56 protein-coding genes, 3 tRNA genes and 1 pseudogene (2 of these 60 only partly in view) are annotated in these 55,882 nt (G+C 71.6%); 35 read left to right on the top strand and 25 right to left on the bottom strand.

What is annotated here, in order from left to right:
* From VIG76_RS02205 to VIG76_RS02180, 6 genes are all read left to right on the top strand, one after another.
* On the top strand, positions 1–119 hold the final stretch of the coding sequence (locus VIG76_RS02205; RefSeq protein WP_331950569.1) for an HAD hydrolase-like protein. 553 nt of this gene lie to the left of the window's left edge; 119 of the gene's 672 nt are visible here — the last part of the coding sequence; its start codon lies beyond the left edge, outside the window; it ends in the stop codon at positions 117–119.
* Positions 120–188: 69 nt separating this feature from the next.
* On the top strand, positions 189–1,655 hold the full coding sequence (gene zwf / locus VIG76_RS02200; RefSeq protein ID WP_331950637.1) for a glucose-6-phosphate dehydrogenase: 1,467 nt from the start codon (positions 189–191) through the stop codon (positions 1,653–1,655).
* A gap of 216 nt (positions 1,656–1,871) precedes the next feature.
* Positions 1,872–3,194, top strand: coding sequence for a serine/threonine-protein kinase (locus VIG76_RS02195; protein WP_331950567.1), 1,323 nt, complete (start codon positions 1,872–1,874; stop codon positions 3,192–3,194).
* 39 nt (positions 3,195–3,233) lie between these two features.
* Entirely contained in the window at positions 3,234–3,494 is a 261-nt protein-coding gene (locus VIG76_RS02190) for a hypervirulence associated TUDOR domain-containing protein (protein WP_331950565.1), read from the top strand.
* A gap of 4 nt (positions 3,495–3,498) precedes the next feature.
* Positions 3,499–3,771 (top strand): hypothetical protein, encoded by a 273-nt coding sequence (locus tag VIG76_RS02185; RefSeq protein WP_331950563.1) that lies wholly within the window; start codon positions 3,499–3,501, stop codon positions 3,769–3,771.
* 4 nt (positions 3,772–3,775) lie between these two features.
* Positions 3,776–3,994 carry a hypothetical protein gene (locus tag VIG76_RS02180; protein WP_331950561.1) on the top strand — a complete coding sequence of 73 codons (219 nt, stop codon included), beginning with the start codon at positions 3,776–3,778 and terminating at the stop codon, positions 3,992–3,994.
* Between the two features lie 6 nt (positions 3,995–4,000).
* Here the strand turns inward: VIG76_RS02180 and VIG76_RS02175 are convergent, their stop codons facing one another.
* From VIG76_RS02175 to VIG76_RS02165, 3 genes are all read right to left on the bottom strand, one after another.
* Positions 4,001–4,306: a Dabb family protein gene (locus tag VIG76_RS02175; RefSeq protein ID WP_331950559.1), complete on the bottom strand. Its 306-nt coding sequence runs from the start codon at positions 4,304–4,306 to the stop codon at positions 4,001–4,003.
* On the bottom strand, positions 4,306–4,506 hold the full coding sequence (locus VIG76_RS02170) for a DUF6458 family protein (protein ID WP_331950557.1): 201 nt from the start codon (positions 4,504–4,506) through the stop codon (positions 4,306–4,308). The genes VIG76_RS02175 and VIG76_RS02170 overlap by 1 nt, the downstream gene beginning before the upstream one ends.
* 70 nt (positions 4,507–4,576) lie before the next feature.
* Positions 4,577–4,660, bottom strand: a tRNA-Leu gene (locus VIG76_RS02165).
* Between the two features lie 168 nt (positions 4,661–4,828).
* Between VIG76_RS02165 and VIG76_RS02160 the strand changes: the two genes are divergently transcribed.
* Genes VIG76_RS02160 through pknB form a run of 7 tightly spaced genes read left to right on the top strand, consistent with a single transcriptional unit; the run spans position 4,829 to position 13,685 of the window.
* Positions 4,829–5,503 carry a DUF3662 and FHA domain-containing protein gene (locus tag VIG76_RS02160; RefSeq protein ID WP_331950555.1) on the top strand — a complete coding sequence of 225 codons (675 nt, stop codon included), beginning with the start codon at positions 4,829–4,831 and terminating at the stop codon, positions 5,501–5,503.
* On the top strand, positions 5,500–6,030 hold the full coding sequence (locus VIG76_RS02155; RefSeq protein ID WP_331950553.1) for an FHA domain-containing protein FhaB/FipA: 531 nt from the start codon (positions 5,500–5,502) through the stop codon (positions 6,028–6,030). The genes VIG76_RS02160 and VIG76_RS02155 overlap by 4 nt, the downstream gene beginning before the upstream one ends.
* Positions 6,031–6,034: 4 nt before the next feature.
* Entirely contained in the window at positions 6,035–7,279 is a 1,245-nt protein-coding gene (locus tag VIG76_RS02150) for a Stp1/IreP family PP2C-type Ser/Thr phosphatase (RefSeq protein WP_331950551.1), read from the top strand.
* The gene (locus tag VIG76_RS02145) at positions 7,272–8,660 is read left to right on the top strand and encodes an FtsW/RodA/SpoVE family cell cycle protein (RefSeq protein WP_331950549.1); all 1,389 of its coding nucleotides are present in this window, start codon (positions 7,272–7,274) and stop codon (positions 8,658–8,660) included. The genes VIG76_RS02150 and VIG76_RS02145 overlap by 8 nt, the downstream gene beginning before the upstream one ends.
* Positions 8,660–10,120 (top strand): peptidoglycan D,D-transpeptidase FtsI family protein, encoded by a 1,461-nt coding sequence (locus VIG76_RS02140; RefSeq protein WP_331950547.1) that lies wholly within the window; start codon positions 8,660–8,662, stop codon positions 10,118–10,120. Before VIG76_RS02145 ends, VIG76_RS02140 begins: the two co-directional genes overlap by 1 nt.
* Entirely contained in the window at positions 10,117–11,952 is a 1,836-nt protein-coding gene (locus VIG76_RS02135; RefSeq protein ID WP_331950545.1) for a serine/threonine-protein kinase, read from the top strand. Before VIG76_RS02140 ends, VIG76_RS02135 begins: the two co-directional genes overlap by 4 nt.
* A 2-nt stretch (positions 11,953–11,954) precedes the next feature.
* Positions 11,955–13,685, top strand: coding sequence for a Stk1 family PASTA domain-containing Ser/Thr kinase (pknB, locus tag VIG76_RS02130; protein ID WP_331950543.1), 1,731 nt, complete (start codon positions 11,955–11,957; stop codon positions 13,683–13,685).
* Here pknB and VIG76_RS02125 read toward each other — a convergent pair.
* Positions 13,663–14,310: an aminodeoxychorismate/anthranilate synthase component II gene (locus VIG76_RS02125; protein WP_331950541.1), complete on the bottom strand. Its 648-nt coding sequence runs from the start codon at positions 14,308–14,310 to the stop codon at positions 13,663–13,665. The two genes, pknB and VIG76_RS02125, sit on opposite strands and share 23 nt — an antisense overlap.
* 59 nt (positions 14,311–14,369) lie before the next feature.
* Between VIG76_RS02125 and VIG76_RS02120 the strand changes: the two genes are divergently transcribed.
* Positions 14,370–14,618 (top strand): cell division protein CrgA, encoded by a 249-nt coding sequence (locus VIG76_RS02120; RefSeq protein ID WP_331950539.1) that lies wholly within the window; start codon positions 14,370–14,372, stop codon positions 14,616–14,618.
* Complete coding sequence (locus tag VIG76_RS02115) at positions 14,609–15,319, top strand: class I SAM-dependent DNA methyltransferase (protein WP_331950537.1); 711 nt, start codon at positions 14,609–14,611, stop codon at positions 15,317–15,319. Before VIG76_RS02120 ends, VIG76_RS02115 begins: the two co-directional genes overlap by 10 nt.
* Positions 15,320–15,381: 62 nt before the next feature.
* Here VIG76_RS02115 and VIG76_RS02110 read toward each other — a convergent pair whose 3' ends face one another.
* Complete coding sequence (locus VIG76_RS02110) at positions 15,382–16,122, bottom strand: rhomboid family intramembrane serine protease (RefSeq protein ID WP_331950535.1); 741 nt, start codon at positions 16,120–16,122, stop codon at positions 15,382–15,384.
* Positions 16,119–16,658: a peptidylprolyl isomerase gene (locus VIG76_RS02105; protein WP_331950533.1), complete on the bottom strand. Its 540-nt coding sequence runs from the start codon at positions 16,656–16,658 to the stop codon at positions 16,119–16,121. Before VIG76_RS02105 ends, VIG76_RS02110 begins: the two co-directional genes overlap by 4 nt.
* Positions 16,659–16,772: 114 nt before the next feature.
* Between VIG76_RS02105 and VIG76_RS02100 the strand changes: the two genes are divergently transcribed.
* On the top strand, positions 16,773–17,411 hold the full coding sequence (locus VIG76_RS02100; protein ID WP_331950531.1) for a hypothetical protein: 639 nt from the start codon (positions 16,773–16,775) through the stop codon (positions 17,409–17,411).
* Between the two features lie 129 nt (positions 17,412–17,540).
* Positions 17,541–20,939, top strand: a complete 3,399-nt coding sequence (locus VIG76_RS02095) for a bifunctional proline dehydrogenase/L-glutamate gamma-semialdehyde dehydrogenase (RefSeq protein WP_331950529.1) — start codon at positions 17,541–17,543, stop codon at positions 20,937–20,939.
* A gap of 46 nt (positions 20,940–20,985) precedes the next feature.
* On the opposite strand, the gene VIG76_RS02090 is transcribed toward VIG76_RS02095, so the two are convergent.
* The 11 genes and pseudogenes from VIG76_RS02090 to dnaA form a co-directional block, all read right to left on the bottom strand.
* The gene (locus VIG76_RS02090) at positions 20,986–21,903 is read right to left on the bottom strand and encodes a fibronectin type III domain-containing protein (RefSeq protein ID WP_331950527.1); all 918 of its coding nucleotides are present in this window, start codon (positions 21,901–21,903) and stop codon (positions 20,986–20,988) included.
* Positions 21,904–22,187: 284 nt separating this feature from the next.
* Positions 22,188–22,260, bottom strand: a tRNA-Ala gene (locus tag VIG76_RS02085).
* Between the two features lie 121 nt (positions 22,261–22,381).
* Positions 22,382–22,455, bottom strand: a tRNA-Ile gene (locus VIG76_RS02080).
* A gap of 56 nt (positions 22,456–22,511) precedes the next feature.
* Positions 22,512–22,967 carry a DUF3566 domain-containing protein gene (locus VIG76_RS02075; RefSeq protein ID WP_331950525.1) on the bottom strand — a complete coding sequence of 152 codons (456 nt, stop codon included), beginning with the start codon at positions 22,965–22,967 and terminating at the stop codon, positions 22,512–22,514.
* Positions 22,912–25,422, bottom strand: a complete 2,511-nt coding sequence (gene gyrA, locus VIG76_RS02070) for a DNA gyrase subunit A (protein WP_331950523.1) — start codon at positions 25,420–25,422, stop codon at positions 22,912–22,914. Before gyrA ends, VIG76_RS02075 begins: the two co-directional genes overlap by 56 nt.
* 95 nt (positions 25,423–25,517) lie before the next feature.
* The gene (gene gyrB, locus VIG76_RS02065; RefSeq protein ID WP_331950521.1) at positions 25,518–27,635 is read right to left on the bottom strand and encodes a DNA topoisomerase (ATP-hydrolyzing) subunit B; all 2,118 of its coding nucleotides are present in this window, start codon (positions 27,633–27,635) and stop codon (positions 25,518–25,520) included.
* Between the two features lie 111 nt (positions 27,636–27,746).
* On the bottom strand, positions 27,747–28,244 hold the full coding sequence (locus tag VIG76_RS02060; protein ID WP_331950519.1) for a DciA family protein: 498 nt from the start codon (positions 28,242–28,244) through the stop codon (positions 27,747–27,749).
* Positions 28,241–29,350, bottom strand: coding sequence for a DNA replication/repair protein RecF (recF, locus tag VIG76_RS02055; RefSeq protein WP_331950517.1), 1,110 nt, complete (start codon positions 29,348–29,350; stop codon positions 28,241–28,243). Before recF ends, VIG76_RS02060 begins: the two co-directional genes overlap by 4 nt.
* A 45-nt stretch (positions 29,351–29,395) precedes the next feature.
* A pseudogene (gnd, locus tag VIG76_RS02050) lies at positions 29,396–30,337 on the bottom strand (phosphogluconate dehydrogenase (NAD(+)-dependent, decarboxylating)); the annotation flags it as partial.
* Between the two features lies 1 nt (position 30,338).
* Positions 30,339–31,478 (bottom strand): DNA polymerase III subunit beta, encoded by a 1,140-nt coding sequence (dnaN, locus tag VIG76_RS02045; RefSeq protein WP_331950515.1) that lies wholly within the window; start codon positions 31,476–31,478, stop codon positions 30,339–30,341.
* Between the two features lie 509 nt (positions 31,479–31,987).
* A complete protein-coding gene (dnaA, locus tag VIG76_RS02040; RefSeq protein ID WP_331950513.1) occupies positions 31,988–33,436 on the bottom strand; it encodes a chromosomal replication initiator protein DnaA in 1,449 nt (482 codons plus the stop codon).
* A 363-nt stretch (positions 33,437–33,799) separates the two neighbouring features.
* Here dnaA and rpmH point away from each other — a divergent pair, with 363 nt between their 5' ends.
* From rpmH to VIG76_RS02000, 8 genes are read left to right on the top strand one after another with little or no spacing between them, the layout of a single operon-like run.
* Positions 33,800–33,937, top strand: coding sequence for a 50S ribosomal protein L34 (rpmH, locus tag VIG76_RS02035; RefSeq protein WP_120789077.1), 138 nt, complete (start codon positions 33,800–33,802; stop codon positions 33,935–33,937).
* Positions 33,885–34,289 (top strand): ribonuclease P protein component, encoded by a 405-nt coding sequence (gene rnpA, locus VIG76_RS02030; protein ID WP_331950509.1) that lies wholly within the window; start codon positions 33,885–33,887, stop codon positions 34,287–34,289. The genes rpmH and rnpA overlap by 53 nt, the downstream gene beginning before the upstream one ends.
* Positions 34,289–34,603, top strand: coding sequence for a membrane protein insertion efficiency factor YidD (yidD, locus tag VIG76_RS02025; protein ID WP_331950507.1), 315 nt, complete (start codon positions 34,289–34,291; stop codon positions 34,601–34,603). The genes rnpA and yidD overlap by 1 nt, the downstream gene beginning before the upstream one ends.
* 4 nt (positions 34,604–34,607) lie before the next feature.
* Positions 34,608–35,588, top strand: a complete 981-nt coding sequence (yidC, locus tag VIG76_RS02020) for a membrane protein insertase YidC (protein ID WP_331950505.1) — start codon at positions 34,608–34,610, stop codon at positions 35,586–35,588.
* Positions 35,585–36,175, top strand: a complete 591-nt coding sequence (locus tag VIG76_RS02015; protein WP_331950503.1) for a Jag family protein — start codon at positions 35,585–35,587, stop codon at positions 36,173–36,175. Before yidC ends, VIG76_RS02015 begins: the two co-directional genes overlap by 4 nt.
* Positions 36,172–36,807 carry a 16S rRNA (guanine(527)-N(7))-methyltransferase RsmG gene (gene rsmG / locus VIG76_RS02010; protein ID WP_331950501.1) on the top strand — a complete coding sequence of 212 codons (636 nt, stop codon included), beginning with the start codon at positions 36,172–36,174 and terminating at the stop codon, positions 36,805–36,807. Before VIG76_RS02015 ends, rsmG begins: the two co-directional genes overlap by 4 nt.
* Before the next feature lie 44 nt (positions 36,808–36,851).
* Positions 36,852–37,769: a ParA family protein gene (locus VIG76_RS02005; protein WP_331950499.1), complete on the top strand. Its 918-nt coding sequence runs from the start codon at positions 36,852–36,854 to the stop codon at positions 37,767–37,769.
* Positions 37,766–38,746 (top strand): ParB/RepB/Spo0J family partition protein, encoded by a 981-nt coding sequence (locus VIG76_RS02000; RefSeq protein WP_331950497.1) that lies wholly within the window; start codon positions 37,766–37,768, stop codon positions 38,744–38,746. The genes VIG76_RS02005 and VIG76_RS02000 overlap by 4 nt, the downstream gene beginning before the upstream one ends.
* 93 nt (positions 38,747–38,839) lie before the next feature.
* Here the strand turns inward: VIG76_RS02000 and VIG76_RS01995 are convergent, their stop codons facing one another.
* The 6 genes from VIG76_RS01995 to VIG76_RS01970 all read right to left on the bottom strand — a co-directional run bounded on the left by VIG76_RS01995 (position 38,840) and on the right by VIG76_RS01970 (position 46,306).
* On the bottom strand, positions 38,840–39,790 hold the full coding sequence (locus VIG76_RS01995; RefSeq protein WP_331950495.1) for a D-alanine--D-alanine ligase family protein: 951 nt from the start codon (positions 39,788–39,790) through the stop codon (positions 38,840–38,842).
* A 19-nt stretch (positions 39,791–39,809) separates the two neighbouring features.
* Positions 39,810–41,123 (bottom strand): aminotransferase-like domain-containing protein, encoded by a 1,314-nt coding sequence (locus tag VIG76_RS01990; RefSeq protein WP_331950493.1) that lies wholly within the window; start codon positions 41,121–41,123, stop codon positions 39,810–39,812.
* 85 nt (positions 41,124–41,208) lie between these two features.
* Positions 41,209–41,526: a thioredoxin gene (gene trxA, locus VIG76_RS01985; protein ID WP_331950491.1), complete on the bottom strand. Its 318-nt coding sequence runs from the start codon at positions 41,524–41,526 to the stop codon at positions 41,209–41,211.
* A 54-nt stretch (positions 41,527–41,580) separates the two neighbouring features.
* On the bottom strand, positions 41,581–42,594 hold the full coding sequence (trxB, locus tag VIG76_RS01980) for a thioredoxin-disulfide reductase (RefSeq protein ID WP_331950489.1): 1,014 nt from the start codon (positions 42,592–42,594) through the stop codon (positions 41,581–41,583).
* Between the two features lie 62 nt (positions 42,595–42,656).
* Positions 42,657–44,264 (bottom strand): murein biosynthesis integral membrane protein MurJ, encoded by a 1,608-nt coding sequence (murJ, locus tag VIG76_RS01975; protein WP_331950487.1) that lies wholly within the window; start codon positions 44,262–44,264, stop codon positions 42,657–42,659.
* Complete coding sequence (locus VIG76_RS01970) at positions 44,261–46,306, bottom strand: DUF6049 family protein (RefSeq protein ID WP_331950485.1); 2,046 nt, start codon at positions 46,304–46,306, stop codon at positions 44,261–44,263. The genes murJ and VIG76_RS01970 overlap by 4 nt, the downstream gene beginning before the upstream one ends.
* 137 nt (positions 46,307–46,443) lie before the next feature.
* Between VIG76_RS01970 and VIG76_RS01965 the strand changes: the two genes are divergently transcribed.
* The 8 genes from VIG76_RS01965 (at position 46,444) to VIG76_RS01930 (ending at position 52,523) form a co-directional block, all read left to right on the top strand.
* Positions 46,444–47,868 (top strand): CCA tRNA nucleotidyltransferase, encoded by a 1,425-nt coding sequence (locus tag VIG76_RS01965; protein WP_331950483.1) that lies wholly within the window; start codon positions 46,444–46,446, stop codon positions 47,866–47,868.
* Between the two features lie 225 nt (positions 47,869–48,093).
* Positions 48,094–48,462: a 30S ribosomal protein S6 gene (gene rpsF, locus VIG76_RS01960; RefSeq protein ID WP_331950481.1), complete on the top strand. Its 369-nt coding sequence runs from the start codon at positions 48,094–48,096 to the stop codon at positions 48,460–48,462.
* 2 nt (positions 48,463–48,464) lie between these two features.
* On the top strand, positions 48,465–49,007 hold the full coding sequence (locus VIG76_RS01955; protein ID WP_331950479.1) for a single-stranded DNA-binding protein: 543 nt from the start codon (positions 48,465–48,467) through the stop codon (positions 49,005–49,007).
* Positions 49,008–49,127: 120 nt separating this feature from the next.
* On the top strand, positions 49,128–49,388 hold the full coding sequence (gene rpsR / locus VIG76_RS01950; protein WP_331950477.1) for a 30S ribosomal protein S18: 261 nt from the start codon (positions 49,128–49,130) through the stop codon (positions 49,386–49,388).
* A 14-nt stretch (positions 49,389–49,402) separates the two neighbouring features.
* Positions 49,403–49,855 (top strand): 50S ribosomal protein L9, encoded by a 453-nt coding sequence (rplI, locus tag VIG76_RS01945; RefSeq protein WP_331950475.1) that lies wholly within the window; start codon positions 49,403–49,405, stop codon positions 49,853–49,855.
* 427 nt (positions 49,856–50,282) lie between these two features.
* On the top strand, positions 50,283–51,650 hold the full coding sequence (gene dnaB, locus VIG76_RS01940) for a replicative DNA helicase (protein WP_331950635.1): 1,368 nt from the start codon (positions 50,283–50,285) through the stop codon (positions 51,648–51,650).
* A gap of 49 nt (positions 51,651–51,699) precedes the next feature.
* The gene (locus tag VIG76_RS01935) at positions 51,700–52,260 is read left to right on the top strand and encodes a hypothetical protein (RefSeq protein WP_331950473.1); all 561 of its coding nucleotides are present in this window, start codon (positions 51,700–51,702) and stop codon (positions 52,258–52,260) included.
* Positions 52,257–52,523 carry a hypothetical protein gene (locus VIG76_RS01930; RefSeq protein WP_331950471.1) on the top strand — a complete coding sequence of 89 codons (267 nt, stop codon included), beginning with the start codon at positions 52,257–52,259 and terminating at the stop codon, positions 52,521–52,523. The genes VIG76_RS01935 and VIG76_RS01930 overlap by 4 nt, the downstream gene beginning before the upstream one ends.
* Positions 52,524–52,530: 7 nt before the next feature.
* Here the strand turns inward: VIG76_RS01930 and purB are convergent, their stop codons facing one another.
* On the bottom strand, positions 52,531–53,922 hold the full coding sequence (purB, locus tag VIG76_RS01925) for an adenylosuccinate lyase (RefSeq protein WP_331950469.1): 1,392 nt from the start codon (positions 53,920–53,922) through the stop codon (positions 52,531–52,533).
* A gap of 150 nt (positions 53,923–54,072) precedes the next feature.
* Here purB and VIG76_RS01920 point away from each other — a divergent pair, with 150 nt between their 5' ends.
* Both VIG76_RS01920 and VIG76_RS01915 read left to right on the top strand, forming a co-directional pair.
* The gene (locus tag VIG76_RS01920) at positions 54,073–54,291 is read left to right on the top strand and encodes a hypothetical protein (protein WP_331950467.1); all 219 of its coding nucleotides are present in this window, start codon (positions 54,073–54,075) and stop codon (positions 54,289–54,291) included.
* Complete coding sequence (locus VIG76_RS01915; protein WP_331950465.1) at positions 54,288–55,715, top strand: hypothetical protein; 1,428 nt, start codon at positions 54,288–54,290, stop codon at positions 55,713–55,715. The genes VIG76_RS01920 and VIG76_RS01915 overlap by 4 nt, the downstream gene beginning before the upstream one ends.
* On the opposite strand, the gene VIG76_RS01910 is transcribed toward VIG76_RS01915, so the two are convergent.
* Positions 55,693–55,882 carry the 3' end of a phage holin family protein gene (locus VIG76_RS01910; RefSeq protein WP_331950463.1) on the bottom strand. 227 nt of this gene lie beyond the right edge of the window, so 190 of the gene's 417 nt are visible here — the last part of the coding sequence; its start codon lies off the right edge, out of view — the gene reads right to left on this strand; it ends in the stop codon at positions 55,693–55,695. The genes VIG76_RS01915 and VIG76_RS01910 overlap by 23 nt on opposite strands.

Here is a 55,882-nt window from a genome sequence, read left to right as displayed (position 1 = left end):
TGCACGGCATGCCGTCGGTCTTCGTCAGGTGGGGCTACGGGGACCCCGCCGAGGCCGCGGGCGCCTTCGCGATCGCGGAGGCGCCCGCCGACCTCCCCCGGATCGTCACAACCCGCTGAGCGTTCCCCGCTCGCCGCCCGGACCCTGCTGTTCGCAGGCTGGGCGTGGGCCAGACTGGAGCCATGACCATGACGCAGGTGGAGCGGCAGTACGTCAAGGCCGCTCAGGCGACCGCACCGCACGTCGTCGTCCTGTTCGGAGCGGCGGGCGATCTCGCGAAGCGCAAGCTGCTGCCGGGGATGGCGAACCTCGTGCTCTCCTCGCTCGCGCCGGACATCGAGATCGTCGGCACCTCCCTCGAGGAGCTCGACGACGAGTCGTACCGGGCCCAGGCCAAGGCCGCGCTCGACGAGTTCGACCGCCGCACGCTCAACGACAAGGAGTGGGAGGACTTCTCCTCCAAGCTCCACTACGTGCCGAGCTCGGCGGGCCCGCAGGCTCTCGCCCGCGCCGTCCACGAGGCCGAGAAGCGCCTCGGACCGGAGGCGCGCCGCATCCACTACCTGAGCGTGCCGCCGAAGGCCGCGCTCGCCGCCGTCGACACCATCGCGGCCGCGAAGCTCGTCGACGGCTCCCGGATCATCATGGAGAAGCCGTTCGGCACCGACCTCGCCTCGGCGGTCGAGCTGAACCGGCGCCTGCACAACACCTTCTCCGAGCAGCAGATCTTCCGGATCGACCACTTCCTCGGCAAGGAGCCGGCGCAGAACATCCTCGCCATCCGATTCGGCAACGGCCTGTTCGAGCCGATCTGGAACCGCAACTTCATCCAGCAGATCCAGATCGACGTCCCGGAGACGCTCGGGATCGAGCAGCGGGCGGCGTTCTACGAGTCGACCGGCGCCTACCGCGACATGGTCGTCACGCACCTGTTCCAGATCCTCGCCTTCGTCGCGATGGAGGCGCCCACGGCGTTGGAGCCCCAGGCCATCAGCGAGGAGAAGAACAAGGTCTTCCGCTCGATGACGCCCATCGACCCCGACAACGTCGTGCGCGGCCAGTACGTCGGCTACAAGGACATCCCCGGCGTCTCGCCCGAGAGCGAGACCGAGACGTTCGTGGCCCTGAAGTGCTTCATCGACAACTGGCGCTGGGCGGGCGTCCCGTTCTACCTGCGCACCGGCAAGAAGCTCGCCGAGGGCCAGCGGATCATCTCCATCGCCTTCAAGGAGCCGCCGCGGAGCATGTTCCCCGCCGGCAGCGGCGTGGGCGCGAAGGGGCCGGACCACCTCACCTTCGACCTCGCGGACGCGTCGAAGATGTCGCTGTCGTTCTACGGCAAGCGCCCGGGGCCCGGCATGCGGCTCGACAAGATCAGCATGCAGTTCTCGATGCAGGAGCAGGCGAACGCGGCGGACGTGCTCGAGGCGTACGAGCGGCTCATCCTCGACGCGATGCGCGGCGACCACACGCTGTTCACCACCGCCGAGGGCATCGAGCGCCTGTGGGAGGTCTCGCAGCCGCTGCTCGACGACCCGCCCCCCGTGCGGCCGTACGCGGTCGGCAGCTGGGGTCCGAACGCGATCCACCAGCTCATCGCGCCGTACGCGTGGCGGCTGCCGTTCGAGCGGGTCTGGCGCGAGTCGCACCACTGACGGGCCCGTCCGTCCGGCCGGGGCGCCTCCGCGCGCGTTCATCGCGCGGATCCGGAGTTCCTGCGCGACACGCCGGTGGAAGGTTCATCCGCCCGGCGTGTCGGCCGAGATCTCCGGAACGGCGCGATCCGTCCAGGGCAGCGCTCCGCATGCGGGACGGCTGGGCGTCGCGCGTCGTGCCCCCGGTCCCCGGGCGGCGCTGTCTAGTCTGCGCGGATGCCTGAACGCGACGAGCTGATCGGCGGCCGGTACCGGCTCGGCCCCGCCATCGGCCACGGCGGGATGGGCACCGTGCGGCGTGCCCGCGACCTCCGCTTCGACCGGGACGTCGCCGTGAAGCTGCTGCGCACGACCGACGACCCCCGGCAGCGCGAGCGGATGCGGCGGGAGGCCCGGCTGCTCGGCGCGGTGCAGCATCCGAACCTCGTCGCGGCCTACGACACCGGGATCGAGCTCGCCGACTCCGGGCCGATGCACTGGCTCGCCATGGAGCTCGTCCGCGGGCCCGACCTCGGCGTGCTGCTGCGCCAGCGGGGACGGCTCGACTCCGAGGACGTCCGCCGGATCGTGCACGACCTCGCTGCCGCCCTCGTCGCGCTGCATGCGGCCCGCGTCTGGCACCGCGACGTGAAGTCGGCGAACGTGCTGCTCACCCGCACGCCGGGCACCGGCCCCTGGCACGCGAAGCTCGCGGACCTCGGCATCGCGGTCAGCGAGGACACCGCCGCCCTCACCACCACCGGGCAGGTGATGGGCACGGCGGCGTATCTCAGCCCCGAGCAGGTCTCGGGCGAGGAGATCGACGGCGCCTCCGACGTGTACAGCCTCGGCCTCATCGCGCTCGAGGCGCTCACCGGCGAGCACGCGTTCCCGGGCAGCGCGATCGAGTCCGCGACGGCCCGGCTCGTGCGACCGCCCGCGGTCCCGGAGTGGATCACCGGCGGATGGCGGATGCTGCTGACCGCGATGACCGCGGTCGACCCCGCCGACCGGCCGACCGCTGAGCAGGTGCAGGTCGCGACCGAGTGGCCGCTGCCCGACGTCGCCCCCGATCCTGCCCCGGCGCCCCTCCCGTTCGACGACGAGGGCGCCCCCACGGTCGCGGCCGAGGTCGTCGCACCCACCGCCGTGCTCCCCGCCGCAGCGGAGGCCGCGCCGCTCGTGCGCGCACCGCGCCGCCTGCCGATCGTCCCCATCGCCGCAGCCGCGCTCGTGCTGGGCGTCCTCGGCGGTGGGATGGCCCTGGTCGCGACGACCGGTGCTCCTGCCCCGGCTGCGACCACGCCCGCCGCACACGCCACGCAGGCCGCCCGGCCGACCGCATCCGCCCCCGCGACGGTGACCGCCGTGCAGCACACCGCCACGCCGAGGGTCACCCCGACGGCCGTCCCGAAGCCGGTCGTCCACGCGCCGGCCGCGCCCCACGCGAAGTGGAACGGCTTCGAACCGGGACACGGCAAGGGCGGAGGCCACGGCGAGGGCGGAGGCCACGGCGAGGGCGGCGGTCACGGCGAGGGCGGCGGTCACGGCGGGGATTGACCCGGGTCGCTCCCAGGGGCCGCGGATCAGCGTCGCCGGATGGCTGATGAGCCGAAGAAGGGCGATCACGTCACCTGGAAGTCCCACGGGGGTGAGGCGGAGGGTGTCCTCGAGCGGAGGATCACGAGCGACACCGTGGCCGGCGGCCGCACGGTGCGCGCCTCGAAGGACGACCCGCAGTACCTGGTGAGGAGCGAGAAGAGCGGCGGCGAGGCGGTCCACAAGCCGTCGGCGCTGCACCAGCAGGAGCGGGACGGACATCCGCTCGCGGGACACGGCAGGCGGGACACGGCAGACTGACTGCGTGTCCTTCAACGCCCGCCTGCGCCGACTCGTCGGCATCGGCGGCGGGCGCGGCTCGGTGACGTCGAGCAGCCTGCGGAACGCGGCGCAGATCGACGTCTACGGCACGGTGCGCCGGCCGGGACCGTTCGACGCGCCCCCGCCGGAGCCAGTGCAGCTCGTGTCGCCGCTGCCGTGGGAGCTGGAGGACGGCCAGGACGGCCGCATCGCCGACTGGGTGAACCGCTTCGAGCAACGGGGGTCAGAGTCGCCCCGGCCCGAACCTCTAGCGTGAGGGCATGAGCGTTCAGACCGATCTCGTCGCCGCCCTCAGCACCTTCACCGCGCGCCTCGACGAGGTGAACGCCGGCTTCGCGGCCGCCGCCTCCGACGATGTGCAGGCCGTGACGGATCACCTGCAGCAGCAGGTGGCGCTGCTGATCGACTTCAGCGCGGCGCTCTGCAACGCCGTCGGCGATCTCGCCGGCGAGGTCGATGAGCTGGAACCGACCGACTGAGGGCGCTCAGCGGGCCGCGACGTCGAAGACCGTGACCTGGGCCGCCGCCGCGCCGATGCGGTCCGCCGCGGCGAGGTGCTCGGGATGCGGCAGGTACGAGTCGCGCGCCGCCGCGTCGTCGAAGGTCACCACGAAGCCGTAGTCGTGACCCCGCTCGAGGCCCTCCGGGCTGACGCTCGGGCCCTCCTCGAGCGCGATGATGCCCGGGATGCGGCTCGCCATGCCGCGCACCGCGACACGGACCGCCTCGCGGTCCCAGTCCGCGGCGTCGGGACGCCACTGGACGAGCACGACGTGCAGCACGGCGGGCATCAGACGTCGTCCCTGCGGGTGACGGTGACGCTGCGGCGACCGCGGAAGGCGAGGATCAGCCCGACGACGAAGACGACCACGCCGACCCCCATCAGGATCAGCCCCACGGTGGGGACGTCGATCCCCGAGACGGTGACGTGGACGGCGAAGTACAGGATGGCGCCGATCACCACGAGCGCCACGCCCGTTCCGATGCTCATGGAGCGAACCGTAGCGGCCGGGAATGAGCGATCCCCGTGGACCTCGATGGCCCACGGGGATCGTCTCTCGTGCGCGAGGGGGGAGTTGAACCCCCACGCCCTTTCGGGCACACGGACCTGAACCGTGCGCGTCTGCCTATTCCGCCACTCGCGCGTGACCGGCCCCGCAAGACGCCGGGGCCGGTCGACGAGAGTAGCACGACGCGGCATTCCTCCTCCGGCGCGCGGGGGCTCCGCGGCGGTCCGTCGAAGGTGCTCGCGGTACCCTGGCCCGATCGAAATCGCGGGAGCGGCCGCGCGACAGGACAGGGAATCGACGACGGTGGGCATCCTCGACAGCTTCGAGCGTGGGCTCGAGCGCGCCGTCAACGGCGCCTTCGCCCGTACGTTCCGGTCGGGACTGCAGCCCGTCGAGATCACCGCGGCGCTGCGCCGCGAGGTCGACACGCACGCCTCCCCGGTCGCCCGCGACCGCATCCTGGTCCCCAACCGGTTCGTCGTGCGGATGAGCGAGGGCGACCACATCGCGATGACCGCGTTGGGGCAGCCGCTGATCGACGAGCTGACCGGCCTGCTGACGCAGTACGTGACGGAGCAGCGCTACCAGATGGCGTCGCCGCCGGTCATCACCCTGGAGCCCGACGACGGCCTCGCCATCGGGATGCTCGAGGTCGAGTCCGCGACGGAGCGGGTGGAGGTCGACTGGGCGCCGGTGCTCGAGATCGACGGCCGCCGCTACCCGATCGGGCCGAGGACCGTGATCGGACGCGGCACCGAGGCCGACATCACCGTGGAGGACACCGGCATCAGCCGCAAGCACCTCGAGATCCTCTGGAACGGCCGCCAGGCGGAGGCCAGGGACCTCGGCTCGACGAACGGCTCCACCCTGAACGGCGCGCGGCTCACCCGCGCGGCCGTCCCGAACGACTCGGTCCTGCAGATCGGCCGCACCCGCATCCTCTTCCGGCTCGTCGCGCAGCCCCGGAGCGGCCGGTGAGCGAGCTCACGCTGCTCGTGCTCAGGGTGGCGTTCCTCGCGCTGCTCTGGGTGTTCGTGTTCGCGGTCGTCTACGCGCTGCGCAGCGACCTCTTCGGCGGCCGCGTGCGCAAGCTGCCGGAGGAGGCCCGCTTCGCCCCGGCCCCCATGGCCGCCGCCGGGCCGCCGGCCGTCCAGTCCCTGCCCACCTCCCCGGTCACCCCCGGCGCCGGCATCCCGGTGGTGCAGCCGAGCGGCCCGGCCTCCCACCTCGTCATCACCTCCGGCGGCAAGGCCGGCCTCGAGATCCCGCTCGGCAGCGAGCCGCTGACGATCGGCCGCGCGAGCGACTCCGGCCTGCAGATCCGCGACGACTACACCTCCACCCACCACGCCCGCCTGCTGCTCTGGGGCTCCGACTGGGTGGTGCAGGACCTCGACTCGACGAACGGCACGTTCGTCGACGGCCAGCGCATCGACTCCCCGACGCAGGTGCCGCTCGGCGTGCCGGTGAAGGTGGGCGCGACCACGTTCGAGCTCCGTGCGTGAGGGCATGACCATCGTCACCGCAGGCGCAGCGGTCTCGCACGTAGGTCGCGTGCGGACGAACAACCAGGACTCCGGCTACGCGGGGGCCCAGCTGTTCGTCGTCGCCGACGGCATGGGCGGCCACGCGGGCGGCGACGTCGCCTCCGCGATCGCCGTGAACCGGATCGCGCAGACCGACCGCCTCGACTTCGCGAACCCGCAGGAGGCGGAGTTCGCTCTGCAGGCCTCGCTCGTCGCCGCCAACCAGCTGATCAGCGAGGCCGTCTACGAGCACCCGGAGCTCACCGGCATGGGCACGACGGTCAGCGCCCTCGTGCGGGTCGGCGACGCGGTCGCGACGGCGCACATCGGCGACTCGCGCATCTACCTGCTCCGCGACGGCGAGCTCAGCCAGATCACGAACGACCACACCTTCGTGCAGCGGCTCGTCGAGACCGGCCGCATCAGCGTCGAGGAGGCGGCCGTGCATCCGCGGCGCAGCGTCCTGATGCGGGTGCTCGGCGACATCGACCAGGCGCCCGAGATCGACACCGGGATCCTCGGCACGGTCCCCGGCGACCGATGGATGCTGTGCTCCGACGGGCTCTCCAGCTACGTGTCGGAGGAGCGGATCCGGACGGTCCTCGCCGACGCGGAGACGTCCCGCGAGGCCTGCGAGGCGTTGATCGAGGAAGCGCTCGACCGCGGCGCTCCCGACAACGTCACGGCGATCGTGGTCGACATCGACCACAGCGGCGAGGGTTCGGGCGGGTCCGCCATCGTCGGCGCCGCCGCCGAGCCGCTCGAGTTCGACACCGGGGGCGAGTCGCGGCCGCACACCCGGCTGCCGTCGCTGCTGCTGCACCCGCTGCGCACCCCGCCGCCCGAGGCGAGCTTCGTGCCCGACTCCGAGGACTACATCGACGCGCTCATCCGGGAGGACCGCCGCCGCATCTGGCGACGGCGCCTGATCTGGCTGGCCGCGATCGCGCTGCTGCTCGCCGCCGTCGCCATCGGCGTGATCGCCGGGTACCGGTACACGCAGACGCGCTACTACGTCGGCTTCGACGGCGACCACGTCGCCGTCTACCAGGGCGTCCAAGGCTCGGTCGGACCGGTCCAGCTCAGCCACGTGGTCGAGGAGACGGGCATCAGCCGGGCGCAGCTCTCCGGCTACGCGCTCGAGCAGCTCGACGGCACGATCAGCGCGAACAGCCTCGCGGATGCGCGGCGGATCGTCCAGAACGCGAGGGAGGGGTCCAATGGTTGACGCCGGAGCGACCACGACGCTGACGCGGCCGGATGAGCGGATCCCGATCACGAAGCCGTCCACCCGTCTCAGGAACATCGAGCTCGGCCTGCTCGTGGTCGCCCTCGCAGTGGCCGCGTCCTCGATCCTGCTCGTGCAGCTCGGCGCCCGCGGCCGCATCGACCCGCACCTGCTCACCCTCGCGGCCGGCCTCGCCGTCCTGGTCCTCGCCATGCACGTGGTGCTGCGCTTCTCGGCGCGGGATGCGGATCCGTTCATCCTGCCGATCGCGACCGCGCTGAACGGCCTCGGCATCGCCGAGATCTACCGGATCGACCTCACGCCGACCGGGGTGCAGAACCACTTCGACGACGGCACCCGGCAGATCCTCTGGACCGCCCTCGGCGTCGGGGCCGCGATCGCGACGATCCTGCTCGTGCGCAACCACCGGGCGCTGCAGCGGTACACGTACATCGCGATGCTCATCGCGATCGTGCTCCTGCTGCTGCCGCTGGTCCCCGGCCTGCGCCTGTCCAACGTGACGGCGAACGTGTGGATCCACGTCGGCCCTCTGAACTTCCAGCCCGGCGAGATCGCGAAGATCGCCCTCGCGGTGTTCTTCGCCGGCTTCCTCGTCGCGCGGCGGGACTCGCTCGCGATGGTCGGCCGGAAGGTCCTCGGCGTGCGCCTGCCGCGCGGCCGCGACCTCGGCCCCATCGTCGTCGTCTGGGTGCTCGCCCTCGCGGTGATCGTGTTCGAGCACGACCTCGGCACCGGCCTGCTGCTGTTCGGGATGTTCGTCGCGATGCTCTACGTCGCGACCGGGCGCACGAGCTGGATCGTGCTCGGCCTGGTGATGGCGGTCATCGGCGGATGGGGCGCCGCGCAGGTGCTGACCTACGTGCAGGGGCGCTTCACGAACTGGCTGGAAGCGTTCTCCGGGAACCTCTACAACGAGGCCGGCGGCAGCTACCAGGTCGTCAACGGCATCTTCGGGCTCGCTCACGGCGGCCTCTTCGGCACCGGCCTCGGCCAGGGACGCCCCGACCTCACCCCCGCGGCCAGCAGCGACTTCATCATCGCCTCGCTCGGCGAGGAGATCGGGCTCGTCGGGCTGTTCGCCGTCCTCTGCCTCTACCTGCTGTTCGTCTCGCGCGGCCTCCGCATCGGCTTCTCCGGTCCCGACGACTTCGGCAAGCTCCTCGCCGTCGGCCTCTCCTTCGTCTTCGCGGAGCAGTGCTTCATCGTCATCGGCGGCGTGATGCGGGTGATCCCGGAGACGGGGCTCACCACACCCTTCCTCGCCGCGGGCGGCTCCTCGCTCGTCGCGAACTGGATGATCGCGGCCCTGCTGCTGCGCATCTCGGACACCATCCGCAGCTCCCCGAGGACGGTGATCTGATGAATCGCGAGCTGAAACGGATCAGCGCGCTCGTCGTGGTGATGTTCATGGCCCTCTTCGTGGCCTCGTCGATCATCCAGGTCTTCCAGGCGGACGCCCTCGGGGCGGACGCCCGCAACGCCCGGGCCCGCGCGGACGCGTACAAGATCCAGCGCGGCCAGATCCTCACGTCCGACGGCAAGGCGATCGTGGTGTCGAAGAAGGAGTCGGCCGACGAGTACCAGTTCCAGCGCCAGTACCTGGACGGGAAGCTCTACTCGGCGGTGACCGGCTACTACCCGATCAACGGCGCACCCACCGGGATCGAGGGCGCGCTCGACGCGAAGCTCGCCGGCACCGGCAGCAACCAGGTCTTCGACCGCATCCAGAACATCGTGACCGGGCAGGACCCGAAGGGCGACTCGGTGGAGCTCACCATCGACCCGAAGGTGCAGAAGGCGGCCTACGACGCGCTCGGGAACAAACGCGGGGCCGTCGTCGCGATCGATCCCTCGACCGGTGCCGTGCTCGCGATGGTCTCGAAGCCATCGTTCGACCCGAACGCGATCGCCGCGCACGACTCGAGCGCGCTCAGGGCGTACAGCAGCCTGTTGAACCAGAGCCCGAGCCCGCTCACCAACCGGGCGATCGCCGGGAACCTCAACCCGCCCGGATCGACGTTCAAGCTCATCGTCGCCTCCGCCGCCCTCGAGAGCGGCAAGTACACCGAGTCGAGCCAGTTCGCCAGCCCCAACTCGCTGACGCTGCCCGGGACGTCGCTCGTCATCCAGAACTCGCAGGGCGAGGTCTGCGGTACCGGCCCGAAGGCCACGCTGAAGCTCGCGCTCAGCCTCTCCTGCAACATCCCCTTCGCCGAGCTCGGCGACCAGCTGGGTCAGAAGCCCATCGCCGACCAGGCCGCGAAGTTCGGGTTCGGCAAGCCGCTGTCCATCCCGCTCGCCGTCACGCCCTCGGTGTATCCGAAGCAGGCCCTCGACAAGGCGCAGCTCGCGCAGACGGCCTTCGGCCAGTTCGAGGATCGCGTCACGCCGATGCAGATGGCGATGGTCTCGGCCGCGATCGGCAACGGTGGTGTCCTGATGAAGCCGAACCTGGTGAAGCGTGTCCTGAGCCCCGCCCTCGACACTGTGGAGCAGATGACCCCCCAGCAGCTGGCACAGCCGGTGAGTCAGAAGACGGCGAGCGCCGTGACCGACATGATGGTGTCGTCGGTCGCGACGGGCGCGGCGACCAATGGCAGAATCGACGGCGTCGACGTGGCCGGCAAGACGGGCACCGCGCAGAACGGGGCGAACGATCCGTACACGCTCTGGTTCACGGGATTCGCCCCGGCGAAGAACCCGAAGGTCGCGGTCGCGGTCGTGATCGAGAACGGTGGGGGACTCGGGCAGTCCGGGTACGGGAACCTCCTGGCCGCGCCTGTCGCCAAGAAGGTCATGGAGGCGGTGCTGAACAAATGAGACCGGTCGCCGGGCTCACCTTCGGGGGCCGCTACGAGCTCTCCTCACGCGTCGCCGTCGGCGGCATGGGTGAGGTGTGGGAGGCCACGGACCTCGTCATCGGACGACCCGTGGCCATCAAGATCCTCAAGGACGAGTACCTGGGCGACCCCGGGTTCCTCGAGCGCTTCCGGGCGGAGGCCCGCCACGCGGCGCTCGTGAACCACGAGGGCATCGCGAACGTCTACGACTACGGCGAGGAGGACGGCTCCGCCTTCCTCGTGATGGAGCTCGTGCCGGGCGAGCCGCTCTCCTCGATCCTGGAGCGCGAGCACACCCTGCCGCCCGACCGGGTGCTCGACGTCGTCTCGCAGACCGCGATGGCGCTGCAGGCCGCGCACGCCGCCGGCCTCGTCCACCGCGACATCAAGCCGGGCAACCTGCTCGTCACTCCCGACGGCCGCGTGAAGATCACCGACTTCGGCATCGCGCGAATCACCGACCAGGTGCCGCTCACCGCGACCGGCCAGGTCATGGGCACCGTGCAGTACCTGTCGCCCGAGCAGGCGAGCGGCCAGCCGGCGTCCCCCGCGACCGACATCTACTCCCTCGGCATCGTCGCCTACGAGGCCCTCGCCGGTCATCGCCCGTTCACCGGCGAGTCGCAGGTGGCCATCGCGATGGCGCAGATCAACGACACCCCGCCCGACCTGCCGACCACCATCCCCGAGCCGGTCCGCCGCCTCGTGATGGCATGCATAGCGAAGGCGCCGTCCGAACGGCCGACGACCGCCGCGCTGCTCGCTCGCGCCGCGCAGGCGCTCCGGCGGGGCGACGTGCTCGCCGCCGCATCCGCCGTGCCCGCCGTGCTGCCCGCCGGGGTCGCCGCGCCCACCATGGCGATGCAGGCGGAGGGCGCCACCACGGTGCTGCCCACCCAGGCTCCCGGCTTCGAGACCACGCTGCTCGGCGTCCCTGCCGCGGGCGCCGCGGCGGCGGGATCGGGCTACGGCGGCACCCCGCCGACGGGCGCGTACCCGGCGACCAACGCCGTCGCGACCGACCCCGAGGAGGGACGTCGCCGGCGCAGCCCGTGGACGTGGCCGCTGATCGCGCTGATCCTGCTGCTCGTGATCGTGCTCGTCGCCTGGGCCGTGTCGCAGTTCGCCGCGTCGAACGCCGGCGCGAAGACCTCCGCCTCCACCTCGACGAGTGCGAGCGCGTCCGCCTCGGCCAGCTCCACGGCGTCGTCGACGGCCTCGGGCAACGTCACCATCAACATCGCCGACTACGTCGGCAAGCCCTACGCGCAGGTCGTGTCGAACCTGCAGAGCCTCGGGCTCTCCCCGACAGCGCAGAAGGGCGACGCTGCACCGACCGACGGCGACGTCGGCAACGTGTACGAGCTGAGCAAGTCCGGAAGCGTGCCCAAGGGGTCATCGATCACGGTGACCTACTACGGCGACACGGCCACCGCGCAGGCACCGTCGTCGGCGCCGGTGCTCTCCAGCCCGTCGTCCCAGCCGGTCCCTGCGAACAGCACGATCACGGTGAGCTGGCCCGCGTACAACGCGTGCCCGGCCGGGCAGTCCCGCTCGGGCTACAGCGTGAACGTGACGGGTGCGCCGACGAGCCCTCAGAACCCCGAGGGACCGAACGCGACCGAGATCACCATCCCCACGGGCGACCCCGGCAGCGGCCCGATCACGGTCAAGTACAAGGTCTTCTGCGGCGCGAAGGACTCGGCGTACTCGCCGACCCTGACCGTGCAGGTCGCGAAGCCGGCGCCGACCCCGACGCCGACCACGCCCGCACCCACACCCTCCGGTTCCGCTGGCCTCCCCGGGCTATGAGCATGAGCGATCTCGGGAGCGCTCCCGTCGGGCGGATCGCGAACCTCGAATCCGGTGAGCGGCTGCTCGCCGGCCGCTACCGCGTCGAGCAGCTGCTCGGCCGCGGCGGCATGGCCGAGGTGCATCTCGGGATGGACCTGCGGCTCGGCCGCCGGGTCGCGATCAAGCTGCTGCGCTCCTCGCTCGCGAACGACCCGGTGTTCCGGATGCGCTTCCGCCAGGAGGCGCAGTCCGCGTCGCGGATGACGCACCCCACGATCGTGCGGGTCTTCGACGCGGGCGAGGAGACGGTGCTCGAGTCCGGCGGCGGCGAGGCGCAGCTGCCGTTCATCGTGATGGAGTTCGTCGACGGCAAGCTGCTGAAGGACCTCATCAAGGACGGCCCGATGACGGCCGCCGAGGCCGGCCACATCGTCTCGGGGATCCTGACGGCGCTCGAGTACTCGCACGAGGCGGGCGTCGTGCACCGCGACATCAAGCCCGCGAACGTGATGGTGACCCGCAGCGGCCAGGTGAAGGTCATGGACTTCGGGATCGCTCGGGCCATCAGCGACTCGTCCGCGACCGTGGCGCAGACGACCGCCATCCTCGGCACCGCCCAGTACTTCTCGCCGGAGCAGGCGAAGGGCGAGACCGTCGACCCGCGGAGCGACCTGTACTCGACCGGGATCGTGCTCTTCGAGATGCTCACCGGTCGCGCGCCCTTCACGGGCGACAGCCCGATCGCGGTGGCCTACCAGCACGTCAGCGAGCCCGCACCGCCGCCCTCGGACCTGAATCCTCGAGTCAGCGAGGGCATGGACGCCGTCGTGCTCCGGGCGCTGGAGAAGGACAAGAACCACCGCTACCAGTCCGCGGAGGAGTTCCGCGCGGACGTGGAGGCCGTCGTCGCGGGACGCCCACCCGTCGCCCGGCTGCCCGTGATCGACCCGGACGTCGACCTCTTCGGTGGTGCCGTCGAGACGCCCGAGGCGACGGTGCGGCAGCTCGCGTTCGACGACTACGAGCACGTGACGACCTCGAACCGGCCCCCGGTCGCCTGGGTCTGGGCCGGCGTCCTCTGCGTCGCCGTGGTGGTGCTCGCGGTCGCGCTCTGGGTCGTGAGCCTCAGCACGGGCGGCTTCGGCGCGGATCAGCGCACGATCCCCACGGGGCTCTCCGGATCGACGGAGACGAGCGCGGTCGGCGCGCTCGACAAGCTCGACCTGCATCCGCTCGTGCACCACACGTCCGACGACCAGGTGCCGTCGGGCGAGGTCATCCGCACGAGTCCCGTCGGCGGCACGACGGTGCAGCAGAACACGACGGTCGAGGTGTGGGTCTCCACCGGCGTGCCGAAGGTGACGGTGCCGACGCTCACGAGCCTGTCGCTCGACGCCGCGCAGAAGGCCATCGCGGCCGCCGGCCTGCAGAACGGCTCGATCGTCATGCAGCACTCCAAGGACGTGCCGAAGGACGTCGTGATGAGCGCCGTCCCCGCGGACGGCACGTCGGTGCCGAAGGGAGCGACGGTCGACCTCACGGTCTCGGACGGTCAGGTGCAGCTCGGCAGCGAGATCGGCAAGCCGAGGGACGAGGCGTCCGCCGACCTCACCGACCTGGGCCTCACCCCGAACCTCGTCGGCATCGGCGGATGCGGCCCCGCAGCCGACGTCATCATCGGGCAGAAGGAGCCTGCGGGCGCCATCGATCAGGGCTCGACGGTGACGCTCAACTTCTGCGACGGGTCGTGAGCCGGGGGTCGAGGCCCGCCGAGCGCTCGACCGCATCCGGGTCGCCGACCGCCTGCAGCCAGTTCGCGAGCATGCGGTGGCCGCCCTCCGTCATCACCGACTCCGGGTGGAACTGCACGCCGTAGACCGGCGCCGAGCGGTGCTGCAGGCCCATGATCACGCCGCCGTCGGTGCGGGCCGTGACCTCGAGCTCGGCCGGCACCGTGCCGTCGACCACCGCGAGCGAGTGGTAGCGGGTGGCGGTGAACGGCTGCGGGACGCCGGCGAAGAGCGTGCTCTCGTCGTGCACGACCCGGCTCGTCTTGCCGTGCATCAGCTCCTCGGCGTTCGTCACGACGCCGCCGAAGGCCTCGGCGATCGCCTGGTGACCGAGGCACACCCCGAGCAGCGGCACACCCGCCTCGACCGCTGCGTGCACGACGGGCACGGACACGCCGGCATCGGCCGGCTTGCCGGGACCCGGCGACACGAGCACCCCGTCGAACCCGCCGAGCAGCTCCGCGAGGTCGTCCGTCGACGGCACGTCGTTGCGCACCACCTCGGTGTCCGCACCGAGCTGCCGCAGGTAGCCGTTCAGCGTGTAGACGAAGCTGTCGTAGTTGTCGATCACCAGCACCCGCGTCATCCGGGACATGCTACCGAGCCACGGCGACCCCCCGCGGGGGCGTTGCTACACTCCCCGTCATGGCCCGCTCACCGAGGACGACGTCGCCCGCACGGCGGGACGAGCGCCGGTTCGCCGGCGAGGACGCGCCGAACCCCGTCTGGTTCAAGCCGATCATGTTCGGCTTCATGCTCATCGGTCTCGCGTGGATCGTGGTGTTCTACATCTCGAGCGCGCAGTACCCCATCTCGGGCATCGGCAGCTGGAACATCCTGATCGGCTTCGGCATCGCGTTCGTGGGATTCCTCATGACGCTGTGGTGGCGCTGACCGGATCCCCCACGCCGAGCACGGACGAGGTGCGCGGCTTCTACGACTCCGTCGCGCGCGCGTACGCGCGGCTCCTGCCCGGCCCGACGGCCGAGGAGCCGCTCGACCTCGCCCTGCTCAGCGAGCTCGTGCGGCGCGTCTCGGCGACGGCCCTGCGCTCCGTGCTGGACGCCGGCTGCGGGACCGGGCGCATGCTGCCCGTGCTGCTCGATGCCGGCCTCGAGGTGTCCGGAGCCGACCTGTCACCGGGCATGATCGCCGTCGCCCGCGAGCAGCACCCGTCGGTGCGGCTCGAGGTCGCCGGGCTCGACGCGCTCCCGTTCGGCGACGGATCGTTCGACGGCGTGCTCGCCTGGTACTCGATCATCCACACCGCGCCCGGATCCCTCGGTCCCGTCCTGGCCGAGCTGCGCCGGGTGCTGCGGCCGGGCGGGCACCTGCTGCTGGCGTTCCAGGCGGGCGCGGGCACGCGGCGGATCCTGCGCGGCTACGGCACGGAGGCCGCGGTGGATGCGCACCTGCACGATCCGGAGGACGTGGCGGAGCGGCTCGGTCGCAGCGGGTTCGCTGTGGATGCCGTGCTCCGCCGTGCAGCGGTGCGGGAGCGGCACGACCAGGGCTTCGTGCTCGCGGATGCGCGGAACGACGGGGCTGAAAGCCCCGGTCGTCCCCCGGACGAGGGCCGAATCCCAGGCCTGTGATTCCGTCCACACTGTGGGCACACCTGTGGATAACTTCGTGGACGGGCTGGGGATGCGGACCCTCAGACGGAGAGGACCTGCACCGCCGCGGGCAGCAGTGCGAGCACCACGAGCCCCGCGCCGATGCCCGCACCGATCAGCAGGGCCCGGTTCCGGCGCCGCGGCCCGCGGTTGGCCGAGAAGGCCCATCCGGTGAACGCGCCGACGATCAGGCCGCCGACGTGCGCCTGCCAGGCGATGCCGGCGAGGAAGAACGCGAGCGCGAAGTTGATGAGGATCAGCACGTAGAGGTACCGGGTGTCGATGCCCAGGCGGCGCTGGATGACCGCGGTCGCCCCGAGGATGCCGAACACCGCCCCGGAGGCGCCGTAGACCCCGGTGGCCGGGCTCATGACGCCGAACAGGCTCGCGTAGAGCACAGCGACGGAGCCGCCGAGGCCGGACAGGACGTAGAGCGCGACCATGCGACCCGCGCCGATCAGGTTCTCGAGCGGCCGGCCGAACAGGTAGAGCGCGTACATGTTGAAGCCGATGTGCGTCAGCCCGACCACGCCGTACCCCACGCCGATCGGGGCGTGCAGCAGGACCGACGTGAGCATCCGCCACGGCTCGAACGGGGCGCCGGACGCCGGCAGCGAGTAGACCGCGGCGTAGGTGAACGCACCGAGGACGCGCTCCACCGCGAGCAGCTCGACGATGTAGCAGACGATCGTGATCGCGACGATCCACCCTGTCGCGGTGTGCGGCCGGTACTTCGCGGATCGGCGCCATGCGCGCCGGGCGTCGGCGCGCACCCCGCTCATGCGTCCTCGACCGTGACGCTCGTGAGCACCTGCGGGGTCAGCGGCTTGTCGCCGCGGTCGGTGGGGACCGAGCCGAGCGTGTCGACGACGGCGCGGCTCTCGTCGTCCGCCACCTCGCCGAAGATCGTGTGGGCGCCCTGGAGCCAGGTGGTCGGAGCCGTGGTGATGAAGAACTGCGAGCCGTTCGTGCCCCGGCCGCCGCGCTTGCCGGCGTTGGCCATGGCGAGCACGTACGGCTTGGTGAAGTCGAGCTCGGGGTTGATCTCGTCGTCGAACTCGTAGCCGGGGCCGCCGGTGCCGGTGCCGATCGGGTCGCCGCCCTGGATCATGAAGTTGGGGATGATCCGGTGGAAGACGATGTCCTTGTACAGCGGTCCGCTCTGCTCCTGGCCGGTGCGCGGGTCGGTCCACGCCTGGGTGCCGGTGGCGAGCCCGATGAAGTTGCGGACGGTCTTCGGCGCGTGCAGGCCGAAGAGGTTGACCCGGATGTCGCCCTGTGTGGTGTGGAGCGTCGCTACTGCGGTGGCGTTCGTCATGGCGCCAAGTCTCCCATCCGGAACATTCAGGTGCCGCGCAGCGCCGACGATGCCAGGATGGTCCTACCGATCGCCACGCCGTGCCCGCGGCCCGACGAGGAACCAGGAGATGTCATGGTCTCGCGCGAGAAGCAACTGAAGCGCCTGAAGAAGGACGCCCAGCAGCTGTGGTACGACCAGCAGGAGCTGCTGAACCGGGCGAACGACGTCGCCCGCGTCGCATGGCCGTATGCGGCCGCCTACGCCAAGGACCGCGTCGGCCCCACCGCCACCACCCTCTACGAGGAGCGCGTCCGGCCCGTCGTCGGGAGGAGCGCGGTCGCAGGCGCAGCGGCGAGCAAGGTCGCGGCGGGTGCTGCCAAGGAGGTCGTGGTCGGCACGGTGGTGCCGGCGCTCACGAGCGCCGCAGCCGCAGCCCTCACGCTGGCCGACGAGGCGACCGACCGGCTCGGCCACGCCGGCGACACCGCGAAGACGGCCGCCACCTTCCTCAGCGGCGCCACGAAGCTGAGCCAGAAGGCCGAGGCGAAGAACGCCGCCAAGGTCGCTGCCGCGGCTGCCGCGGCCAAGGCCGCCGCCAGGTCGAACAGGTCCGGCGGTCTCGGCGTCGGCGGCACGATCGGCGTGCTGCTCGGCATCACGGCGCTCGTCGGCATCGCCTACGCGATCTGGCAGACGCTCCGTGCCGACGACGACCTCTGGGTCGCCGACGACGAGCCGGAGACGAACACCCCCACGACGCCGGCGGCCTGACGCCGTCTCGAGCAGCGCCCGCGCCACGGATCGCCGTGCGCGGGCGCTGCTCGTCTCATCCGTTGCGCCATCCGGGATGAACGTGCAGGGTGTTCGGCGTCCGCGGTGCGCCTACCGCACAATGGATGCATGACGACCATCTCGGGATCCCGCGCCGCATCCGACGTCCCCGAGGCGGAGCAGGACCTCGCCGCCCGCACGACGGCGCTCGTGCGCACCTGGCTCGCGGCCGCGGCCGCGGAGAAGCCCGACGCGTCCGCCGCCCGGCTCGCCGGGGTGCTCCGCGACCCCAAGGGGCTCGCGTTCACCGTCGGGTTCGTCGACGGGGTGGTGCGGCCGGAGGACCTCCGCGCGGCGGCCAAGCGGCTCGCCGCGATCGCCCCCGACGTCCCGGGATTCCTGCCGCTGCCGCTCAAGCTGGCGGTGCGCCTCGGCGGCCTCTTCGCCCCCGTGCTCCCCGGCATCGTCGTGCCCGCCGCCCGCACCGCGCTCCGCGGCATGGTCTCGCATCTCATCATCGACGCGACGCCGAAGCGCCTCGGACCGGCGATCTCCCGCATCCGCGACCGGGGCGTGCGCCTCAACCTGAACCTCCTCGGGGAGGCCGTGCTCGGCTCATCGGAGGCGGACCGGCGCCTCGCCGGCACCCGCGCCCTCGTGCAGCGGCCCGACGTCGACTACGTGTCGATCAAGGTCTCCGCCGCGGTCACCCCGCACAGCCCGTGGGCGTTCGACGCCGCGGTCGCCGACATCGTGGAGCGCCTCCGCCCGCTCTACCGCGAGGCGCAGAAGAAGCACACCTTCATCAACCTCGACATGGAGGAGTACAAGGACCTCGACCTCACGATCGCGGTCTTCCAGCAGCTGCTCGACGAGCCCGAGTTCCTCGGCTACTCCGCCGGCATCGTGCTGCAGGCGTACCTGCCCGACGCCCTCGGCGCGATGATCGGGCTGCAGGAGTGGTCTGCCGCCCGCCGAGCGCGGGGCGGCGCCCCGATCAAGGTGCGGCTCGTGAAGGGCGCGAACCTGCCCATGGAGCGGGTGGAGGCGTCGCTGCACGACTGGCCGCTCGCCACCTGGCACACGAAGGCCGAGACCGACGCCAACTACAAGCGGGTCCTCGACTACGCCCTGACGCCGGAGCGGGTCGATGCGGTGAGGCTCGGCGTCGCCGGCCACAACCTCTTCGACGTCGCCCACGGCTGGCTGCTCGCCGGCGACCGCGGGGTGCGGGACGGCATCGACTTCGAGATGCTGCTCGGGATGGCCACGGGCCAGGCGGAGGCCGTGCGGCGGGACGTGGGCGGCCTGCTCGTCTACACGCCGGTCGTGCACCCACGGGAGTTCGACGTCGCGATCGCCTACCTCATCCGCCGGCTCGAGGAAGGGGCCAGCGACGAGAACTTCATGTCGTCGGTGTTCGACCTCGCCACCCGCGAGGACCTCTTCGAGCGGGAGCGGCAGCGCTTCCTCACCTCGCTCACCCTGCTCGACGACGAGGTGCCCCCGCCGCATCGCGTGCCGCGCGACGCCGTTCGGCCGCACGCCGCCGGGGAGCCCTTCGGCAACGCGGTCGACACGGATCCCTCCGTCGCCGAGCACCGTGCCTGGGCGAAGGGGATCCACGGGCGCGCGAAGGACTCTCGGCTCGGCGTCGCGACGCTCGAGGCGCACACCGTCAGCGAGGCGGATGCGCTGGACGCCCTGCTCGAGTCGGCCATGGGCGCCGGCGCGGCCTGGGGCGGCGTGCCCGCCGCCGAGCGCGCCGCGGTGCTGCAGCGCGCCGGTGACGAGCTCGAACGCCGCCGGGGCGAGCTCGTCGAGGTGATGATGAGCGAGGCCGGCAAGACCGTCGACCAGGCGGACCCCGAGGTCAGTGAGGCGATCGACTTCGCCCGCTGGTACGCCGCCCACGCGCTCGAGCTCGAGGCCGTGGACGGCGCCCGGTTCACGCCGGCGCACCTGACCGTCGTCGCACCCCCGTGGAACTTCCCGGTCGCCATCCCCGCCGGCGGCGTGCTCGCGGCCCTGGCGGCCGGCAGCGCGGTCGTGCTGAAGCCCGCAGGGCCCGCCAGCCGGTGCGGCGCGGTGCTCGCGGAGGCGCTCTGGGCGGCGGGCGTGCCCGAGGACGTGCTCACCTTCGTGCAGGTGGACGAGGGCAGCCTCGGCGCGACCCTCATCGCGGACCCGCGGATCGACCGGGTCATCCTCACCGGGGCGTGGGAGACGGCGCAGCTGTTCCGGTCCTTCCGGCCCGACCTGCCGCTGCTCGCCGAGACCAGCGGCAAGAACGCGATGGTCATCACCCCCTCCGCCGACCTCGACCTGGCCGTGAAGGACCTCGTGCAGAGCGCCTTCGGCCACGCGGGGCAGAAGTGCAGCGCGGCGAGCCTCGCGATCCTCGTCGGACCGGTCGCGAAGTCGAAGCGGTTCCTCGGCCAGCTCGTCGACGCGGTGGGCTCGCTCAGCGTCGGGCAGCCGTGGGAGCCGACGACGCAGATGGGCCCGGTCATCGAGCCCGCCACCGGCAAGCTCCTGGAGGGCCTCACGACCCTCGGCGATGGCGAGCGCTGGCTGCTGCAGCCCGAGAAGCTCGACAGCGAGGGGCGGCTCTGGTCCCCGGGCATCCGCACGGGTGTGCGGCCCGGCTCCGCCTTCCACCGGACCGAGTACTTCGGCCCGGTGCTCGGCCTCATGACCGCCGCCACCCTCGAGGAGGCGATCGAGCTGCAGAACGCCGTGGCATTCGGGCTGACCGCCGGGCTGCAGTCGCTGGAGCCCGCGGAGATCGCCACCTGGCTCGACGCCGTCCAGGCCGGCAACTGCTACGTGAACCGCGGTACCACGGGCGCCATCGTCGGCCGCCAGCCGTTCGGCGGCTGGAAGCGCTCCTCGGTGGGCGCCGGCACGAAGGCGGGGGGCCCGAACTACCTCATCGGGCTCGGCTCGTGGTCGCCTGAGGGCACTGCGACCGCGCCGGAGGTCACGCTCGCCGGGCCGGTGAAGCGCATCGTCACGGCGGCCGACCACCCGTTCGTCACCGCGGGCGCCCGCTCGGACGAGCAGGCGTGGCGGGAGGAGTTCGGCATCGCGCGGGAGCTGCAGGGGCTGTACGCCGAGCGCGACCTCCTCCGCTACCGGCCGGTGCCCGTCACCGTGCGCGTCGAGGTGGACGCGGCAGAGCGCGACGTGCTCCGCGTGCTCGCCGCCGGCGCCCGGTCCGGGGCGACGCTCACGGTCTCGACCGCGACGCCGCTTCCGGCCGCCGTGCAGGCGCTGCTCGACAGCCTCCACGTGCCGACCACGGTCGAGGAAACGCCCCGGCTCAGCGGCCGGGTCCGGCTCGTCGGCGGCAGCGCATCGGCGCTGCTGGTCGCCGCGGGCGGCGATCCGGACCTCGCGGTCTGGGGCGACCCGGTGACCACCGCCGGCCGGCTCGAGCTGCTGCCGTTCCTGCATGAGCAGTCGATCAGCATCACGGCGCACCGATTCGGCACCCCGAACCACCTCACCGACACGATCATCTGACCCCGCCGCGACCCGGGAACTCCGTCGTTCGCGCAGCCGGAGGGCGTCAGGAGCGCCGAGGGCGCCGCAGGAGCAGGCCGATCGCGAGTCCGCCGAGCAGCACCGCGGCGCCTGCCAGCGCCGCGGCGGCCATCGGCGACGAGACGAGGGTGCGCTGCGCGGCCGGCTGGGCGATGGCGGGATCCGCGGCAGCAGTCGCGGTGGACCGAGCGGCGGACGCGACAGGGACCGGGGCCACGGGCACCGGCGCCCCCGAAGCGGAGGCCGTCCACACCTCGGCGGAGACGTCGACGGCAGCGCTGCGGCTCGTCCCGCTCACGACGGTGATGGTCGCGGAGTAGAGCCGGCCGGAGGTCAGCGCGGTGAACGTCACCGGGCTCGCCGCGACCAGCCGCGACCGTGATCCGGAGCCGGCCTGGACGAGCTCGACCAGGAACCGGCTGCCGGGCGCGAGGTCCGACGGTGGGCGCCAGGCGACCTCCAACCCAGTGGCGGTCGCCCGCATGGCGGCTCCGGTCACCGGCGCGATCGCGGCCGGCATCGTGAACGTGGTCAGGACGGGCGATGCATCGCCCGCGGCGTTGTGCGCGATGACCGAGATGCGGATGACGGCGCCCGGACGGATGCCCGGGAACGACGCCGTGGTCGCGGTGGTGTCGACCCGCTTGGTCGTGCCGCCGGCGGTCGCTTCGACCGTGAACCCGGTGTCACCGGCGCCGGTGCGCCAGGACACGACCAGGGATCCGCTCTCGGCCGCCGCCGTGAGCGCGGTCACGGGTGCCGCAGGCGTGGTCGAGGGGGTGGGTGTCGGCAGGATGGGCAGCGGGAGCCCCGAGGACGTCGCGGTGGGAGTCGGCGACGGGGTGGGCGTCGTCTCATCCGCCGACGCGGGTCCGGCGAAGACCCCGAGGGCGAGCGTCCCCGCGAGCAGGCACGCGGACGCGAACCAGACGCGTCGGGACATGCGTTCACCTTCGCGATCGGCAGCGGGCGGACTCTCGAGCATGACGACCCGGTCCTGGGAAGGCAACCCGAGGAGGCGCATCCGCATCGCCGCCTGGCCTTCGCGAGGTGCCCAGCACTTCGCGTGTCCGGTGGAAACAAGGGGACTCGATCCCACGGCGCTTCCCACGACATCGCTTCGCGGCGCCGCGGGACCCTCGCGCCGCGGGGCCCACCCTCGAAGCAGCTTCTCGATCCGTCGTCGTCACGGTGGAACGGCCGCCCTGGAGGGCGGCCGTTCCGCTGTGGAGACAAGGGGACTCGAACCCCTGACCCCCTGCTTGCAAAGCAGGTGCTCTACCAACTGAGCTATGCCCCCGGAAGAGGCGTTCACGTCCGATGGTAGGCCGTCACAAGACAGAAGGCCCGGCCCGCTGAGGGCCGAGCCTGACTGCAGGGGACGTCTTCGATCCGTGTACGGATCGAAGACCATCGACGCGTGGGGCTACCAGGACTTGAACCTGGGACCTCTTCGTTATCAGCGAAGCGCTCTAACCGCCTGAGCTATAGCCCCGAGTGCGACCGCGGCCGCGCGGCCCTCGCGGGCCGGGAATCGAATCTACCAGTGACTCACTGGTTGGTGAAACCGACGAGGATGCCGCCGGAGACGCGCACGCTCAGGTTGTAGAGCAGGCACGCGATCGCTCCGAGGACCGTGCCGACCACCACGTTCAGCGCGGCGATGACGAGCGTGAAGCCCATCACCTGCGCGAACGAGACCACGCTGTTGATGGAGAAGTTCTTCTGCCCGGACACGTCGCCGGCGAGCTTGCTGATCTGGTCGAAGACGCCGGTCGAGGCGAGCACCGTCCAGATGAGGACGACCGCCACGAAGATCACGACCCCGATCGCCGCGGAGATCAGGAAGGAGAACTTCACCGCCGACCAGAAGTCGATGTAGACCAGCTTGAGCCGGACCTGCTTCGGCTGGGACGGCCGGGTCGACTTGAGCGACAGCTTCTCGCCGACGCTACTCGCCGACGAGGTCGTGCCCGATGGGCGACTTGACGTCTTGACCGAGGTCATCAGGTTCGCGCGCCTCCATGGTCGAATCGCTGTTCCGGGCAATGGCGATGATTCTGTCATCCTCAGCGAAGCGCGCAAACACCACGCCCATCGTGTCGCGGCCCTTCGCGGGAACTTCGGAGACAGCCGAGCGGACCACCTTACCGCTCTCGAGCACGACGAGCACCTCGTCGGTCTCATCCACGATCAGCGATCCGGCGAGGTCGCCGCGCGCCTCCTGGAGCTTCGCGACCTTGATCCCGAGGCCGCCGCGCTGCTGCAGGCGGTACTGGTCCACCGCCGTGCGCTTCGCGTAGCCACCCTCCGTGACGACGAAGACGAAGCCCTCGTCGGTCACCACGCGGGCGGAGAGCAGCTGGTCGTCGCCGCGGAAGTGCATCCCGATGACTCCGGCCGTGCTGCGGCCCATGGGGCGCAGCGCCTCGTCGTCGGCGCGGAACCGCACCGACATGCCCTTCCGCGACACGAGCAGCACGTCCGATGCCTCGCCGACGAGCAGCGCCTGGATCAGCTCGTCGCCCTGGCGGAGGTTGATCGCGATGATGCCGCCCGTGCGGTTGGTGTCGTACTCCGCGAGCGCCGTCTTCTTCACGAGGCCGCCGCGCGTGGCGAGCACGAGGTACGGGGCGACGGTGTAGTCGCGGATGTCGAGGATCTGCGCGACGCGCTCGTCCGGCTGCAGCGCGAGCAGGTTCGCGATGTGCTGGCCCTTCGCGTCCCGGCCCGAGTCCTGCACCTCGTAGGTCTTCACCCGGTACACACGGCCGGCGTTCGTGAAGACGAGCAGCCAGTGGTGCGTCGAGGTGACGAAGAGGTGCTCGACCACGTCGTCCGCACGCAGCTGCGCGCCGCGCACGCCACGGCCGCCGCGGCGCTGCGACCGGTACTGGTCGCTGCGCGTGCGCTTGATGTAGCCGCCACGGGTGACGGTGACGACGACCTCCTCGTCGGGGATGAGGTCCTCGATCGTCATGTCCCCGTCGAAGCCGTACGCGATCTCGGTGCGGCGCTCGTCGCCGAACCGGTCGGTGATCGCCTTCAGCTCCTCCGAGATGATCTCCCGCTGGCGCAGCGGCGAGGCGAGGATGGCCTGGTACTCGGCGATGAGCCGCTCGAGCTCGGCGGCCTGGTCCATGATCCGCTGCCGCTCGAGGGCGGCGAGGCGGCGCAGCTGAAGGCTCAGGATCGCGGTCGCCTGCACCTGGTCCACGTCGAGCAGCGCCATCAGGCCGTCACGCGCCTCGTCGGCCGTCGGCGACCGGCGGATGAGCGCGATCACCTCGTCGAGCATGTCGAGCGCCTTGAGGTAGCCGCGCAGGATGTGGGCGTCGGCCTCCGCCTTCTGCAGCCGGAACCGGGTGCGCCGCACGATGACCTCGACCTGGTGGTCGACCCACGCGCTGATGAACCCGTCGAGGGCGAGGGTGCGGGGCACCCCGTCGACCAGGGCGAGCATGTTCGCGCCGAAGTTGTCCTGCAGCGGCGTGTGCTTGTAGAGGTTGTTCAGCACCACCTTGGGGATCGCGTCGCGCTTCAGCACGATCACGAGCCGCTGGCCCGTGCGCCCGGAGGTCTCGTCGCGGATGTCGGCGATGCCGGCGATCCGGCCGTCGTTCACGAGCTCCGCGATCTTGATCGCGAGGTTGTCGGGGTTCACCTGGTAGGGCAGCTCGGTGACGACGAGGCAGGTGCGGCCGTGGATCTCCTCCACGTTGACCACGGACCGCATCGTGATCGAGCCGCGTCCCGTGCGGTAGGCGTCGTGGATGCCCTTGGTGCCGAGGATCTGCGCGCCGGTCGGGAAGTCCGGGCCCTTGATCCGCTCCATGAGCGCTTCGAGCAGCTCCTCACGGGTCGCATCCGGGTGCTCGAGCGCCCACTGCGCCCCGGCCGCGACCTCCCGCAGGTTGTGCGGCGGGATGTTCGTGGCCATGCCGACCGCGATACCGGCGGAGCCGTTGACGAGCAGGTTCGGGAACCGGCTCGGCAGCACGACGGGCTCCTGGGTGCGGCCGTCGTAGTTGTCCTGGAAGTCGACCGTGTCCTCTTCGATGTCCCGGACCATCTCGAGGGCGAGCGGGGCCATCTTGGTCTCGGTGTACCGCGGGGCGGCGGCCGGGTCGTTGCCCGGGGAGCCGAAGTTGCCCTGCCCGAGCGCGAGGGGGTAGCGCAGGCTCCAGTCCTGCACGAGCCGCACGAGGGTGTCGTAGATGGCCGTGTCGCCATGCGGATGGAACTGCGCCATCACGTCCCCGACGACGCGGGCGCACTTGCTGAACGCGCGGTCGGGCCGGTAGCCGCCGTCGTACATGGCGTAGATCACCCGGCGGTGCACCGGCTTCAGGCCGTCGCGCACCTCGGGCAGCGCCCGCTGCACGATGACGCTCATCGCGTAGTCGAGGTACGACCGCTGCATCTCGAGCTGCAGGTCGACCTGTTCGATGCGGTCAGCCATGTGGTGTCACTCCGTCATCTGGGCCGGTCCGGGGACGCGCCTCGTGAGCGCGCCCCGACCGGCGAGGTGGAAGGGGTCGAGTACCGACGTCGGTACTAGATGTCCAGGAAGCGGACGTCCTTCGCGTTCTTCTGGATGAAGCTGCGGCGCGACTCGACGTCCTCGCCCATCAGCGTGGTGAAGGTCTCGTCCGCCGCGGCCGCGTCCTCGAGGGTCACCTGGAGCAGCGTGCGCGTCTCCGGGTTCATCGTGGTCTCCCACAGCTCCTGGTAGTCCATCTCGCCGAGGCCCTTGTACCGCTGAATCCCGTTCTCCTTGGGGATCCGCTTGCCCTGGGCCGCGCCGTCCGCGAGCAGCGCGTCCCGCTCCCGGTCGGAGTAGACGTACTCGTGGGCCGAGTTGCTCCACTTGAGGCGGTAGAGCGGCGGCTGCGCGAGGTACACGTAGCCGAGCTCGATCAGCGGCCGCATGAAGCGGAACACGAGCGTGAGCAGCAGCGTCGTGATGTGCTGGCCGTCGACGTCGGCATCCGCCATCAGGACGATCTTGTGGTACCGCGCCTTCTCGGCCACGAAGTCGTCGCCGATGCCGCAGCCGAAGGCCGTGATCATCGCCTGGATCTCCTGGTTGGCGAGCGCGCGGTCGAGCCGTGCCTTCTCGACGTTCAGGATCTTGCCGCGGAGGGCGAGGATCGCCTGGTTCTCCGGGTTGCGGCCGCGCACCGCCGAACCGCCGGCGGAGTCGCCCTCGACGAGGAAGATCTCGGCCTGCGACGCGTCGCGCGTCTGACAGTCCTTCAGCTTGCCCGGCATCGACGCGCTCTCGAGCACGCCCTTGCGCCGGGTCGCGTCCCGCGCCTTGCGGGCGGCCAGGCGGGCCGTCGCCGCCTGCTGCGCCTTGCGGACGATGTCCTTGGCCTGGAGCGGATGGCTGTCGAACCAGTCCGCGAGCTGGCTGCCGACCACGCGCTGCACGAAGGTCTTCGCCTCGGTGTTGCCGAGCTTCGTCTTCGTCTGGCCCTCGAACTGCGGCTCGCCGAGCTTGATGGACACCACAGCGGTGAGCCCCTCGCGCACGTCGTCGCCGGAGAGGTTGTCGTCCTTGTCCTTCAGCAGCCCCTTCTCGCGGGCGTACTTGTTCATCAGCACGGTCAACGCGGCGCGGAAGCCCTCCTCGTGGGTGCCGCCCTCGTGCGTGTTGATCGTGTTCGCGTAGGTGTGGACGCTCTCGCTGTAGGACGTCGTCCACTGCATCGCGACCTCGAGCGAGATCCGCTTCTCCACGTCCTCGGACTCGAAGGAGATGACCTCGGGGTTCACGAGGTCGGTCTTCTTCGTGGAGTTGAGGTACTCGACGTAGTCGACGAGGCCCCGCTCGTAGCGGAAGACCACGGACCGGTCGATCTTGTTGCTGTCGACCTCGCCCTCGACCGGCTCCGTCGTCCGCTCGTCCGCGAGGCGGATCGTGAGCCCCTTGTTGAGGAACGCGTACTGCTGGAAGCGGGTGCGGAGCGTCTCGTAGTCGAACTCGACGGTCTCGAAGATCTCGGCGTTCGGCCAGAAGGTGATCGTCGTGCCGGTGCCCTCGGCCGCTGGGCCCTGCTCGAGCGGTGCGAGCGGCACCCCGTTCTCGTACCACTGGGTCCACACGTGGCCCTGCCGCTTCACCTCGACGAAGAGGCGGCTCGAGAGCGCGTTGACCACGGAGCTGCCCACGCCGTGCAGGCCGCCGGACACCGCGTATCCGCCGCCGCCGAACTTGCCGCCGGCATGCAGCACGGTGAGCACGACCTCGACGGTCGAGCGGCCCTCGACCGGGTGGATGTCCACGGGGATGCCGCGTCCGTTGTCCTCGACCCGCACCCCGCCGTCGGCGAGGATGCGCACGTCGATCGTGTCGCACCAGCCGGCGAGTGCCTCGTCGACCGCGTTGTCCACGATCTCGTAGACGAGATGGTGCAGGCCGCGCGGGCCGGTGGAACCGATGTACATGCCCGGGCGCTTGCGCACCGCCTCGAGGCCTTCGAGCACCTGGATGGAGCCGGCGCCGTAGTCCTCGTCACGGCGGGTGGGCGGGGTCAGCCCCGCGACCGGTCCCTCGGGAGCGAGTGGTTCCCCGATCGGGGCGCCCTCGACGGGTGCACCGTCCTGGCGGGTGTCTTCGAGGTCCTCGAGGCCGTCTCCGCCGAGCCCGGCGCGTCCGTCATCCGTCATCGAATCCGTACTCCGATCGTAGGGTCCCAGCCTACCGCCTCACCGTCTGCTGAAGGACCCGATTCGCCCGTCTGACGGCTCGGAATTCCGCCGGTGATCGAATCACCCCGGTCAACCGTAGGTATCGCGCGGACCGCGCCCTGGAACCGATCTGCGGCCGTGATTCCAGCTGGGGGTGTTGGGGCCGAGGAAGCGGATGCTGTCGACCCCCGCGTCGGGGAAGTCCGCCGCGATGCGCTCGGCGATCTGCGAGCGCATCAACCCGAGCTGCGTCGCCCACGCCGTGGAGTCGCAGCGGACGAGCAGCACGCCGTCCGCGAAGCCCTCCACCGCCGCGTGCCGAGCCGTCTCCTCGCCGGCGATCTGCCGCCATGCGGCGGTGAGGTCCGTCTGGGCCAGCGGGGTGCGCCAGCCGAGCGAGCCGGTCACCCCGTCGAGCACCTTCCCGGCGGGCAGCGGATCGCGACCGCGGCCGTACGGCATGCTCTCGCCCTTCGGCGCCGGCGGCTCACGGCGCTTGCGCGGCGCCCCGAAGACCGCGCGCAGCCGCAGCCAGACGCGCTGGCCCTCGTCGAGCGCCGGGTCGGCCTCCTTCTTCACGCCCGTCATGCCGGCACCTCCCCGACGATCTCGCCCGCTCGGATGTGCGTCACGCGGCCGGCCAGCTCGTCCGGGATGTCGCCCTCGACCGCGGCGGTGATCAGCACCTGCTCGTAGCGTCCCACCTGGCCGGCCAGCCGGATGCGCCGGCGGGCGTCGAGCTCGGCGAAGACGTCGTCGAGGATCACGATCGGGTCGCCGGTGGGCAGCGACGTGCGCAGCAGCTCCACGGATCCGAGGCGGAGCGCCAGCGCGGTCGACCAGGACTCCCCGTGGCTCGCGTGGCTGCGGGCGGGCAGCGCGTTGATCGCGATGCCGAGGTCGTCGCGGTGCGGGCCGACCAGCGTGATGCCGCGCTCGAGCTCGCGCCGCCGGCCGGCGGCCAGCGCCGCGGCGAAGCGCTCGGCGGTCGTGCCCTCCCCGCCGTCGGTGTCGATGGACCGGATCGGCGCCATCGTGAGCAGCTGGTCCTCGCCGGCGAGCACCGCGTACTGCTCCGCGACGAACGGCTCGAGCGCCTCGACGAGCTCGGTACGCGCGTCGAGCAGCTCGCTGCCGGTGGCGATCAGCCGCTCGTCCCAGATGTCGAGGGTGCCGAAGTCGCCGCCCCCGCGGGCGATGCGCAGCAGGCCGTTGCGCTGCTTCAACGCCTTGTCGTAGTCCGCGACGACGCCCGCGAGCCGAGGCGTGCGCTGCACGAGCAGCTCGTCGAGGAAGCGCCGGCGGGAGGAGGGCTCGCCGCGCACGAGCGCGAGGTCCTCCGGTGCGAACAGCACGCTCGAGACGTTCCGCGTGATCTCGCGCGGCCGCACCGGGCTCCGGTTCACCTGCGCGCGGTTCGGCGCGGACCGGTTCAGCAGCACCTCCGCCAGCACCTCGCGCTCGCCGGCGACCACGACGGCCCGGATCACCGCGCTGTCCTCGCCCGCGCGGATGAGCGCGGCGTCGCCGGCGACGCGGTGCGAGGAGAGCGTCGTGAGGTAGCCGATGGCCTCGACCAGGTTCGTCTTGCCCTGGCCGTTGCTGCCCGCGAGCACGTTCGCGCCCGGCTCGAAGGTGATCTCGGCCGTGCGGTAGTTGCGCCAGTCGGTGAGGTTCAGGCGGAGTATGCGCACTCCGCCCCCTCATCCGCTCCGTGCCGGCGACCGACCTGCTCAGACCTACTTGGCCGGATGCAGATCCTGCGCGGCCTTCGCCTCGTGGGCCTTGACCGCGTGGCCGCCGAACTGGTTGCGCAGCGCGGCCACCGCCTTCATGGCCGGTGACTGATCCTGCCGCGAGACGAACCGGGCGAAGATCGAGGCGCTGATCGCCGGCATCGGCACGGCGTTCTCGATCGCCTCCTCGAGGGTCCAGCGGCCCTCGCCGGAGTCGTCGACGTAGCCGTCGATGTCCTCGAAGGCGGGATCGGCGTCGAGGGCCCGCACCATCAGCTCGAGCAGCCAGGAGCGGATGACCGTGCCGCGCTGCCAGGCCTTGAACGTGCCGGGCACGTCGTCGACGTGCGGCGAGGCGGCGAGCAGCTCGTAGCCCTCGGCGTACGCCTGCATGATCGCGTACTCGATGCCGTTGTGGACCATCTTCGTGTAGTGGCCCGCGCCGGCCGGCCCCGCGTGCACGAAGCCCTCCTCGCGCGGCCCCTCGGGACGCAGGGCGTCGAAGACCGGCATCACCCGCTGCACCTGCTCGTCGCTGCCGCCGACCATGAGGCCGTAGCCGTTCTGCAGCCCCCAGACACCGCCCGAGACACCGACGTCCATGAAGTCGATGCCCTTCTCCCCGAGCTGCTTCGCGTGGACCTCGTCGTCGGTGAACTTCGTGTTGCCGCCGTCGATGACGAGGTCGCCCGCCTCGAGCACGTCGGCGAGGGAGTCGATGACCGAGTCGGTGATCCTCCCGGCCGGCACCATCACCCAGACGGTGCGCGGCGTCGGGAGGGCCGCGGCGAGGGCCGCGTAGTCCGGCACGTCGCTCACGTCGGGGTTCGTGTCGAAGCCCACCACGTCGATCCCGGCGTTCTTCAGCCGGGAGCGCATGTTGTTGCCCATCTTGCCGAGCCCGACCAGGCCGATCTTCATGCCGTTCTCCCTCTGCGTCATCGAGTCATCGGAGCAGGAGGTTCGGCTGCAGGAGGTAGCGGTAGTCCTCCGAGCCGGCCTCGTCCTTCGAGCGCTGGCCGGTGACGAGCACCGGGCCGGGCTTGTTGGGGTTCTCCGTCTTCGTGAACGAGAGTCGCACGAACTCCGTGTGCACTCCCGAGAGTCCGTCGAGCAGGAACTGGGGCTTCAGGGAGACGACCATGTCCGGGCCGGTCAGCACGGCGTCGAGCTGCTCGGACGCCTGCGCCTGCTCGCCGCCGGCCGCCTCGAGCGTGACGCCCTCGGTGGAGAAGGAGTACTTCAGAGCCGCCTCGCGCTCGAGGACGAGCTGCACGCGACGGGTCGCCTCGACGAGCTCGGCCGTGCTCAGCACCGCGAAGTTCTCGACGACGTCGGGGAACAGCCGCCGGACCGGCGGGAAGTTGCCCTTGATGAGCAGCGAGGTGACGGTGCGCCGGTCGGCGCTGAAGCCGATCAGCTCGCGGTCGCCGCCGCGGGTGATCGAGATCGTCACGTCGCCGCTGCCACCGAAGGTGCGGCCGACCTCCTGCAGGGTGCGTGCGGGCACGAGCGCCGTGCTGTCGTCGGTCTGCTCGGTGTGCCACTCGATCGCACGGATGGCGACGCGGTAGCGATCGGTCGCGACGAGGCCGAGGGCGGTGGGCCCCGCCTCGAGCTGCACCCCCGTGATGACCGGTGTCACGTCGTCCCGCGACGCGGCCACGACCACCTGGGCGATGGCGGCGGAGAAGTTGCCGGCCGGGATGACCCCCGTCGGCTCGCCGACCACCGGAAGGCTCGGGTATTCCGCCACGGGCATGCTGAGGAGGGTGAACCGGGCGCTGCCGCCGCTCACGATCACCCGGTTGTCGTCGGTGCGGACCTCGACCGGCGCCGACGGCAGGCGGTTCGCGATGTCCGCGAGGAGTCGTCCGGAGACCAGCACCCGGCCCGGCTCCTGCACCTCGGCGTCGATCTCCGTGCGTGCGGAGACCTCGTAGTCGAAGGACGACAGCGTCAGGCCGCGCTCCGTCGTCTCGATGAGCACACCGGACAGGATCGGCAGCGTCGTGCGCTGGGGGAGCAGTTTGACGGCGAACGACACGGCGTCGCTGAAGACGTCCCGGTTCGCCTGGAATCGCACTGCTGTCTCCTCATCGCCGGTGGGGGTTCCCGGTGGGCCCTGCCCCCGGTCACAAGGTCCTGAGCATGCTAGCGGGTGCCCGTCCCCTCGGCCCCGGCCCGGATGTCCTGCCCCCGGCTCGCTGTCCACAGCGTGGAATCGGATGGAGTGGGAGATGGATCAAGAAGGACAACACCACTCTTAACAGGTGTGCACACTGTGGATAACTCGGGGGAGGCCGCGTCCCGAGCCGGAACTACACGTCTGTGAGTTGTCGAAACCGTGCGGAGGCGTGCTGACGAGAACCGCTGAGGGATGTTCGACGGCGACGACCCTCTGCACACGTCCCCCATCCGAGGGTGGACCCGGCGGGCGGTTCGTCCACAGTTATCCACAGGGCGTCCACATGGGGGAAGATCCATGGCCGCGAGGGCATCCCATCCCCCTGTTGGCAAGTGTGTGGGATACGGCCGACACCGGCCATCCCGCGTCCGGGGGTCTCCGCCCACCCGTCGTCCCGTTGCGCGGGCCTACTTGCGGTAGCGCTGGTCCTGCTTGATGCGGCTCGTCAGCTCGGAGACCTGGTTGTAGATCGAGCGCCGCTCCTTCATGAGCTCGCTGATCTTCTTGTTGGCGTACATGACCGTCGTGTGGTCGCGGCCGCCGAACAGCTGCCCGATCTTCGGCAGCGACAGGCTCGTCAGCTCTCGGCACAGGTACATCGCGATCTGCCGGGCGGAGGCGATCTGCTGCGAGCGCGACGAGCCGTAGAGGTCGTCGACGGAGAGCTTGAAGTACTCGGCGACCGCGCTGATGATGTCGGCCGGCGCGATGACGTTGTCCTCGTCGAGCGTGATGAGGTCCTTCAGCACGGTCTGCACGAGCTGCAGGTCGACCGGCGACCGGTTCAGGCTCGCGTAGGCGGTGACGCGGATGAGGGTGCCCTCGAGCTCGCGGATGTTGCTCGACACCTTCGAGGCCATGAACTCGAGGATGTCGTCGGGCACCTGCAGCCGCTCGCTCTGCGCCCGCTTGCGGAGGATCGCGATCCGCGTCTCGAGGTCCGGGATCTGCACGTCGGTGATGAGCCCCTGCTCGAAGCGGGACCGCATCCGGTCCTCGAAACCGGTGAGCTGCCGCGGCGCGAGGTCCGAGGTGATGACGACCTGCTTGTTGTGGTCGTGCAGGGTGTTGAAGGTGTGGAAGAAGGCCTCCTGCGTGGAGTCCTTGCCCGAGAGGAACTGGATGTCGTCGATCAGCAGGATGTCGACGTCGCGGTAGCGGCGCTGGAAGCCGGCCGCCTTGTTCGTCGCGATCGAGTTGATGAAGTCGTTCGTGAACTCCTCGCTCGACACGTACCGCACGCGGATGCCCGGGAACAGGCCCATCGAGTAGTGGCCGATCGAGTGGAGCAGGTGCGTCTTGCCGAGGCCCGACTCGCCGTAGATGAAGAGGGGGTTGTACGCCTTCGCCGGCGACTCGGCCACCGCGAAGGCCGCGGCGTGCGCGAACCGGTTCGAGGCGCCGATGACGAACGTGTCGAAGGTGTAGCGGGCGTTCAGCCGGGACTCGCTGGTCTCGAGCGACTTGTCGTCGGCGCCGGCAGCCGGCGCGAACGTCGCCGGGGGCGTCCGGGGGACCTCGGCGGGCTCGCTCCGGACGACCGCGGTGAGCGGCGCCGTCGTCGAGGCGGTCTGGACGTACGCGTCCGGCGCGATCTCCGGGTTCACCGTGACCGCGAAGGTGTGGATCTCGAAGTCGCCGGAGAGCCCGCCGATCGCCTCGGTCAGCGGCATGCGCGCCCGCTGCTCGAGCATCGACCGCGTGAAGTCGTTCGGCACCTCGAGGTAGATGACCCCGGCCATGATGCCCTTCGGCTCGACCAGGTTCATGAACCCCTGCAGCTGCGGCCCGACGCGCACGTCGCCGTCGAGGGCCTCGCGGATGCGGGCCCACGCGTCGACGGCGACCTCGGGCACGTTCGGCTCCTCCTGGCGCGGCCGCCGGAGGCGGGCATGCGGAAGCGGCTCGGGGCCGCGGGGATGGGGGCTCGTCACGGCGTCGACATCAGTCGACCGGCCGGACGGGCGCCCACGGTAATCCCCGCATGTTTCCACAGACAAGTCCACATCGGTGGATTGATCTGTGCAGAACCTCGACTTCCGGTTGAGGGCGAAGGCGACTCGCCCGTGATTCCGGGACGACCGGGGCGGGCTCCCGCACCTCCCGGCGTCCTGGTGTACTGTGATGCGGTTCCGCGACGCATCGCGTCCCACGACTTCGAGCCCCGAGCCGGCGCATCCACCGGCCCGCGCGGGCGACGCACCTCCGAGGGGATCCTCATGACCAAGCGCACCTTCCAGCCCAACAACCGCCGTCGCGCCAAGGTGCACGGCTTCCGGCTCCGCATGCGCACCCGCGCGGGCCGTGCGATCCTCGCGGCGCGCCGCCGCAAGGGTCGCTCCGAGCTCTCGGCGTAACCCGCCGTCGGTGCTCGCCAAGGCGAACCGGGTCACCTCCGCCACCGATTACCGGCGTCTCGTCCGGTCCGGTCGGCGGGTGAGAGGTGCCCTGACGCTCGCCTACGGGCGACGCACCTCTTCGGACGATCCCCTGCGGGTCGGCGTCATCGTCGCCAGGAACGTCGGCGGCGCCGTCGTGCGCAACCGGGTCCGGCGCCGCATCAAGGCGGCCGCATGGCCGCTGACTGCAGGCATCTCAGGACTCGACGTCGTCGTGCGGGCCCTGCCGGCCGCCGCGGAGGGGTCCTGGCAGGCGATCGCCGGCGAGGTCGAGGACGCGGTGAGCACCCTCGCCGGGCGGGTCCGCTGATGCTCCGCCGGATCGGTGTCGCACTGCTGCTCGCCCCGCGCAACGCCGCGATCGTTCTGCTGAAGGCGTACCGCCTGCTGATCTCACCGCTGTACGGCGATGTGTGCAGGTACCATCCATCCTGCTCGCGCTACGCGCTCGAGGCCGTGCAGCAGTCCGGCGTCGTGATCGGTTCGGCGCTTGCGGTGGCCCGGATCGTCCGGTGCAACCCGTGGTCCAGGGGAGGCGTGGACGACCCGCCTCGGTGGCTGAAGCCCACCTACCGCATCACCCCGCTCGGCTTCGTCGGGCACGCAGAGCATTCAGGAGCCTGAACCCGTGGTTGACCTCTTCGGCATCGTCCTCTGGCCCTTCAAATGGGTCATCGAGGCGATCCTCGTCGCCTTCCACAGCGGCTGGACCGCGATCGGGCTCGATCCCGACGCCGGCATCACCTGGGTCCTCTCCATCCTCGGCCTGGTGCTCGTCGTCCGCGCGGCGCTCATCCCGCTCTTCGTCAGGCAGATCAAGAGCCAGCGGAAGATGATGGAGATCGCTCCGCAGCTGAAGAAGATCCAGGAGAAGTACAAGGGCAAGCGCGACCAGTTCTCCCGTGAGGCGATGAGCCGGGAGACGATGGAGCTCTACAAGCGCACCGGAACGAGCCCGTTCGCCTCCTGCCTGCCGCTGCTCGCGCAGATGCCGATCTTCTTCAGCCTCTTCCAGGTGCTCGACAACGCGCAGAAGCATCCGGAGGCGGCGGGCGTCGGCCTGCTGACCGCGCCGCTCGCGCACTCGTTCGGCACCGCGAAGCTGTTCGGCATCGCACCGCTGTCGGCGACGCTGACCGCGAACCAGGGCATCCCGCTCGTCACCGTGATCGGCGTCCTGATGATCGCGCTGATGACGGCGTCGCAGTTCATCACGCAGCTGCAGATCATGTCGAAGAACGTCTCCCCCGAGACGATGGCGAGCCCGATGTACCGGCAGCAGAAGATGCTGCTCTACGTCCTGCCGCTGGTCTTCATCTTCTCGGGGATCGCCTTCCCCCTCGGCGTGATGTTCTACTGGGTCTTCTCGAACCTCTGGACGATGGGCCAGCAGTTCATCGTCATCCGCAACTCGCCGACGCCCGGCAGCGAGGCCGCGAAGGCCCGTGAGGCGCGGCTGGCTAAGAAGGCCGCCCGCAAGAAGCAGGTCGGCGGCGAGCCCGGGACGACCACCCAGATCGAGGCCGCACCGACGCCGCGCGTGAACACGCAGCGCAACCAGCCGGTCGGCAAGAACCGCGCCAAACGAACGGGGGAGCGCCGAGCATGAGCGACATCCGCGAGGGACTGACGCCCGCCGAGGCGGACGAGCTGCAGATCGAGGCCGACGCGCCCGCCGGCGAGCAGGGCGGCGCCGAGGCGGTCGACCTCGCCGTCAAGGCCGGATCCGTCGGCGACCCCGCTGTCGACGCTGCACCCGTCGACGTCGGCGACCTTGCGGCCGACTACATCGAGGGGCTGCTCGACATCGCCGACCTCGACGGCGACATCGACATCGAGGACGACCACGGCCGGACCACGCTCGTGGTGAGCGGCGGGGACCTCCACCTGCTGTCCGCCGCAGACACGGTGGGCGCCCTGCAGGAGCTCACCCGCCTCGCCGTGCAGGCGCGAACCGGCGAGTTCGCCCGGCTCACCCTCGACATCGGCGGCAGCCGCGACCAGCGCTCCCGGGAGCTCGCCTCGCTCGTGAACGACGCCGTCACGGCGTTCGCAGCGGGCGACGACCGGTTCCCGCTCGAGCCCATGTCGTCCTACGAGCGCAAGCTCGTGCACGACCTCGCCGCCGAGCACGGCCTCGGGTCGCACTCCGAGGGTGAGGGCTCCGGTCGTCACATCGTGATCACCCCGGCGTGACCGACCAGGTCGACGTCGAGCCGGAGCCCGCGGTCGCCCCAGCCGTCTTCGGGCCGGGGTTGCCCACCGTGCGGCGGTACGCCTCCGACCTCGCACGGTTCGGCGTGGAACTCGGGCTGATCGGACCCCTCGAGCCCGGCCGGCTCTGGACCCGGCACCTGGTGAACTGCGGCCTCGTCGCACCGCTGATCCCCGAGGGCGCCACCGTCGCGGACGTCGGCAGCGGGGCCGGGCTGCCCGGCCTCGTGCTCGCCGCGACGCGACCCGACATCGCGATCACGCTGATCGAGCCGATGGAGCGCCGCGTCGTCTGGCTCGAGGACGAGATCGTGCGCCTCGGGCTTCAGAACGTCACCGTGCTGCGCGCCCGTGCCGAGGAGGTCGGGGGCCGGTTCGAGGTCGTGACGGCCCGCGCCGTCGGCGCCCTCGCCAAGCTGCTGCCCCTCGTCGTGCCGCTCCTGGCCCCGGGCGGCTGCCTCGCCCTGATGAAGGGCGCCGGCGTCGACGACGAGCTCGCGAAGGCCGACCGGGTCATCCGTCGGCTCGGACTCGCCGATCTCCGTGTGGAGATCGTCGGAACGGGCATGGCCTCCCTGGAAACCCGGGTCGTCGTGGCTACAGTGCCCGATTGACCGTGGCCGAATCCGACCCCGCTCCCCCACCACCAAGGACCGCTGTGAAACCCAGCCCAGCCCTCGAAGCCCGCGGATCGTCCGGCTTCGACGACTCGACGCCCCTGGCGCGCGAGCTCGCCGACATCACGCTGCGCCGCGCCCGGATCCAGTCGAGCCCCCTCCCGAGGCCGAAGGCGACCCGAGTCTTCACGGTCGCCAACCAGAAGGGCGGCGTCGGGAAGACGACGACCACGGTGAACCTCGCCGCGGCCCTCGCCAAGTCCGGCATGCGGGTGCTCGCCATCGACCTCGACCCGCAGGGCAACGCCTCGACGGCCCTCGGCGTCGAGCACCGCCACGACACGGCCAGCGTCTACGACGTGATCATCGGGGACACCCCGATGGAGGAGGTCGTGCAGCCGAGCCCCGAGTTCCCCACGCTCGACTGCGTGCCGGCCACCATCCACCTCGCCGGCGCGGAGATCGAGCTCGTCTCGCTCGTCGCGCGCGAGCAGCGGCTCCGCACCGCGCTGAAGGCGTACCTCGAGAAGGTCGAGGACCCGTACGACTACGTGTTCATCGACTGCCCGCCGTCGATCGGCCTGCTCACGATCAACGCGTTCGTCGCGGCGACCGAGGTGCTCATCCCCATCCAGTGCGAGTACTACGCGCTGGAGGGGCTCAGCCAGCTGCTGCGCAACATCGACCTGATCGAGAAGCACCTGAACCCGAGCCTCGCGGTCTCGACGATCCTGCTGACCATGTTCGATGGGCGCACCAACCTCGCGAACCAGGTCGCCAACGACGTGCGGGAGCACTTCCCGAAGCAGGTGCTCGGCAGCGTGATCCCGAGGTCCGTCCGGATCTCGGAGGCGCCGAGCTACCAGCAGAGCGTCATCACCTACGACCCGAACTCCCCCGGCTCGCTCTCCTACCTGGAGGCGGCTGCGGAGATCGCCCGACGGGGGGCTGCCGCGTGAGCGCGCCGAAGCGGACCGGACTCGGCCGGGGGATCGGCGCGCTGATCCCGATGAACGAGCACACGGTCGACACGTTCTTCACCCCGGGCATCGGCGGCGCCGCGACGGCCACCGACGAGCTCGTCGCCGTGCCGGGCGCGCGCCTCGCTGCGCTCTCCCCCGACGACATCCGCCCCAACCCGCAGCAGCCGCGCACCGACTTCGATGCGGAGGCGATGGCGGAGCTCGTCCACTCCATCCGCGAGAACGGGGTGCTGCAGCCCATCGTCGTACGGCCGCTGCCGCCTGGTGAGGACGCGAAGTACGAGCTCGTCATGGGCGAGCGGCGCCTACGCGCCACGAAGCAGGCCGGGCTCCGCACCATCCCCGCGGTGGTCAAGGAGACCGCCGACGAGCAGATGCTGCACGAGGCGCTGCTGGAGAACCTGCACCGGTCCCAGCTGAACCCGCTGGAGGAGGCGTCCGCCTACCAGCAGCTCATCGCCGACTTCGGGATCACGCACGAGCAGCTCGGCGCCCGGCTCGGCCGGTCGCGTCCGATGATCACGAACACCGTCCGGCTGCTGCGCCTGCCAGAGCACATCCAGCGGAAGGTCGCCGCCGGCGTGCTGTCCGCCGGTCACGCCCGCGCGGTGCTGTCCGTGATGGATCCGGAGCTCATGGACACGCTCGTGGACCGGATCATCAACGAGCAGCTGAACGTGCGGCAGGCCGAGGCGGCCGCGGTGAAGATGGCGGGGCCGTCCAAGCCGAAGAAGTCGATCGGCCGCCGCAGCGAGCAGCTCGACGAGATCGCCGACCGGCTGGGCAGCCGCTTCGACACGCGCGTGCGCGTCAACCTGAACGCGAAGCACGGGCAGATCGTCATCGACTTCGGATCCGTCGCCGACCTCAACCGCATCCTCGCCGACATCGGCGAGGACGCGTGGGAGGAGGGCGAGGCGCGCGAGCGGATGCTCGACCAGCGCCGAGCCTGACCCTCGATCGCGCCGTTCCGGAGAAATCGGCCGACACGCCGCCGTGGGGCGCCCGCGACCGGCGTGTCGGTCAGGAACTCCGGAACGGCGCGATCAGCCGGCGGTGAGGGCGTAGCGGGTCAGCTCCGCGTAGGCCGCGCCGAGGTCGTGGCCGCCCGCCTTCAGCGCCTGGGGCAGCAGGCTCGTCTCGGTGAGTCCGGGCATCACGTTCACCTCGAGGAACCAGGGGCGGCCGTCGGCGTCGACGATCATGTCCGACCGCGACAGGTGGCGCAGGCCCAGCGCGGTGTGGGCCAGCACGGCGAGCTCCCCCGCCGCCGCAGCGGCCGCGGCGTCGATGCGGGCGGGCGTGTAGAAGCGCGTCGCGCCCGGCGTGTATCGCTCGTCGAACCCGTAGACGCCCGAGCGCGGCACGATCTCCACCGCGGGCAGGGCGCGAGGGCCGTCCTCGCCCTCGATGACCCCGACGGCGATCTCCGTGCCGCTCGCCTTCGTCTCGATGAGGGCCTCGTCGGCGTAGGTGAAGGCGTCCATCATGGCGCGGGGCAGCCGGTCGGGATCCTCGACCACGGTGACGCCCTGCGCCGAGCCGCCGCGGGCCGGCTTCACCACCGAGGGGCCGGGGAACGCCGCCAGGATGGCGTCGATCGCGGCGTGCGCACCGATCTCGCGGAACACCTCGCGGGTGAGGGTGACGGAGGCGGGGGTGGATCCGCCGGCGGAGGTGAGGATCCGCTTGGCCGTCGGCTTGTCCCACGCCAGCCGTGCCGCGTCGCCGCGCGACCCGACGTAGGTGAGACCGGCCACGTCGAGCAGGGAGCGGAGGGAGCCGTCCTCGCCGCTGGCGCCGTGCAGCGCCGGCCAGATGACGTCGGGCCGCTGCTCGAGCAGCGCCCGCAGCAGGCGGGAGTCCGAGTCGAGCATCCGGACCGAGAAGCCGGCCTTCGCCAGCGCGTCGGCGACGCGTCTGCCGGAGCGCAGCGAGACGTCCCGCTCGTGCGAGATCCCGCCGGAGAGCACCACCACGTCGCCGGTCTCGGCCATGGGCGCGTTCCTTCCTTCGCTACCGGAGGTCCGGTGGCGGGCTCGTCACGGAGTGCTCGGGCGTGCGGGGGGTCAGCGAGCCGGTGCCGGCGAAGGCGCGCACGAGCTCGAGCTCGCCGCCGACGACCGACGCGAGCCGCTGGATGCCGAGCCGGATCTCCTCGGGCGTCGGGTAGCAGAACGAGAGCCGCATCTGGCCGCCGCCCTGGCCGTCCGCGTAGAAGCCCGTGCCCGGTGTGTACGCGACGAGCTCGCGCACCGCGCGCGGCAGCATCTGCTTCGAGTGGAGCTCCTCCGGCAGCGTCACCCAGACGTAGAAGCCGCCATCCGGGACGTTCCAGCTGAGGTTCGGCAGGTGGGTCGTCAGCGCCTCGAGCATCGCGTCGCGGCGCTCCCGGTAGACGTCACGGAACCTCGCGATCTGGCTGTGCCAGTCGACCGTCTCGAAGTACTCGCTGATCAGGTAGTGCGCGAAGCTGCTGGGCGACAGGATCGCGGACTCGGCCGCGAGCACGAGCTTCTCGCGGATGGCGAGCGGCGCGACGGCCCAGCCGACGCGGAACCCCGGCGCGAAGGTCTTCGAGAACGAGCCGAGGTAGACGACGCCGTCGGGGTTCAGCGTGTGCAGCGGCGGGGGCGGCGGGGTGTCGAACCAGAGCAGCCCGTACGGGTTGTCCTCGACGATGAGGAGGTTCTCCCGACGGCAGATCTCGACGATGCGCGGCCGGCGCTCGGCGGACATCGTGACGCCCGCAGGGTTGTGGAAGTTCGGCACCGTGTAGAGGAACTTCAGGCGCTTGCCGACGGTCCTCAGCTCGGCGATCGTGGCTTCGAGCGCCTCGGGGATCAGCCCGTCGGCGTCGAGCGGCACGTGCACGATGTCCGCCTGGTAGGAGCGGAACACGCCGAGCGCGCCCACGTAGCTCGGCCCTTCGGCGATCACCACGTCGCCGGGGTCGAGGAACAGCTTCGAGACGAGGTCGATCGCCTGCTGGGACCCGGTCGTCGTCACCACGTCGTCGATGGACGCCTCGACGCCCTCGAGCGCCATGATCTCGAGGATGTGCTCGCGGAGCCGCGGGAGACCCTGCCCGGAGCCGTACTGCAGCGCGGATGCGGCGTCCGACAGCAGGAGGCGGTCGATCGCCGTCGCGAGCAGCTCGCGGGGGATGGCGCGGACGTACGGCATTCCTCCCGCGAGGGAGACGACCTCGGGTCGCGAGGCGACGGCGAAGAGCGCGCGCACCTCGGAGACCGAGAGGCCCGACGTGCGGTCCGCGTAGGCGCCGAGCCACGGATCCAGGTCGTCGCCCGGCACCTGCAGATCGGTCACGCGTCGAAGGCCTCCCGCATCCCGCCGGTCGGAACGCGTGGACGAGCCTACGGCAGGCCCCGGTGCGGGACCTGCCGGGACGGGTTCAGGCCAGGACGCCCGCGAGGTCCGCCTCGATGGCGGGCTTGGGCTTCGCGCCGATGACGGTCTTGACGACCTCGCCGCCGGAGTAGAGCTTCATCGCGGGGATGGACGTGACCTGGTACCGCATCGCGGTCTCCGGGTTCTCATCCACGTTCAGCTTCACGATCTCGATCTTGTCGGGGTGCTCCGCAGCGATCTGCTCGAGCACGGGAGCCACCCGGCGGCACGGGCCGCACCACGCGGCCCAGAAGTCCACGAGCACCGGCTTCTCCGCCTGCAGCACGTCCTTCTCGAACGTCGCGTCGGTCACTTCGCGCATCGCGCTTCTTCTCCTTGAACTCGGTCGGTGGATCGGATCGGCAGCCTACGCGCGTCAGACCAGCTGGCCGGACGGCGTGAGCGGGGTGCCGGCTGCGGGCGCCTCGCCGGGCTCGGCGTCGCCGATGGCCTGGCTGAGCAGGTCGGCGGGCAGCTCCGCGAGGTGGTGCTCCGCGTCGAGCGCGGCGACCGTGCCGGACGCGGCTGCGGTGACGGCCTGGCGGTAGGTCGGGTCGATGACGTCGCCTGCGGCGAAGACGCCCGGCAGCGAGGTGCGGGACGAGCGGCCGTCGACGGCGATCGTGCCGGCGGCGGTCAGCTCGAGCACGTCCTTGACGAGGTCCGTGCGCGGATCGTTGCCGATGGCGATGAAGAGGCCGTCGAGCGGCAGCTCGCGGTCGGGCTCCCCGACGGTCGAGGCGAGGCGCACGCCGGAGACGAGGTCGCCGCCGAGCACCTCCGCGACGGTCGAGTTCCAGACGAACTCGATCTTCGGGTTGTCGAACGCGCGCTGCTGCATGATCTTCGACGCCCGGAGCGTGTCGGTGCGGTGGATGACGTAGACCTTGTCCGCGAAGCGGGTGAGGAAGGTGGCCTCCTCCATCGCGGAGTCGCCGCCGCCGACGACGGCGATCGTCTTCTGCCGGAAGAAGAACCCGTCGCACGTGGCGCACCAGGAGACGCCGTGGCCGGACAGCCGGTCCTCGCCCTCGATCCCGAGCCGACGGTAGGCGGACCCGGTCGCGAGGATGACGGTGAGGGCCTCGAACGTCTTGCCGCTGCCCGTTCTGACGCGCTTGACGTCGCCCTCGAGCTCGACCGCGACGACGTCGTCGAGCAGGATCTCGGCGCCGAACCTCGTGGCCTGCTCGAGCATCCGGTCCATGAGGTCGGGGCCTTGGATGCCTTCGGGGAAGCCGGGGAAGTTCTCGACGTCGGTGGTGTTCATCAGCTCGCCGCCGGCCTCGACCGAGCTCGCGATGAGCAGCGGGGCGAGCTGGGCGCGCGCCGCGTACAGCGCGGCGGTGTACCCGGCGGGACCGGAACCGATGATGAGGACCTGGCGCATCGACATGACTCCTTCGCGAGTGGCGGAACCACTCTGCCTGGTGAACCGCTGCTGAGGAGGTGCTATTCCGCGCGCGTCGGCCGCACGCGCTCGGTGACGAGCCGCATCGCGGTGCCGAGCTCGGGGGCCCGGAGGGCCGCGAGGACGGCGAGGTAGACGAGCGCGACGACGGCTCCGACGAGGACCGTGCCCGCGAATCCGCCCCACCGGCTGGCCACCGTCCAGCCCGTCCCGAAGCCACCCGTCACGGCCAGGACCGCGAGGCCCGCGGCGAGGGCCGGCACCGCGGCGATCAGGTAGCGCACGAGTGAGCGGCGGGCGTCCCTGCCGAAGAAGGAACCGATCCGGCGCCTCAGCAGCAGGCCGGCGATCACGAGCTGCATGACGGCGCCGAGGGAGATGACTGCGGCGATACCGGCGGCGGTGAAGCGGGGCGGCAGCAGCGCGCACAGCAGCGTTCCGGGGATGACCACCGCCAGCTGCGCGACCGTGAAGCGGAACGGGGTGCGGGTGTCCGCGAGGGCGTAGAAGCAGCGTTGCACGATGAACAGCGCGGTGAACGGAAGGAGGCCGACGAGATAGGCGGCGAGCACGAGCGCCATGGCGTGGGCGTCCGCCGGCGAGCGGCTGAAGAACGCCGAGAAGGGGACGGCCGCGGCGAGCAGCGCCGCGTCGGCGAGCACCATGACGAGCAGCACGATGCGGAGCGCCTGACGGACGTCGTCCCGCAGCGCGCCGTGCTCCCCGCGCGCGGCGTGCTCGCTCATCCGGGGGTAGAAGACGGTCACGAGCGAGACGGTGATGATCGAGTGGGGCAGCATGAAGATGAGCCACGCGTAGGACATCACCGCGGATGAGGACCCGGACCCGCTCGCACCGGTGGCGATGCGGACCTCGATGAGCCCGGCGATCTGCGTCGCCACGAGCATGCCGAAGGTCCATCCGGCGGCCTTGCCCGTGGCGGACAGGTTCACGCCGCGCCAGCGGAAGTCGGGCCGGTACCGCAGCCCCGCTCGCTTCCACGCCAGGGTGAGGATCAGCGCCTGCGCCGCGATGCCGAGCGTCGCGCCGCCGGCGAGCAGGACCGTCGGCCCGGCGGCCAGCGGCTGGGACGAGTCCGCCTCGCCGTACAGCAGGATGAACAGGCCGAGGCTCGCGATGGAGACGACGTTGTTCAGGACCGGCGCCCAGGTGTACGGGCCGAACGAGCGCCGCGCGTTCAGCACCTCGCCGAGCACGCTGTAGAGCGCGAGGAAGAAGAGCTGCGGCAGGCTCCAGTAGGCGAACGTGATCGCGATCGCGAGGGTCTCGGGCTTCGTGACGAACAGCGGCATCAGCCACGGGGCGGCGACGGTGACGACCACGGTCACGACGGCGAACACCAGCACCGCGAGCGTGACGAGCTTGTTGACGTAGGCCTCGCCGCGGTCGTGGCCGGTGCTCGCCCGGATGATCTGCGGCACGAGCACGGCCGTGAGCAGGCCCCCGCCGATGATCGCGTAGATGCTGTTCGGCACGTAGGTCGCCGAGTTGTAGGCGTCGGGCAGGAAGCCGCGGGTGCCGATCACGTACGACAGGAGTGCTGTCCGCACGAAGCCGAGCACGCGGGAGAACATCGTCCCGGAGGCGAGGATCGCGCTGGCGCGCCCGATCCCGGTGGTGCTGCTCACTTCGCCGCCTTCATCCGCCGTCGAGCCCGGCGGACGTTCCGGTAGACGCCCGTGCCGAACAGGGCGAGCATCGCCGTGACGAAGACGACGGCCCCGACCGCCTCCCATCCGGCGTTGACGGTGATGCTCACCTCGCGCGGCTTGCCGATGACGTGGCCGTCCTTCGTCTGCAACGTGAGGATGACGTCGACCGGCCCGTTGCTGATCGATTTGACGGGCAGCTTGGCCTTGACGCCGCTGCGGGCAGGGATGTCGACGACCTGGGTGCCCTCGATGTGGAGGCGGCCGTTGCTGGCCGTGCCCGCGAGCACCACCTCCACCGGTTGGTCGAGCTGGTTGGTGACCGCGACGGGCAGGCTGCCGCTGCCACCGACGTAGTTGATGTCGCTCGTGCGGTCGATCTGCACGTTGCGCACGAACGTCTTCAGCTGGGCGGTCACCTCGGCCGTGGCGGTGGCGTATCCCGTGTTCGACGACCGCCACGAGGTCGAGAGCGCGCCGAGCAGGCTGAGCCGCTGCGGGCCGGTCAGGGTGGCCGCCTGCGACGTGATCGCGGTGCCGAGGGCCCGGACGTCGGCTTCGGCGTCGATGGCCGCGGCTGCGGGGGCGACCAGGTCCTCCGGCACGGGGTGCTGGCGCAGCGTCACCTTCGTGGCGCGGCCCGCGGCGAGGGCCTGCAGCGTGGTGCCGTGGATCCAGCCCTGGGCGGCGATGGTCCTCAGCACCTGGTCGAGGTCGGCCCGGTCGCCGGTGCGGGCCGGGAGCGCGAGCACGGAGCCGGCCTCCTCGGTGACGGCATCCGTGCCGAGCAGGGCGATCAGCTCGGCGAGCGCCGAGTCCTGCTGCACGCCGCTGCCGTCGCTCGCCGTGGCGAGCAGCCGCGACGCGGTCGCGTCCGCCAGGAGCACGGAGGACCGGCCCGCGGTGACGTGCGGACCGGAGCCCGCGGCCTTCGGCGCCCCGGAGACGTCGGCGGAGGAGAGCAGCGTGAGCGGGTACTCGGAGGCGGCGAGGAACCGCAGGTCGACGGGCGACACCGTGCCCGGCACCGGCCAGGCGACATGCCCGGATGCGGGGTGCCACTGGAGGAGGTCGGTGTCGCTCAGCGGCTTCGTGGGCGTCGGTGCGGGAGTCGCCGTCGGGCTCGCCGTGGGGCTCGTCGTGGGGCCTGGGGTGGCCGCCGGCACGGGGGTGCTCACCGCGCCGCCGGCGAAGGAGGTGGGCTGGAGCACGTGGCTCGCGCCCGCCGCGCGCTGCAGGGTGACGTCGCCGTCGGCGTAGGGCAGCTCGACGACCTCGTTCGGCAGCGCGCCGAGCCGCTCGAGGAAGTTCGTGGCCGACCCGGGGGCGGCCGAGCCGGCGAGGCGGATCGAGGCCTGCACCTCGGGATCGAGCAGCACCGTCGCCAGGGGGTCGGCCTCGGCCGCGTCGAGCGCCGTGTACCAGGCGCCGCCGACCTGGGTGAGCGGGCCGAGATCGGCGGCGGGGACGACTCCGGTGGTGCCGGCCGGGGCGGTGACGGGCACGACCGTGCCGAAGCCGACGCTCGAGGAGAAGCCCTTCGGGATCCGGGTGACGGCCGAGTAGGCGAGCACGCTGTCGCTGCCGTGGTCGAGCGAGGCGCCGACGACGCGGGCCCCCGCCTGGTGGCCGATCACGCTGTCCACCACGGCGCGGGAGAGGTGCACGTGCACGGGCACCGTCTGGCCGGCGGGCACGGCCGGCGTCGCGGTGGTCGCGACGAGGTCGCCCTGCAGCACGGTGCTCGGGTGCTCGACCTGATCGACGAGGGTGCTCACGCCGACGATCGGCGCGGGCGCCAGCGAGATCCGGAGCCTTCCCGGCGTGACCGCGCCCGTGCCGTGGTTCTGGATCGCGACGTCGAGATCGAGCGCGGCCCCCTCCGCCAGCACGCCGCCCTGTCGTGGTGCGACGCTGAGGGTCGGCGCCGTCGTCCCGGCCGCCTGCACCGGGACCGCCGCCGGAGCGCCCAGGGCGACCGTGGTGGCGACGATCGCGAGGACCCTCGAGCGGATCCTCACCGTGCCGTGCCGGACGCGCGCCCCCCGGTCTCCAGCATGCGGCGAGTCTACGGGCGGCCCCCATTCGGGAGGGGCGCGGCCCGCCGCGGCTTCCGCTTCGGAGCCGTGCTCGAGAGGCCCGCTCCTAGGCTGGTCCCATGCACCCGGTCGTCGCCGCCTTGCCCCGGCTGGCGGACCTCGCCGCCCGCCCGGCGATGCGCCGGCTCATCCGGGCGTTCGGCGAGTCGGGTCACGAGCTCGCCATGGTCGGTGGCCCGGTGCGGGACGCCCTGCTCGACCGGGAGGTCACCGACCTCGACCTCACCACGGATGCGCGCCCCGAGGAGGTCGCGCGGATCGTGGGGCCGCTCGCCAGCGTGCAGTGGGACGCGGGCCGCGCGTTCGGCACCGTCGCCGCCCGGATCGCCGGCGAGACCGTCGAGATCACGACCTACCGCCGGGACGTCTACACGCCCTCGTCGCGGAAGCCGGAGGTCGTCTTCGGCGACACGTTGGACGGCGACCTGCGGCGGCGCGACTTCACGGCGAACGCCATCGCCGTGCGCCTGCCGTCGCTCTCGATCGTCGACCCCACGGACGGCATCGCTGCCATCGCCGAGCGACGCCTCACCACCCCGTCGCCGCCGCTCGAGTCGTTCGACGAGGATCCGCTCCGCATGATGCGGGCCGCCCGCTTCACCGCGCAGCTCGGCTTCGCGCTCGACGCCGACGCCACCGCGGCGATGGAGCGACTGGTCGACCGCATCGAGGTCGTGTCGCAGGAGCGCATCAAGGACGAGCTGGTGAAGCTGCTCGCCACCGACGTCGCACGCCCGGGGCTCGAGCTGCTCGTCGACACCGGGCTCGCCGAGCGCGTGCTGCCCGAGCTGCCGGCGCTCCGGCTCACCGTCGACGCGCTGCACCGCCACAAGGACGTCTACCAGCACAGCCTCACGGTGCTCGAGCAAGCCGTCGAGCTCGAGCACCTGCGCTTCCCGGGGCACGGCCCCGACATCGTGCTGCGGCTCGCCGCCCTGCTGCACGACATCGGCAAGCCGGCCACCCGGCGGTTCGAGGGCGGCCAGGTCACCTTCCATCACCATGACGTGGTCGGCGCCAAGCTGGCGCGCAAGCGGCTGAAGGCGCTCCGCTTCCCGAACGAGCAGATCGAGCAGGTCGCGATGCTCATCGAGCTGCACCAGCGGTTCTTCGGCTACGGCGAGGGCGCGTGGACCGACTCCGCGGTCCGCCGCTACGTGCGGGACGCGGGCGACCTGCTGCCCCGGTTGCACATCCTCACGCGGGCGGATGTGACGACCAGGAACCCGCGGAAGGTGCGCCGGCTGGCGACCGCCTACGACGACCTCGAGCGGCGGATCGCCGCGCTGCAGGAGCAGGAGGTGCTCGGCGCCATCCGGCCGGACCTCGACGGCCAGGCCATCATGCGGGAGCTCGGCGTGGCGCCCGGGCCCGTCGTCGGCGAGGCGTACCGCTTCCTGCTCGAGCTGCGCCTCGACGAGGGCCCGCTCGGCGAGGAGGAGGCCACACGCCGGCTGCACGAGTGGTGGGCCGCCCGCTCCTGACCGCCGCATCCGCCGTATTCAGGATCCGCCCCACTGATTCAGGACATCCGGCCGACGAACGCGGTGTGTCGAGCCGGAAGTCCTGAAAACGGCGGATGGCTCGGGGTTCCGGGCCGAGCGACTAGGCTGTCGTGGTTGCCCTGACGGCCGTTCCGGCCGCGGGCACGTGTCAGACCCTCCTGCCGCGGAACGACCGCGGCCGCTGAGACCAGAGGAGGTGGGGTAGTGACGCACAAGTACGAGCTCATGGTCATCCTGGACCCGAGCATCGACGAGAGGACGGTCGCGCCCAGTCTGGACCGGTTCCTGGGTGTCATCCGTCAAGACGGAGGCACGGTCGACAAGGTCGACATCTGGGGACGGCGCCGGCTGGCCTACGAGATCGACAAGCACTCCGAGGGCATCTACGCGGTGGTCAACCTGACCGCGACCGCGACCGCCGTGCAGGAGCTCGACCGCCAGCTCGGCCTGTCCGAGGCCGTGCTGCGCACCAAGGTGCTCCGCGCCGAGGAGGCGATCGCCCGCGCCGCAGAGGCCGAGGCCATCGCGAAGCGCCCGGCCCGCACGCCGCGGCCCGCGGCAGCGGCGAGGTAGTCGTGGCCGGCGAGACGATCATCACGGTCGTCGGGAACCTGACCTCCGACCCCGAGCTGCGGTACACGCAGAACGGGCTCGCGGTCGCGAACTTCACGATCGCCTCCACGCCGCGCAACTTCGACCGGCAGGCGAACGAGTGGAAGGACGGCGAAGCGCTGTTCCTCCGCGCGAGCGTCTGGCGCGACTTCGCCGAGCACGTGGCGGGCTCCCTCGCCAAGGGCTCCCGCGTCATCGCGACCGGCCGGCTCAAGCAGCGCTCCTACGAGACCCGTGAGGGCGAGAAGCGCACCGCGATCGAGCTCGAGGTCGACGAGATCGGCCCCTCGCTCCGCTACGCGACCGCCCAGGTCACCCGCGCGAGCGGTGGCGGTGGCGGTGGCGGTCAGGGCGGTGGCCAGGGCGCCGCGCCGCGCGGTCAGGTCGGCGGCGGCGGACCCGCTCGCCAGAACGACGACCCGTGGGGTGCCCCCGGCACCTCGTCCAGCGGCGGCGCCGACGGCTGGAGCGCGCCCGGCGCGTACGACGACGAGACGCCGTTCTAGCCCTTCGATCGCGACACCGGTCGACGAAGCCGAGCGCATCGGCGCATCGGCCGGCTCCCACTCCGAGGCGGATGGCCGCCTCCTCCCAACGCTTCTGCACACGTAAAGGAATCCACTGCCATGGCAGGTAAGTCGCGCGGCGACAGCCGCAAGCCGACGCGGGGCAAGGGCGGCAAGCCCGTCGCTCCCGCGAAGCGCATCAAGGTCGGGGTGATCGACTACAAGGACGTCGCCACCCTGCGCAAGTTCATCTCCGAGCGCGGCAAGATCCGCGCCCGCCGGATCACCGGTGTCTCCGTCCAGGAGCAGCGCCTCATCGCCCGTGCCGTCAAGAACGCGCGCGAGATGGCCCTGCTCCCCTACTCCGGCTCCGGCCGCTGAGAAAGGGGACGACCATGTCGAAGCTCATCCTCACGCACGAGGTCACCGGCCTCGGTTCCGCCGGCGACATCGTCGACGTGAAGGGCGGCTACGCCCGCAACTACCTCATCCCGAGCGGCTTCGCCGTTGCGTGGACCCGCGGCGGCCAGAAGCAGGTCGACTCGATCCGCGCGGCGCGCAAGGCCAGGGAGGCCGCCTCGATCGAGGAGGCCCAGGCTCTGAAGGCGCGCCTCGAGGCGCAGCCGATCCGCCTCGCGGTGCGCACCGGTCAGGCCGGCCGGCTCTTCGGCTCGGTGTCGACGTCGGACGTCGCCGACGCGGTCCAGGCCGCCGGCCTCGGCAGCGTCGACCGGCGGACGATCGAGTTCGCCTCGCCGATCCGCGCGACGGGCAGCCACGAGGCCTCGGTGCGCCTCCGCGAGGACGTCACCGCCACGCTGACTGTCGAGGTCGTCGCGGCCCGCTGAGCCGTCCCGAGCACCGTCACGAGGGCGTTGCATCCGGTCTCCGGATGCGACGCCCTCGTCGTTTCCCGGCCGTTCATCGGCGGGTAGCACGAGGTCTCCCCGACACGCCAGCGCAAACCCTCGACCAGTGGTTGAGGGCAGTTATCCCCAGAGCCGTTGGGGACAGAACGAACGGCTGATCAGGAGGCACTCTCAGGTCGTATACGGGTTTGGCCGGCGGCGGTTCTCCACAGGAATCCCACATGGGGAGGAGCGTTCTCCGCGCGCGTCATCCACACCGCTGTGCACACCCACTCGATTACCGTCGGGGCTCGCCGCAGCGGTCGGGGCCGGTGTCGGGACGGGGTGGTACTCCTGGCAGCGCGGGACACGGACGGCGCAGGTCCGCGACGCGACCGGCCAGGAGAGGAGGGGCGACAGCATGTCGATGACCGAGTGGGACGTCGCGCCCGACGCCTGGGACAGCCCGGGGGCCGAGCGCCGCGAGCGCACGCCCCCGCACAACCTCCTCGCGGAGCAGAGCGCCCTCGGCGGCATGCTGCTGTCGACCGACGCCGTCGCCGACGTGCTCGAGGTCGTCGTGGGCGCGGACTTCTACGTGCCGAAGCACGAGGTCATCTTCAACGCGATCCTCAGCCTCTACTCCCGCGGTGAGCCGACCGACGCGATCGCGGTCGGGGACGAGCTCGTCAGCAGCGGTGACGTGCAGCGCGCCGGCGGCCAGTCGTACCTGCACACGCTCACGAACATCGTCCCCACGGCTGCGAACGCGGGCTACTACGCCTCGATCGTCGCCGAGCAGGCCGTCCTCCGGCGCCTCGTGGACGCCGGCACCCACATCGCCCAGCTCGGCTACGGCGCCGAGGGCGACGCGATGGACCTGCTGAACCAGGCGCAGGCGGAGATCTTCGGCATCGCCCGCGAGTCGGCCACCGAGGACTACGTGCCTCTGACCGACGCCGTCACCGTCGCCATCGACGAGATGGAGGCCGCGGCCGGCCGCGACGGCGAGATGACCGGGGTGCCGACGGGCTTCAAGGGCCTCGACGACCTCACCAACGGACTGCACCCCGGGCAGCTGATCATCGTCGGCGCGCGACCCGCCATGGGTAAGTCGACCCTCGCGCTCGACATGGCGCGTGCCGCGTCGGTGAAGCACCGGATGCCCACGATCTTCTTCTCCCTCGAGATGGGGCGCAGCGAGATCGCGATGCGGCTCATGGCGGCGGAGGCCACCATCTCGATGCAGGACATGCGCAAGGGCCGGCTCGGCGGGGACGACTGGACCAAGATCGCGGCGACCCGCGGCCGCATCAACGACGCGCCCCTCTACATCGACGACAGCCCGAACATGAGCCTCGTGGAGATCCGGGCCAAGTGCCGGCGGCTGAAGCAGAAGGTGGGTCTCAAGCTCATCGTCATCGACTACCTGCAGCTCATGACGAGCGGCAAGCGCGTCGAGAGCCGTCAGCAGGAGATCAGCGAGTTCTCCCGGGCGCTCAAGCTGCTCGCGAAGGAGTTGGGCGTCCCGGTCATCGCCCTGTCGCAGCTGAACCGTGGACCGGAGCAGCGGGCGGACAAGCGGCCCGCCCTGTCCGACCTGCGCGAGTCCGGCTCGATCGAGCAGGACGCCGACATGGTGATCCTGCTGCACCGCGAGAGCGCCTACGACCGCGACCAGCCGAACCCCGACGCGGACCTCATCGTCGCCAAGCACCGCAACGGTCCGACGGACACGATCACCGTCGCGTTCCACGGCCGCTACTCGCGCTTCGCCGACATCGCCGTGGCGTAACCTTGCAGGTCGCGCTCGCGCCCCGAGGTGCGAGTCGAGGAGGTCCTTCTTGTCCACCGCGACCCGTGTGTCGCCCAGCCGGACGTCGCTGACGGCGTTCACCGCGCTGCGCGCCGCTGCCGCTGCCGCGCTCGCCGTCGTGGTGACGTTCTCGGCGGACCACACGCCGTCCTTCGGCCTCGCCGTGTTCGGGGTGTTCGCGGTGGTCTCCGGCGTGATCGTGGCCGCCGGCGCGGCCTCCACGGCCGTCACCCGCACCGGGCGGCTGCTCGTGGTGCTCCGCGCTCTCGTCCTGCTCGTCGTCGGGGTGCTCGCCGTGACGCTGGTCGGCGGGGGGATCGGCACGCTGCTGACGCTCGAGATCGTGGGCTTCCTCGGCGCCGGCGCCCTCGAGGTCCTGTCGGGGCTCCGTCGGGCGGACGCCTCGGTCGCCTCCCGCGACCTCGTGACCGTCGGTGGCCTCGAGCTCGTCGTCGGGGCGATGCTCATCATCATCCTGCCTGACTCGCTCTTCGCGGTCGGCGTCCTGTCGGCATGGGGCGCCGTCGTGGCCGTCTACCTCGGCATCGCCGCGGTCTCGATCGCCCGTCGAGACGGGGGAGTGCGATGAGCGCCACCCGCCGGGAGCGCCTGAAGCCGGTCGAGCTGGTCGTGATGGCCGCGATCGTCGCCGTCTTCATCGGGCTCGTCGTGCTGGCCACGACGAAGGACCTGTCGCTCGCCTCGATCTTCCTCGGCGTCTCGTTCATCGTGACGCTGCTGCTGCTCGCGATGTTCGCCCTGGTCGAGAGCTCCGATTCGACGCCGGACGCGTCCGAGCAGCCCGTGCTGATGCGGCCGCGGCCGGACCGGAAGCGGCGCCGGAAGGACTGAGGCCGGCTCAGCGCCCGCCGTCGTCGAGGTGGGCCACCAGGCGCTCGGCGAGGCCCGTGTAGGTGGCGGGGGTGAGCGCGGCGAGCCGCTCCTGCGCGCCCGGCTCGAGGTCGAGGCCCCGGACGAACTCCGCGAGCCGCTCAGCGGTCACCCGTCGTCCGCGCGTGAGCTCCTTCACGAGCTCGTAGGGGTTCGTGAGGCAGCTGCGCCCCGCGGCGATCTCCGCGCGGACCACCGTCTGGATCGCCTCGCCCAGCACCTCCTGGTTGCGGTCCAGGTCGGCCTGGAGCGCGACCGGGTCGACGTCGACCTCGTCGAGCCCCGCCGCGAGGTTCGACAGCGCCACGAGGGCGTGGCCGAACCCGACGCCGATGTTGCGCTGGGTGGACGAGTCGGTGAGGTCCCGCTGCAGCCGGCTCGTGACCAGTGTGCGCTCCAGGGTGCCGAGCACACCGGTCGACAGCTCGAGGTTCGCCTCGGCGTTCTCGAACCGGATCGGGTTCACCTTGTGGGGCATCGTCGAGGAGCCCGTCGCGCCGGCGACGGGCAGCTGCCGCAGGTACCCGTCGGCGATGTAGAGCCAGACGTCGGTGCAGAGGTTGTGCAGCACGCCGTTCACGTGCGTCAGGCGGCCGTAGAGCTCCACCTGCCAGTCGTGCGACTCGATCTGCGTGGTCAGCGGGTTCCACGTGAGACCCAGGCCCGTCACGAACCGGCGGGACACCGCCTCCCAGTCGACGTCGGGGGCGGCGACGACGTGCGCGGCGTAATCGCCGCTCGCGCCGTTGGACTTGCCGAGCACCTCGACCGAGAGCACGCCGGCACGCAGCCGCTGCAGCCGGTGGGCGAACACGGCGAGCTCCTTGCCCATCGTGGTGGGGGTGGCGGGCTGGCCGTGGGTGCGTGCGAGCATCGGGACGGCGGCCCAGGCGCGGGCCTTCTCGACGAGCCGGCCGAGGACCGCGTCGAACGCCGGCAGCCAGACGGTCCGCAGGGCGTCCTGCACGGTGAGGGCGATGGCCAGGTTGTTCACGTCCTCGCTCGTGAAGGCGAAGTGGGTCAGCTCCGCGATGCGGTCGAGGCCCAGCGTGGTCAGGCGGTCGCGGAGCAGGTACTCGACCGCCTTCACGTCGTGCCGCGTGACCGCTTCGTATCGGGTCAGCTCCGCGATCTCGGCATCGCCGAAGTCCGTCACCAGTCCGCGCAGCGCCGCCTGCTCGTCAGCGGTGAGGGCGGATGCGCCGGCGACGCCGGCGTCGGTGAGGGCGATCAGCCACTCGACCTCGACGCGCAGCCTGGCGCGGTTGAGGCCCGCCTCGGAGAGGTGCTCGGCGAGGGGCTCGGTGATCCGGCGGTAGCGCCCGTCGAGCGGGGACAGCGGCTGGTCGGACAGGGGCATGGCTCTCCTCGCCTACGCGGACCGCTCCATTGTGCCGGGCTCTCCACTCCTCCCCAGTCCCGCCCGGCTCGGCCGAGCCGGGCCTCCTGCCGCGTGGGACGCGGTGCGGCCCGGGCCGGCGGCCAGGCTGCTCGGCGGGAGGAGGTCCGGATGCTCGAGCCGCAGGCCGTCGCGCGGGCCGTGCTGATCGACGCGGTCGATCGGCTGCGCACCGCGGGCCGAGGCCTGCCCGCACCGCCGCTCGTGCTCGACGGGTGGGCCTCCGCCGCGGCGCTCGAGTACGAGGTGGCCGCCGGTCGCCTCGCGGCCGGGCTGCTGCAGGTCCGGGCGGCGCTCGACGAGGCGTGGGCGGGGCTGGCGGCACCGTGAGCGCGCCCGGTCTCACCGTGAGCGGCGGCGGATCGGCGGCCGTCGACACCCCGGCGATGCAGATCGCCGCCGTCCGGCTCGACGACCTCGCTCAGCAGCTCGGCACGCTCGCCGCGGGCCTCGAGGCCTGCCTCGCCGATGCCGCCTGGCGCGACGCGGCGCAGCACAGGGCTTCCGAGGCGCTCCAGCGCGCCGCGGACGTCGTGCGGATCCTCCGTCCGGAGGCGGATGACGCCGCACACGGCCTGCGGACCGCCGCCGAGCGCTACGGGTCGGCGGAGCAGACGATCGCGGGGGCGCAGCAGGCCGCGTGGGCGCAGGGCGCGGCGGCCGTGGGTGCCGTCACCCGACTCGGCGTGACGCTCGCCGGGCCGGGGTTCCTCGTGCTGACCGCGAGTGCCACGGGCGCGCTGCTCGGTGCCGCAGCAGCGGGGACGGTTGCGCGCGAGCTGCTGACGACGGGACGCATCGATCCGCAGGTGGATCCCGCGGTGCTCGCCGACCTGCGCCTCGCCCTCTCGTCGAGCGACGACCTGATCCGGGGGTTCGAGCTCACCGAACGGCCTGCTGATCTCGTCGACGACGACCCCGGGTCCCCGCACGGCACAGCGGCCACGGCGGACGCCCTCGCCGGCGTGCTGCCCGCGCCCCGCACACCGATCGCGGTGAGCCCCTCCGTGCTCCCGGGCGCGGTGCAGGGACCGGGCTCGCTGGCCGGGCTCGGCTCCCGCACCCCTGAGGTCGACCCCGGCGGCACCCAGCTGCGACTCGAGCAGTACCCGATGCCCGGCGGCGGGTCCCGCTGGATCGTCTACGTCTGCGGCACGATCACCTTCTCCCCCGAGTCGGGGCCGGAGCCCTTCGACCTCCGGTCGGACGTGACCGGCGTCGCCGGGCAGCGCAGCGACTCCGAGCTCGCCCTCGCGTCGGCGATGCGGGCGGCCGGTGTGCGGCCGGACGACCCGGTGCTCCTCGTGGGGCACTCGCAGGGGGCGCTGGACGCGGTCCGGCTCGCGCAGCGCGGCGAGTTCGACGTGCAGGGCGTCGTGACGCTCGGCGGCCCCACGGGACAGCTCGAGCTGCGGGGCGACGTGCCGGAGCTCTCGGTCGAGCACGAGGAGGACCCGGTGCCGTCGCTCGCCGGGCTGCCCGCGGCCGGGGCGGGCGGCCTGCACCGCCTCGTGGTCCGGCGGTCCCTCTACGGCGGCGGTGCCCCGCCGGGGCCGCCGATCCTGCCGTTCGGCGCGGGCGCGCAGCCGCATGCGCTCACGGCGTACCGGGAGACCCTCGCGCTCGCGGACGAGAGTCCGGATCCCCGGCTCGTCGCCTTCGTGGACGGCATCCGCCCGTTCCTCGCCGCCAGGGACGGCCGGATCGTGCTCGTCCGAGCGGACCGGCGCGTCAGTCCTCGGCGACGCCGCTGAGGGGCCGCAGCACGAGCCCGATCCCCCAGCTCAGCACGGCGAGCACCAGCGCACCGAGCACACCCCACCAGAAGCCGCCGACGACGAGGCCGAACCCGATCAGCGAGCTGATCCACGCCACCAGCAGGAACAGCAGGCCGTTCACGAGCAGGGAGAACAGCCCGAGG

The organism is Amnibacterium sp. (assembly GCF_036559085.1).
GTDB lineage: Bacteria > Actinomycetota > Actinomycetes > Actinomycetales > Microbacteriaceae > Amnibacterium.
Note: the sequence above shows the minus strand (reverse complement) of the source record. Positions and strands in the feature narration are given on the sequence as shown.

Bases quoted from the DNA above. Each gene is read 5' to 3' on its own strand.
- VIG76_RS01920 (WP_331950467.1), top strand. From the start codon at position 54,073: ATGCTCGAGCCGCAGGCCGTCGCGCGGGCCGTGCTGATCGACGCGGTC.
- VIG76_RS02090 (WP_331950527.1), bottom strand. From the start codon at position 21,903: ATGTCCCGACGCGTCTGGTTCGCGTCCGCGTGCCTGCTCGCGGGGACG.
- rpmH (WP_120789077.1), top strand. From the start codon at position 33,800: ATGACCAAGCGCACCTTCCAGCCCAACAACCGCCGTCGCGCCAAGGTG.
- purB (WP_331950469.1), bottom strand. From the start codon at position 53,922: ATGCCCCTGTCCGACCAGCCGCTGTCCCCGCTCGACGGGCGCTACCGC.
- gyrB (WP_331950521.1), bottom strand. From the start codon at position 27,635: ATGACGGATGACGGACGCGCCGGGCTCGGCGGAGACGGCCTCGAGGAC.
- VIG76_RS02075 (WP_331950525.1), bottom strand. From the start codon at position 22,967: ATGACCTCGGTCAAGACGTCAAGTCGCCCATCGGGCACGACCTCGTCG.
- VIG76_RS02095 (WP_331950529.1), top strand. From the start codon at position 17,541: ATGACGACCATCTCGGGATCCCGCGCCGCATCCGACGTCCCCGAGGCG.
- VIG76_RS02100 (WP_331950531.1), top strand. From the start codon at position 16,773: ATGGTCTCGCGCGAGAAGCAACTGAAGCGCCTGAAGAAGGACGCCCAG.
- VIG76_RS02145 (WP_331950549.1), top strand. From the start codon at position 7,272: ATGGTTGACGCCGGAGCGACCACGACGCTGACGCGGCCGGATGAGCGG.
- VIG76_RS02125 (WP_331950541.1), bottom strand. From the start codon at position 14,310: ATGACGCGGGTGCTGGTGATCGACAACTACGACAGCTTCGTCTACACG.
- VIG76_RS02170 (WP_331950557.1), bottom strand. From the start codon at position 4,506: ATGAGCATCGGAACGGGCGTGGCGCTCGTGGTGATCGGCGCCATCCTG.
- dnaB (WP_331950635.1), top strand. From the start codon at position 50,283: ATGACCGAGTGGGACGTCGCGCCCGACGCCTGGGACAGCCCGGGGGCC.
- VIG76_RS02015 (WP_331950503.1), top strand. From the start codon at position 35,585: ATGAGCGACATCCGCGAGGGACTGACGCCCGCCGAGGCGGACGAGCTG.
- VIG76_RS02150 (WP_331950551.1), top strand. From the start codon at position 6,035: ATGACCATCGTCACCGCAGGCGCAGCGGTCTCGCACGTAGGTCGCGTG.
- pknB (WP_331950543.1), top strand. From the start codon at position 11,955: ATGAGCGATCTCGGGAGCGCTCCCGTCGGGCGGATCGCGAACCTCGAA.
- VIG76_RS02180 (WP_331950561.1), top strand. From the start codon at position 3,776: ATGAGCGTTCAGACCGATCTCGTCGCCGCCCTCAGCACCTTCACCGCG.
- rpsR (WP_331950477.1), top strand. From the start codon at position 49,128: ATGGCAGGTAAGTCGCGCGGCGACAGCCGCAAGCCGACGCGGGGCAAG.
- VIG76_RS02060 (WP_331950519.1), bottom strand. From the start codon at position 28,244: ATGACGGGCGTGAAGAAGGAGGCCGACCCGGCGCTCGACGAGGGCCAG.
- VIG76_RS01930 (WP_331950471.1), top strand. From the start codon at position 52,257: ATGAGCGCCACCCGCCGGGAGCGCCTGAAGCCGGTCGAGCTGGTCGTG.
- zwf (WP_331950637.1), top strand. From the start codon at position 189: ATGACGCAGGTGGAGCGGCAGTACGTCAAGGCCGCTCAGGCGACCGCA.
- VIG76_RS02105 (WP_331950533.1), bottom strand. From the start codon at position 16,658: ATGACGAACGCCACCGCAGTAGCGACGCTCCACACCACACAGGGCGAC.
- VIG76_RS02120 (WP_331950539.1), top strand. From the start codon at position 14,370: ATGGCCCGCTCACCGAGGACGACGTCGCCCGCACGGCGGGACGAGCGC.
- rplI (WP_331950475.1), top strand. From the start codon at position 49,403: ATGTCGAAGCTCATCCTCACGCACGAGGTCACCGGCCTCGGTTCCGCC.
- VIG76_RS01965 (WP_331950483.1), top strand. From the start codon at position 46,444: ATGCACCCGGTCGTCGCCGCCTTGCCCCGGCTGGCGGACCTCGCCGCC.
- trxB (WP_331950489.1), bottom strand. From the start codon at position 42,594: ATGCGCCAGGTCCTCATCATCGGTTCCGGTCCCGCCGGGTACACCGCC.
- VIG76_RS02190 (WP_331950565.1), top strand. From the start codon at position 3,234: ATGGCTGATGAGCCGAAGAAGGGCGATCACGTCACCTGGAAGTCCCAC.
- VIG76_RS02135 (WP_331950545.1), top strand. From the start codon at position 10,117: ATGAGACCGGTCGCCGGGCTCACCTTCGGGGGCCGCTACGAGCTCTCC.
- VIG76_RS02110 (WP_331950535.1), bottom strand. From the start codon at position 16,122: ATGAGCGGGGTGCGCGCCGACGCCCGGCGCGCATGGCGCCGATCCGCG.
- gyrA (WP_331950523.1), bottom strand. From the start codon at position 25,422: ATGGCTGACCGCATCGAACAGGTCGACCTGCAGCTCGAGATGCAGCGG.
- trxA (WP_331950491.1), bottom strand. From the start codon at position 41,526: ATGCGCGAAGTGACCGACGCGACGTTCGAGAAGGACGTGCTGCAGGCG.
- VIG76_RS02175 (WP_331950559.1), bottom strand. From the start codon at position 4,306: ATGCCCGCCGTGCTGCACGTCGTGCTCGTCCAGTGGCGTCCCGACGCC.
- VIG76_RS02140 (WP_331950547.1), top strand. From the start codon at position 8,660: ATGAATCGCGAGCTGAAACGGATCAGCGCGCTCGTCGTGGTGATGTTC.
- yidD (WP_331950507.1), top strand. From the start codon at position 34,289: ATGCTCCGCCGGATCGGTGTCGCACTGCTGCTCGCCCCGCGCAACGCC.
- VIG76_RS01995 (WP_331950495.1), bottom strand. From the start codon at position 39,790: ATGGCCGAGACCGGCGACGTGGTGGTGCTCTCCGGCGGGATCTCGCAC.
- VIG76_RS02195 (WP_331950567.1), top strand. From the start codon at position 1,872: ATGCCTGAACGCGACGAGCTGATCGGCGGCCGGTACCGGCTCGGCCCC.